This is a genomic window from Methylosinus sp. (genome assembly GCF_036560965.1).
Lineage (GTDB): Bacteria > Pseudomonadota > Alphaproteobacteria > Rhizobiales > Beijerinckiaceae > Methylosinus.
On record NZ_DATBQF010000008.1, the window covers coordinates 114,566 to 170,582 of the forward strand.

At 66.9% G+C, this 56,017-nt stretch carries 54 protein-coding genes (2 of these 54 cut by a window edge); 43 read left to right on the plus strand and 11 right to left on the minus strand.

Annotation, left to right across the window (positions count from 1 at the left end; translation table 11 throughout):
* The 19 genes from mraY to VIF40_RS02070 all read left to right on the plus strand — a co-directional run.
* A protein-coding gene (mraY, locus tag VIF40_RS01980) for a phospho-N-acetylmuramoyl-pentapeptide-transferase (protein WP_331935842.1) crosses the window boundary here: on the plus strand, positions 1-429 show its end. Its footprint begins 654 nt before the window's first position; the window shows 429 of its 1,083 coding nt (coding positions 655-1,083); its start codon lies off the left edge, out of view; its stop codon occupies positions 427-429.
* 4 nt (positions 430-433) lie between these two features.
* Positions 434-1,858 (plus strand): UDP-N-acetylmuramoyl-L-alanine--D-glutamate ligase, encoded by a 1,425-nt coding sequence (murD, locus tag VIF40_RS01985; RefSeq protein ID WP_331935843.1) that lies wholly within the window; start codon positions 434-436, stop codon positions 1,856-1,858.
* Positions 1,855-3,018: a putative peptidoglycan glycosyltransferase FtsW gene (locus VIF40_RS01990; protein ID WP_331935844.1), complete on the plus strand. Its 1,164-nt coding sequence runs from the start codon at positions 1,855-1,857 to the stop codon at positions 3,016-3,018. Before murD ends, VIF40_RS01990 begins: the two co-directional genes overlap by 4 nt.
* Positions 3,015-4,142 (plus strand): undecaprenyldiphospho-muramoylpentapeptide beta-N-acetylglucosaminyltransferase, encoded by a 1,128-nt coding sequence (murG, locus tag VIF40_RS01995; protein ID WP_331935845.1) that lies wholly within the window; start codon positions 3,015-3,017, stop codon positions 4,140-4,142. Before VIF40_RS01990 ends, murG begins: the two co-directional genes overlap by 4 nt.
* Positions 4,139-5,545, plus strand: coding sequence for a UDP-N-acetylmuramate--L-alanine ligase (murC, locus tag VIF40_RS02000; protein WP_331935846.1), 1,407 nt, complete (start codon positions 4,139-4,141; stop codon positions 5,543-5,545). Before murG ends, murC begins: the two co-directional genes overlap by 4 nt.
* A 74-nt stretch (positions 5,546-5,619) precedes the next feature.
* Complete coding sequence (murB, locus tag VIF40_RS02005) at positions 5,620-6,540, plus strand: UDP-N-acetylmuramate dehydrogenase (RefSeq protein WP_331935847.1); 921 nt, start codon at positions 5,620-5,622, stop codon at positions 6,538-6,540.
* Between the two features lie 30 nt (positions 6,541-6,570).
* Positions 6,571-8,097 (plus strand): hypothetical protein, encoded by a 1,527-nt coding sequence (locus tag VIF40_RS02010; RefSeq protein WP_331935848.1) that lies wholly within the window; start codon positions 6,571-6,573, stop codon positions 8,095-8,097.
* A gap of 362 nt (positions 8,098-8,459) precedes the next feature.
* Entirely contained in the window at positions 8,460-9,392 is a 933-nt protein-coding gene (locus VIF40_RS02015; protein ID WP_331935849.1) for a D-alanine--D-alanine ligase, read from the plus strand.
* Positions 9,389-10,393 carry a cell division protein FtsQ/DivIB gene (locus tag VIF40_RS02020; protein ID WP_331935850.1) on the plus strand — a complete coding sequence of 335 codons (1,005 nt, stop codon included), beginning with the start codon at positions 9,389-9,391 and terminating at the stop codon, positions 10,391-10,393. Before VIF40_RS02015 ends, VIF40_RS02020 begins: the two co-directional genes overlap by 4 nt.
* On the plus strand, positions 10,390-11,703 hold the full coding sequence (gene ftsA, locus VIF40_RS02025) for a cell division protein FtsA (protein ID WP_331935851.1): 1,314 nt from the start codon (positions 10,390-10,392) through the stop codon (positions 11,701-11,703). Before VIF40_RS02020 ends, ftsA begins: the two co-directional genes overlap by 4 nt.
* A 97-nt stretch (positions 11,704-11,800) precedes the next feature.
* Positions 11,801-13,540: a cell division protein FtsZ gene (gene ftsZ / locus VIF40_RS02030; RefSeq protein WP_331935852.1), complete on the plus strand. Its 1,740-nt coding sequence runs from the start codon at positions 11,801-11,803 to the stop codon at positions 13,538-13,540.
* A 217-nt stretch (positions 13,541-13,757) separates the two neighbouring features.
* Positions 13,758-14,690, plus strand: coding sequence for a UDP-3-O-acyl-N-acetylglucosamine deacetylase (gene lpxC / locus VIF40_RS02035; RefSeq protein WP_331935853.1), 933 nt, complete (start codon positions 13,758-13,760; stop codon positions 14,688-14,690).
* A 187-nt stretch (positions 14,691-14,877) separates the two neighbouring features.
* Positions 14,878-15,687 carry a sterol desaturase family protein gene (locus VIF40_RS02040; RefSeq protein ID WP_331935854.1) on the plus strand — a complete coding sequence of 270 codons (810 nt, stop codon included), beginning with the start codon at positions 14,878-14,880 and terminating at the stop codon, positions 15,685-15,687.
* Between the two features lie 247 nt (positions 15,688-15,934).
* A complete protein-coding gene (locus VIF40_RS02045; protein WP_331935855.1) occupies positions 15,935-16,828 on the plus strand; it encodes an outer membrane protein assembly factor BamD in 894 nt (297 codons plus the stop codon).
* Positions 16,829-16,874: 46 nt separating this feature from the next.
* Positions 16,875-18,560, plus strand: coding sequence for a DNA repair protein RecN (recN, locus tag VIF40_RS02050; protein ID WP_331935856.1), 1,686 nt, complete (start codon positions 16,875-16,877; stop codon positions 18,558-18,560).
* 146 nt (positions 18,561-18,706) lie between these two features.
* Positions 18,707-19,390, plus strand: coding sequence for a lytic transglycosylase domain-containing protein (locus VIF40_RS02055; RefSeq protein ID WP_331935857.1), 684 nt, complete (start codon positions 18,707-18,709; stop codon positions 19,388-19,390).
* A gap of 224 nt (positions 19,391-19,614) precedes the next feature.
* A complete protein-coding gene (locus VIF40_RS02060; RefSeq protein WP_331935858.1) occupies positions 19,615-20,490 on the plus strand; it encodes a chorismate mutase in 876 nt (291 codons plus the stop codon).
* A 4-nt stretch (positions 20,491-20,494) separates the two neighbouring features.
* The gene (hisC, locus tag VIF40_RS02065; RefSeq protein WP_331935859.1) at positions 20,495-21,616 is read left to right on the plus strand and encodes a histidinol-phosphate transaminase; all 1,122 of its coding nucleotides are present in this window, start codon (positions 20,495-20,497) and stop codon (positions 21,614-21,616) included.
* Positions 21,609-22,544 (plus strand): prephenate/arogenate dehydrogenase family protein, encoded by a 936-nt coding sequence (locus VIF40_RS02070; RefSeq protein WP_331935860.1) that lies wholly within the window; start codon positions 21,609-21,611, stop codon positions 22,542-22,544. Before hisC ends, VIF40_RS02070 begins: the two co-directional genes overlap by 8 nt.
* A 47-nt stretch (positions 22,545-22,591) precedes the next feature.
* On the opposite strand, the gene VIF40_RS02075 is transcribed toward VIF40_RS02070, so the two are convergent.
* Both VIF40_RS02075 and VIF40_RS02080 read right to left on the minus strand, forming a co-directional pair.
* On the minus strand, positions 22,592-23,014 hold the full coding sequence (locus VIF40_RS02075; protein WP_331935861.1) for a VOC family protein: 423 nt from the start codon (positions 23,012-23,014) through the stop codon (positions 22,592-22,594).
* Positions 23,015-23,194: 180 nt separating this feature from the next.
* The gene (locus VIF40_RS02080) at positions 23,195-24,160 is read right to left on the minus strand and encodes a patatin-like phospholipase family protein (protein WP_331935862.1); all 966 of its coding nucleotides are present in this window, start codon (positions 24,158-24,160) and stop codon (positions 23,195-23,197) included.
* A 117-nt stretch (positions 24,161-24,277) separates the two neighbouring features.
* Between VIF40_RS02080 and VIF40_RS02085 the strand changes: the two genes are divergently transcribed.
* Positions 24,278-25,393 (plus strand): sensor histidine kinase, encoded by a 1,116-nt coding sequence (locus VIF40_RS02085; RefSeq protein WP_331935863.1) that lies wholly within the window; start codon positions 24,278-24,280, stop codon positions 25,391-25,393.
* 51 nt (positions 25,394-25,444) lie between these two features.
* On the opposite strand, the gene VIF40_RS02090 is transcribed toward VIF40_RS02085, so the two are convergent.
* On the minus strand, positions 25,445-26,785 hold the full coding sequence (locus tag VIF40_RS02090) for an FAD-dependent monooxygenase (protein WP_331935864.1): 1,341 nt from the start codon (positions 26,783-26,785) through the stop codon (positions 25,445-25,447).
* A 198-nt stretch (positions 26,786-26,983) separates the two neighbouring features.
* On the opposite strand from VIF40_RS02090, the gene VIF40_RS02095 reads away from it, so the two are divergent.
* The 4 genes from VIF40_RS02095 to VIF40_RS02110 all read left to right on the plus strand — a co-directional run bounded on the left by VIF40_RS02095 (position 26,984) and on the right by VIF40_RS02110 (position 29,809).
* Positions 26,984-27,955 carry a quinone oxidoreductase gene (locus tag VIF40_RS02095; RefSeq protein ID WP_331935865.1) on the plus strand — a complete coding sequence of 324 codons (972 nt, stop codon included), beginning with the start codon at positions 26,984-26,986 and terminating at the stop codon, positions 27,953-27,955.
* 518 nt (positions 27,956-28,473) lie between these two features.
* Positions 28,474-28,899, plus strand: a complete 426-nt coding sequence (rsfS, locus tag VIF40_RS02100; protein ID WP_331935866.1) for a ribosome silencing factor — start codon at positions 28,474-28,476, stop codon at positions 28,897-28,899.
* Positions 28,900-28,961: 62 nt separating this feature from the next.
* On the plus strand, positions 28,962-29,441 hold the full coding sequence (rlmH, locus tag VIF40_RS02105) for a 23S rRNA (pseudouridine(1915)-N(3))-methyltransferase RlmH (protein WP_331935867.1): 480 nt from the start codon (positions 28,962-28,964) through the stop codon (positions 29,439-29,441).
* Between the two features lie 86 nt (positions 29,442-29,527).
* Positions 29,528-29,809, plus strand: a complete 282-nt coding sequence (locus tag VIF40_RS02110; protein ID WP_331935868.1) for a (2Fe-2S) ferredoxin domain-containing protein — start codon at positions 29,528-29,530, stop codon at positions 29,807-29,809.
* 7 nt (positions 29,810-29,816) lie between these two features.
* On the opposite strand, the gene VIF40_RS02115 is transcribed toward VIF40_RS02110, so the two are convergent.
* Positions 29,817-31,394, minus strand: coding sequence for a DEAD/DEAH box helicase (locus VIF40_RS02115; RefSeq protein ID WP_331935869.1), 1,578 nt, complete (start codon positions 31,392-31,394; stop codon positions 29,817-29,819).
* A gap of 269 nt (positions 31,395-31,663) precedes the next feature.
* Positions 31,664-31,990 carry a hypothetical protein gene (locus tag VIF40_RS02120; RefSeq protein WP_331935870.1) on the minus strand — a complete coding sequence of 109 codons (327 nt, stop codon included), beginning with the start codon at positions 31,988-31,990 and terminating at the stop codon, positions 31,664-31,666.
* A 457-nt stretch (positions 31,991-32,447) separates the two neighbouring features.
* Between VIF40_RS02120 and clpS the strand changes: the two genes are divergently transcribed.
* The 4 genes from clpS to VIF40_RS02140 all read left to right on the plus strand — a co-directional run bounded on the left by clpS (position 32,448) and on the right by VIF40_RS02140 (position 37,268).
* Positions 32,448-32,882, plus strand: a complete 435-nt coding sequence (clpS, locus tag VIF40_RS02125; protein WP_331935871.1) for an ATP-dependent Clp protease adapter ClpS — start codon at positions 32,448-32,450, stop codon at positions 32,880-32,882.
* Between the two features lie 13 nt (positions 32,883-32,895).
* Positions 32,896-35,394, plus strand: a complete 2,499-nt coding sequence (gene clpA / locus VIF40_RS02130) for an ATP-dependent Clp protease ATP-binding subunit ClpA (protein ID WP_331935872.1) — start codon at positions 32,896-32,898, stop codon at positions 35,392-35,394.
* Positions 35,395-35,564: 170 nt separating this feature from the next.
* Complete coding sequence (locus tag VIF40_RS02135) at positions 35,565-36,668, plus strand: glycosyltransferase (RefSeq protein WP_331935873.1); 1,104 nt, start codon at positions 35,565-35,567, stop codon at positions 36,666-36,668.
* Between the two features lie 105 nt (positions 36,669-36,773).
* Entirely contained in the window at positions 36,774-37,268 is a 495-nt protein-coding gene (locus VIF40_RS02140; protein WP_331935874.1) for a DUF2059 domain-containing protein, read from the plus strand.
* Between the two features lie 13 nt (positions 37,269-37,281).
* Here the strand turns inward: VIF40_RS02140 and uvrA are convergent, their stop codons facing one another.
* Positions 37,282-40,326: an excinuclease ABC subunit UvrA gene (gene uvrA, locus VIF40_RS02145; RefSeq protein ID WP_331935875.1), complete on the minus strand. Its 3,045-nt coding sequence runs from the start codon at positions 40,324-40,326 to the stop codon at positions 37,282-37,284.
* A gap of 421 nt (positions 40,327-40,747) precedes the next feature.
* Between uvrA and mtnC the strand changes: the two genes are divergently transcribed.
* The 6 genes from mtnC to ssb all read left to right on the plus strand — a co-directional run bounded on the left by mtnC (position 40,748) and on the right by ssb (position 45,218).
* Entirely contained in the window at positions 40,748-41,434 is a 687-nt protein-coding gene (gene mtnC / locus VIF40_RS02150; RefSeq protein WP_331935876.1) for an acireductone synthase, read from the plus strand.
* 3 nt (positions 41,435-41,437) lie between these two features.
* Entirely contained in the window at positions 41,438-41,767 is a 330-nt protein-coding gene (locus tag VIF40_RS02155; protein WP_331935877.1) for a ferredoxin, read from the plus strand.
* Between the two features lie 24 nt (positions 41,768-41,791).
* Positions 41,792-42,739, plus strand: a complete 948-nt coding sequence (locus tag VIF40_RS02160; protein WP_331935878.1) for an aldo/keto reductase — start codon at positions 41,792-41,794, stop codon at positions 42,737-42,739.
* 93 nt (positions 42,740-42,832) lie between these two features.
* Positions 42,833-43,120 (plus strand): hypothetical protein, encoded by a 288-nt coding sequence (locus tag VIF40_RS02165; protein WP_331935879.1) that lies wholly within the window; start codon positions 42,833-42,835, stop codon positions 43,118-43,120.
* Between the two features lie 122 nt (positions 43,121-43,242).
* On the plus strand, positions 43,243-44,547 hold the full coding sequence (dctA, locus tag VIF40_RS02170) for a C4-dicarboxylate transporter DctA (protein ID WP_331935917.1): 1,305 nt from the start codon (positions 43,243-43,245) through the stop codon (positions 44,545-44,547).
* Between the two features lie 143 nt (positions 44,548-44,690).
* A complete protein-coding gene (gene ssb, locus VIF40_RS02175) occupies positions 44,691-45,218 on the plus strand; it encodes a single-stranded DNA-binding protein (protein WP_331935880.1) in 528 nt (175 codons plus the stop codon).
* Between the two features lie 95 nt (positions 45,219-45,313).
* On the opposite strand, the gene VIF40_RS02180 is transcribed toward ssb, so the two are convergent.
* The 5 genes from VIF40_RS02180 to VIF40_RS02200 all read right to left on the minus strand — a co-directional run bounded on the left by VIF40_RS02180 (position 45,314) and on the right by VIF40_RS02200 (position 49,192).
* Positions 45,314-47,374 carry a YgiQ family radical SAM protein gene (locus tag VIF40_RS02180; protein ID WP_331935881.1) on the minus strand — a complete coding sequence of 687 codons (2,061 nt, stop codon included), beginning with the start codon at positions 47,372-47,374 and terminating at the stop codon, positions 45,314-45,316.
* 66 nt (positions 47,375-47,440) lie between these two features.
* Positions 47,441-47,755 carry a type II toxin-antitoxin system RelE/ParE family toxin gene (locus VIF40_RS02185; RefSeq protein WP_331935882.1) on the minus strand — a complete coding sequence of 105 codons (315 nt, stop codon included), beginning with the start codon at positions 47,753-47,755 and terminating at the stop codon, positions 47,441-47,443.
* A complete protein-coding gene (locus tag VIF40_RS02190; protein ID WP_331935883.1) occupies positions 47,755-48,033 on the minus strand; it encodes a type II toxin-antitoxin system ParD family antitoxin in 279 nt (92 codons plus the stop codon). The genes VIF40_RS02185 and VIF40_RS02190 overlap by 1 nt, the downstream gene beginning before the upstream one ends.
* A gap of 80 nt (positions 48,034-48,113) precedes the next feature.
* Positions 48,114-48,512, minus strand: a complete 399-nt coding sequence (locus VIF40_RS02195; RefSeq protein ID WP_331935884.1) for a metalloregulator ArsR/SmtB family transcription factor — start codon at positions 48,510-48,512, stop codon at positions 48,114-48,116.
* Positions 48,509-49,192 (minus strand): peroxiredoxin, encoded by a 684-nt coding sequence (locus tag VIF40_RS02200; protein ID WP_331935885.1) that lies wholly within the window; start codon positions 49,190-49,192, stop codon positions 48,509-48,511. The genes VIF40_RS02195 and VIF40_RS02200 overlap by 4 nt, the downstream gene beginning before the upstream one ends.
* A gap of 89 nt (positions 49,193-49,281) precedes the next feature.
* On the opposite strand from VIF40_RS02200, the gene VIF40_RS02205 reads away from it, so the two are divergent.
* The 9 genes from VIF40_RS02205 to VIF40_RS02245 all read left to right on the plus strand — a co-directional run.
* Complete coding sequence (locus tag VIF40_RS02205) at positions 49,282-50,202, plus strand: MBL fold metallo-hydrolase (RefSeq protein ID WP_331935886.1); 921 nt, start codon at positions 49,282-49,284, stop codon at positions 50,200-50,202.
* Positions 50,202-50,633, plus strand: a complete 432-nt coding sequence (locus tag VIF40_RS02210) for a YeeE/YedE family protein (RefSeq protein WP_331935887.1) — start codon at positions 50,202-50,204, stop codon at positions 50,631-50,633. Before VIF40_RS02205 ends, VIF40_RS02210 begins: the two co-directional genes overlap by 1 nt.
* Entirely contained in the window at positions 50,627-51,097 is a 471-nt protein-coding gene (locus tag VIF40_RS02215) for a DUF6691 family protein (protein ID WP_331935888.1), read from the plus strand. The genes VIF40_RS02210 and VIF40_RS02215 overlap by 7 nt, the downstream gene beginning before the upstream one ends.
* Before the next feature lie 51 nt (positions 51,098-51,148).
* Positions 51,149-52,843 (plus strand): TIGR01244 family sulfur transferase, encoded by a 1,695-nt coding sequence (locus tag VIF40_RS02220; RefSeq protein ID WP_331935889.1) that lies wholly within the window; start codon positions 51,149-51,151, stop codon positions 52,841-52,843.
* Positions 52,844-52,853: 10 nt separating this feature from the next.
* Positions 52,854-53,639: a sulfite exporter TauE/SafE family protein gene (locus VIF40_RS02225; protein WP_331935890.1), complete on the plus strand. Its 786-nt coding sequence runs from the start codon at positions 52,854-52,856 to the stop codon at positions 53,637-53,639.
* A 111-nt stretch (positions 53,640-53,750) separates the two neighbouring features.
* Positions 53,751-54,344, plus strand: coding sequence for a hypothetical protein (locus VIF40_RS02230; RefSeq protein ID WP_331935891.1), 594 nt, complete (start codon positions 53,751-53,753; stop codon positions 54,342-54,344).
* A 90-nt stretch (positions 54,345-54,434) separates the two neighbouring features.
* Positions 54,435-55,295 (plus strand): bifunctional 5,10-methylenetetrahydrofolate dehydrogenase/5,10-methenyltetrahydrofolate cyclohydrolase, encoded by an 861-nt coding sequence (locus VIF40_RS02235; protein WP_331935892.1) that lies wholly within the window; start codon positions 54,435-54,437, stop codon positions 55,293-55,295.
* 166 nt (positions 55,296-55,461) lie between these two features.
* Positions 55,462-55,800 carry a Rieske 2Fe-2S domain-containing protein gene (locus VIF40_RS02240; protein WP_331935893.1) on the plus strand — a complete coding sequence of 113 codons (339 nt, stop codon included), beginning with the start codon at positions 55,462-55,464 and terminating at the stop codon, positions 55,798-55,800.
* Between the two features lie 81 nt (positions 55,801-55,881).
* On the plus strand, positions 55,882-56,017 hold the 5' portion of the coding sequence (locus VIF40_RS02245; RefSeq protein ID WP_331935894.1) for an SRPBCC domain-containing protein. The gene runs 326 nt beyond the window's last position; 136 of the gene's 462 nt are visible here — the first part of the coding sequence; its start codon is at positions 55,882-55,884; its stop codon lies beyond the right edge, outside the window.

Genomic DNA, 56,017 nt, shown 5'->3' on the forward strand with positions numbered 1-56,017 from the left:
GTCGGCAATTCGATCTTCTCGGATTATCTCGGCGTCAATCACGTCGCCGGCACCGGCGAGCTCACCATCGTCTGCGCGGCGCTCATCGGCTCCGGCCTCGGCTTTCTGTGGTTCAACGCGCCGCCGGCGCAGATCTTCATGGGCGACACCGGCTCGCTCGCGCTCGGCGGCCTGCTCGGAACCATATCGGTGGCGATCAAGCAGGAGTTCGTGCTCGCCATCATCGGCGGATTGTTCGTGCTCGAGGGCGCCTCCGTCATCGTGCAGGTGGCGAGCTTCAAGCTCACCGGCAAGCGCGTGTTCCGCATGGCGCCGATTCATCATCACTTCGAGCAGATGGGCTGGACCGAGCCGCAGATCGTCATCCGCTTCTGGATCATCTCCTTCGTGCTCGCCCTTCTCGGGCTCTCCTCGCTGAAGCTGAGGTGAGCGCATGACTCCGGCGACGACATTCTCCGAGCGCAGAGTGGCGCTCTTCGGCCTCGGGGGCTCCGGCCTCTCGACGGCGCGCGCGCTGATCGCGGGCGGCGCGAGCGTCGCCGCCTGGGACGATGGCGAGGCCGGCCGCGCCAAGGCGCGCGAGCAGGGGATAGAGCCGGTCGATCTTTCGGCGGCCGATTGGAGCGCATTCTCCGCGCTCGTGCTCTCGCCCGGCGTGCCGCTCACGCATCCGCAGCCGCATTGGACCGTCGCGCGCGCCCGCGCCGCGGGGGTGGAGATCATCGGCGATATAGAGCTGTTCTGCCGCGAGCGCGCGCGCCATGCGCCGGGCGCGCCCTTCATCGCCATCACCGGCACCAATGGCAAATCGACGACGACGGCGCTGATCGCGCATATTCTGCGCAGCGCCGGCAAGGATGTGCAGCTCGGCGGCAATATCGGCACGCCGATCCTCGATCTCGAGCCGCCCTCGGAGGGGCGCATTCACGTCATCGAATGCTCCTCCTTCCAGATCGATCTGACGCCCTCGCTCGCGCCGTCGATCGGCATTCTCATCAATCTGACGCCGGACCATATCGACCGCCACGGAACGATGGACGATTACGCCGCGGTCAAGCAGCGGCTCGTCGCCGGCGCCGATGTCGCGCTCGTCGGCGTCGACGATTCCTTCTCCCATGCGATCGGCGCGCGGCTCATAGAGGCGCGCCGCGCGGAACAGCGCATCTATCCGGTCTCCGCCGCGCGCGCGCTCGACTGGGGCTTTTTCATCGACGATCGCAAGGCGCTCTATCGCGAGGCCGGCCATGGGCCGGAGGAGACCGAGACGCTCGGCGATCTCGAGGGCGCGCGCGCCTTGCGCGGCGCGCATAATGCGCAGAACGCCGCCTTCGCCGCGGCCGCCGCCTGGCATTGCGGCCTCTCCGGCGAGGAGATCGCGCGCGGGCTGCTCACCTATCCCGGCCTGCCGCATCGCATGGAGGAGGTGGGACGGCGCGGACGCACCGTCTTCGTCAACGACTCCAAAGCGACCAACGCCGACGCGGCGGAGAAGGCGCTGCTCTCCTATGGCGATATTTTCTGGATCGCCGGCGGCAAGGCCAAGGAGGGCGGCATAGAGCCTTTGCGTCCGCTGTTCCCGCGCGTCGCCAAGGCCTATCTGATCGGCGCTGCGGCGCAGGATTTCGCCCGCACGCTGGAGGGCGCCGTCGCTTACGAGCACTGCGGGACGCTCGATGTCGCCATCGCGCGCGCCGCCGAGGACGCCGCTCTGAGCGATGCGCGCGAGCCGGTCGTGCTGCTGTCGCCGGCCTGCGCCTCCTACGATCAATTCGCCAATTTCGAAGCGCGCGGCGACGCGTTTCGTCTGCTCGCGCGCGAGCTCTACGCGCATGCGCCCATTGCCGGAGAAACCCCATGATCTCGCGCGCGGAGCGGTCCACTTTTTCCGATTGGGCCTGGACGATCGACCGCTGGCTCATCGCCGGCGTCGCTCTGTTGATCGTCTGCGGCCTCGTCTTCGCGATGGCTGGCAGCCCCCCCGTCGCCGAGCGCCTGCATCTCTCCACCTTCTATTTCGTGCATCGACAGGTGCTGTATCTGGGGCCGGCGCTCGTCGTGATGATCGGCGTGTCCTTCCTCACGCCGCGCCATGTTCGCCGCGCGGCGATCCTTCTGTGGCTCGTCTCGCTGGCGCTGGTCGTCGGCACGCTGTTCTTCGGCCAGGAGGTGAAGGGCGCCAAGCGCTGGATCTTCGGCATTCAGCCGTCCGAATTTTTGAAGCCCGGCTTCGTCATCATGGCCGCCTGGGCGTTTTCGGAAGGAGCGAAGCGCAAGGACGTGCCGGGCAATCTTCTCGCCATCGCGCTGCTGCCCGTCACTGTCGCGCCGCTGGTGCTGCAGCCGGACATAGGCCAGACGATGCTGATCTCGCTCGTCTGGGCGGCGCTCTTGTTCATGGCGGGCATTCACTGGTTCTGGATCTTCGGCGTCGGCGGCGCGGGCGCGGTCGGCGCGGTCGCGGCCTATAAGTTCTTGCCGCATGTTCATGCGCGCGTGACGCGCTTTCTCGATCCGCAGGCCGTGGGGCAGGGCGTCGCCGACACATTTCAGGCGGACACAGCGCTCTACAGCTTCATCAGCGGCTCCTGGTTCGGCAAGGGGCCGGGCGAGGGCACGCTGAAGCGCATTCTGCCCGACGCGCATACGGATACGATCTTCGCCGTCGTCGGCGAGGAGTTCGGCCTCTTCGTCTGCATGGCGGTGGCCGCGATCTATGGCTTCATCGTGCTGCGCGGACTCTATTCGGCCTCGCGCAACGACGACGCCTTCTGCGGCTTCGCGACGGCGGGGCTGGTCATGCTGTTCGGCCTGCAGGCGGCGATCAATATGGCGGTCAATCTTCAGCTCATGCCGTCGAAGGGCATGACGCTGCCGTTCATCTCCTATGGCGGCTCCTCGCTCATCTCGCTGGCGCTCGGCTTCGGCTTTCTGCTCGCCGTCACCCGGCGCCGCCCGCATATAGAGCCGATGGTCGAGACGGCGCCGATGGGTGCGGCGCATAGCGGCGCGCCGGCATGAGCGAGCGTCCCATTCTGCTCGCCGCCGGCGGCACCGGCGGACATCTCTTTCCGGCGCAGGCGCTCGCTCATGCGCTGCGCGCGCGCGGGCTCGCGGTGGAGCTGGTCACCGATGCGCGCGCGCTGCGCTATGGCGGCGAGTTTCCCGCGCGCGCGATGCACACGATCGCGGCGGCGACGCCGCGCGGCGGCTCCGTGCTCGACAAGGCGAAGGCGATCGCGACGCTCGGCTTCGGAACCTTGCAGGCGTTCCGCCATCTTTCCCGGATTCGGCCGCTCGCCGTCGTCGGCTTCGGCGGCTATCCGAGCGTGCCGCCGCTCTTCGCCGCCTCGCTGCTGCGCATCCCCACGGTGCTGCATGAGGCCAATGCGGTGATGGGCCGCGCCAATTCCTTTCTCGCCGGCCGCGTCGATCGGGTCGCGGCGGGCTTTCCGCTCGCCGGCGTCTCCGGCGGTCTCGCCGAGAAGATCGTCGTCACCGGCAATCCGCTGCGCCCGGCGGCGCTCGCCGCCGCTGCGCAGCCTTATCCGGGCTTCGAGGACGGCAGGCTGCGTCTGCTCGTCACCGGCGGCTCGCAGGGCGCGCGGGTGATGGCGGACATTGTGCCGCCGGCGCTGGAATCGCTGCCCGCAGATTTGCGCGCGCGCATCGATCTCACGCAGCAGACGCGCGAGGAGGATCTCGCGCGCGTCGCCATGGCTTACGCCCGCGCCGGGATCGTCGCGCAGATCGCGCCTTTCTTCGCCGATCTGCCGGAGCGCATCGCCAGCGCGCATCTCGTCGTCGCGCGCGCCGGCGCCTCCACCGTCACCGAGCTGGCGGTCATCGGGCGGCCGAGCATTCTGGTGCCGCTGCCGCATGCGCTGGATCAGGATCAGGCGGCCAATGCCGCCGTGCTGGCGAAATCCGGCGCGGCGGAGGTCGTGCGCCAAGCGGATTTCACGCCGCAATGGCTCGCCGCGCGCATCGCCGCGCTGGCCGCGAGCCCGGACGACTTGCAGCGCCGCGCGCAGGCGGCGAAAAGCGTCGGCGTCGCCGACGCGGCCGAGCGACTCGCCGATCTCGTGCTCGCCGTCGCGCAGACGAAGGACAGCGCCGAGGCGGCGCGAGGGAGCCGAATATGAGAATGCCGCGCCGTCTCGGCCCCATTCATTTCGTCGGCATTGGCGGGATCGGCATGTCCGGCGTCGCCGAAATTCTTCTCGCGCAGGGCTACGCGGTTCAAGGCACGGACGCCGCCGACGGCGCCAATCTGAAGCGCCTCGCCGAGAAGGGCGCGCGCGTCCATGTCGGCCATGACGCGAAATGGCTCGGCGAGGCCGCCGTCGTCGTCGTGTCGAGCGCGATCAAGCGCGACAATCCCGAGCTGATGGCGGCGCGCGCGCGGCGTCTGCCGGTGGTGCGGCGCGCCGAAATGCTCGCCGAGCTGATGCGCGACAAGCGCTGCATCGCCGTCGCCGGCACACATGGCAAGACGACGACGACCTCGCTCGTCGCGACGCTGCTCGACGCCGGCGATCTTGATCCGACCGTGGTCAATGGCGGCATCATCAACGCCTATGGAACCAATGCGCGGCCGGGCGCCGGCGAATGGATGGTGGTCGAGGCCGACGAGAGCGACGGCACATTTCTCAAGCTGCCGGCCGAAGTCGCCATCGTCACCAATGTCGATCCCGAGCATCTCGATCATTTCGGCGATTTCGACGGCGTGAAGAAGGGCTTTCGCGCCTTTATCGAAAATCTGCCTTTCTATGGCTTCGCGGCCGTTTGCGTCGATCATCCGACGGCGCGCGAGATCATCGCGCAGATCGAGGATCGCCGCGTCATTCCCTATGGCGAGAGCGAGGCGGCCGAGGCGCGGCTGCTCGATCTCGATCTTTCGGGCGGCGTCGGGCGTTTTTCCGTTCTGCTGCGCGACCGCGATACGGGCGTGGAGACGCGGCTCGACGATCTGCTGCTGCCGGCGGCGGGGCGGCACAATGCGCTCAACGCCACGGCGGCCATCGCGGTGGCGCATCGGCTCGGCGTGACGGCTGCGAGCATCCGCGACGGGCTCGCGCGCTTTGCCGGCGTGAAGCGACGCTTCACCAAGACGGGCGAGTGGAACGGCGTTTCGATCTTCGACGATTACGGCCATCATCCGGTGGAGATCGCCGCCGTGCTGCGCGCCGCGCGTGCGTCGACCGACGGCAAGGTCATCGCCATCATGCAGCCGCATCGCTACACGCGGCTGCAATCGCTGTTCGATCAATTCGCGGCCTGTTTCGGCGACGCCGATGTCGCGCTGATCGCCGATGTCTATCCCGCGGGCGAGACAAAGATCGAGGGCGTCGACGGCCCGGCGCTGGCGCGCGCCGCGACGGCGCTGGGGCACGCGCGGGCGCGCGCCTTCGCTTCGCCGCAGGAGCTGCCGGGCCTCGTTCGCGAGATCGCCGCGGCGGGGGATTATGTGGTGTTTCTGGGCGCCGGCGACATCACCAAATGGGCCTATGCGCTGCCGGGGCAATTGGCGGAGCCGGCGCCATGACGCTCGCGCGAACTCTCAGAACGCGCATCCCTTCTCCCGCTCGCGGGAGAAGGAATCGCGCACGGAGATCGCGGATGAGCTTTCCGGATATTTCCGCGCAACTCGCCGCGCTCATGCCCGATCTGCGTGGACGGCTCTCGGCCAATGAGCCGCTCGCGCCCTTCACCTGGTTTCGCGTCGGCGGGCCGGCGCAAATCCTGTTCTCGCCGGCCGATGAAGCCGATCTCGCTTATGTCCTCGCGCGGCTGCCGCGCGAGATTCCGGTCACCGTCATCGGGCTCGGCTCCAATCTCATCGTGCGCGATGGCGGTGTGGCGGGCGTCGTCGTGCGGCTCGGCGCCAAGGGATTCGGCGCGATCACGGTGGAGGACGGCGAGCGCATTCGCGTCGGCGCCGCCGTTCCCGATGTGAAGCTCGCGCGCGCGGCGGCCGACGCCGGCATCGACGGGCTCGCCTTCTATCGCGGCATTCCGGGCGGCGTGGGCGGCGCGTTGCGCATGAACGCCGGCGCCCATGGCGGCGAGACCAAGGACGCGCTGATCGAGGCGCGCGGGGTCGATCGGTCGGGGAATCTGCGCGTGTTCTCCAACGCCGATCTCGGCTTCTCCTATCGCCATAGCGAGGCGCCGGAAGACGTCATTTTCACGCAGGCTCTGTATCAGGGCCGCAAGGGCGACGCCGCGACGATCCTCGCCGAGATGGAGCGCATCACCGCGGCGCGCGAAGCCTCGCAGCCGATCCGCGAGAAGACCGGCGGCTCCACTTTCGCCAATCCGCCGGGCCATAAAGCTTGGGCATTGATCGACGCGGCCGGCTGCCGGGGCTTTTCGATCGGCGACGCGCAGGTCAGCGAGATGCACTGCAACTTCCTCGTCAATCGCGGCCACGCGACGGCGGCCGATGTCGAGGCGCTGGGCGAGGAGGTGCGGCGGCGCGTCGAAGCTGCGAGCGGCATTCTCCTGCGCTGGGAGATCAAGCGGATCGGCGTTCCATGAGGGCGGGCATTTCATGAAGGCGGGCGTTCCATGAGCGTGATCGAGCGGAGCGCCGTCGTCGCGAGCGAGGAGGCGGAGCCGCTCTCGCGCGCGCTGTCGAGCCCGTGGCTCGGCGCCGCGCTGATCGTCGTCGCCATCCTGCAACAGGCGCTCGGCCATATCGACTGCGACGTCTCCTGGTTCCTGACCTTCGCGGAAAAAGTGCTGGACGGACGCGCGGCCTATGTCGAGGTGGGCGATCCCAATCCGCCGGCGGCGTTTCTCTCGCTCATGCCGGCCGTGCTGCTCGCGCGCGCGCTGCATCGGGAGCCGGAGACGGTCGTCGCGGCGCTGGTCTTCGCCTTCGCGGCGGGCTCGATCGGCTTTTCCTTCCTGCTGCTGCGGCATGGCGCGGCGCGCAGCCGGCGCGCATGGATGCTGCTGCTCAATGCGGCGATTTTTCTGCTGCTGGTCGCGCCGGAGATCGTCTTCGCCGAGCGCGAGCATATTGCGCTGCTCGCCGTCCTGCCGCTGCTCGCGGCGCTGGCGGTGGAGGAGCGGCGCGCGCCGCCGCGATGGGCGCGCATCGTCGCCGGCCTCTGCGCCGGCGTCGCCGTCGCGCTGAAGCCGCATTTCGCTCTCGCCATCGTGCTGCCGGCGCTGGCGCTGGCCTGGCGCGAGCGCTCCTTGCGCATTCTATGGCGGGACGAGCTCATCGTCGCGGCGCTCGCGGCGGTCGGCGCGACGGTCGCGACGCTGGTCGCCTTTCCGGCCTATCTCACGCAGGCGCTGCCGCTGGCGCTCGAGGTCTATGGGCCGGCGCGCGACGATCTCGGGCATTTCCTCGGCCATACGCTGGCCCTCGTCTATGTCGCGCTGCTGACGGGCTTTGTCGTCGCGGCGCGCGGTGTGCTGCTCGGGCGCGCGACGCTCGTCGCGCTGCTGGCGTCGCTCGGCTTTTTCGCCGCCTTTCTGCTGCAGGGGAAGGGCTGGATGAACCATGCCTATCCGGCGGTCGCTCTGGCGCTGCTCGCCTGGGTTTTTCTGGCGCTGCGCGACCGCATGGCGCGCATCGGCCCGCCGATGGGGACGAAGCGGGCGCTGCTCAAATTCCTGTTCCTTCCGGGGCTGCTCGCCGCGCCCGCCTATTTCGGCGTCATCGAGCAGCTGACCGACCATGAGGAGCATCCCGGACTGCTCGACGCGGTGGCTTTCGTCGCGCCGCCGCATCCGCGCGTGGCGACGATCGCCAGCCAGCTCGATTTCGGCCATCCGCTGGTGCGCCAGCTCGACGGCCAATGGATCGGACGACAGAATGCGCTGTGGACGACCGCCGCAGTCGGTCGGCTGCTGACCACGGCCGAGCCGCAGCAGCGCGAGCGGCTGGAGGCGCGGCGCAGCGCCGATCTCGCCGGGCTCGCGCAGGATATTCGCGAGGGGCGGCCGGATATCGTCGTCGTCGAGGATCGCGCGACGCGGGAATGGGTCATGCGGCGGCCGGAAATGGCCGGCGCGCTCGACGCCTACAGGCTCGTGAAGCAGGCGGGGGATGTAGAGATTTGGCGGCGGGCGGAGTGAGCGATGTAGGAGAGGCGGACATGCGAGAGTCGAAACGGTCGGCCTATCCGAGGCTCGGAGCTGACAATCGGGTCACCCTTCCTCGCGCCATATGCAAATGTCTGGGCGCGCAGGCGGACGATATCCCTGCGCTTATCTCGAAAGCCGCCAAGGGAGTCACCCGTCATGGCCGGGACGAGCCCGGCCATGACGGGTGACTCCCTTGGCCTTTAGGGGGAGGGGCGGGCCGCCATAAGGCGGTCCGAGGTGGGGCGAAGCTCCCCTCCCGAGCACGATCGGCGCTCGCTCGGGGGAGGGCGATGCGCGCGGCCTATTTGTAATCCATCGAGGGTGAAAGCCCTCGCACAACTCGAAGGTGCGTCATGACTGCTCACGCCGTTCACGTCGCCGTTCTCATGGGCGGATTCTCCTGCGAGCGCGATGTCTCGCTGCGGTCGGGCGAGGCGAGCGCCAAGGCGCTCGAGAGCGTCGGCTTTCGCGTCAGCCGCGTCGATGTCGGCCGCGACGTCGCCGAGGTTCTGGCCGAGCTCGCGCCGGATGTCGCCTTCAACGCGCTGCACGGCCGTTTCGGCGAGGATGGCGCCATTCAGGGCGTGCTGGAAATTCTCCGCATCCCCTACACGCATTCCGGCGTGCTCGCCTCCTCGCTGGCGATGAAGAAGGACGTCGCCAAGAGCGTCATGGCGGCCGCCGGCGTGCCGGTGCCCAGGGGCCGGGTGCTGCATCGTCTGGAAGCCGCCAAGGCCCATGCGCTGCCGACCCCCTACGTGCTGAAGCCGGTGAGCGAGGGATCGTCCTTCGGCGTGTTCATCGTCAAGGAGGGGCGCTCGCATCCGCCGCAGGAGCTCGCGGCCGCCGATTGGCCGCACGGCGATTTCATGCTCGCGGAAAATTTCGTCGACGGCCGCGAGCTCACCTGCGCGGTGATGGGCGACCGCCCGCTCGACGTCATCGAGATACTCCCGGTGTCGGAGGAGTTCTACGGTTTCGACGCGAAATACGCGAAAGGCGGGTCGAAACACGTGCTTCCGGCGAATCTTAAACAAAATATTTACCAAGAGGTCCAACAGTTGGCGCTCGAGGCTCATCGGGCTCTCGGCTGTCGCGGCGTCAGCCGCGCGGACTTTCGATACGACGATCGCCCCGGAGGCACGGGCGAGCTCGTCGTGCTGGAGGTCAACACGCAGCCGGGCATGACCGAGACCTCTTTGGTTCCCGAAATGGCGGCGCATGCCGGATTTTCGTTTGGCGAGCTCGTAAGATGGATGGTGGAAGACGCGTCCTGCGATCGTTGAGAGAGCCTGTCGAGGCTCTCTTCGATGTCGCGCATCCGCATCCCGTCCAAGCCGGATCCTTCCAGGCAGGCTCAGTCCACGCCGGCCCCTACGCCACGCCTTACATAAACCCTGTCTCCTCCCAGCCAGCGGAGCGGCGCGTCCGCCCGCCGGCGTCCGCGCCGCATCACGCCAAGAGCCCGGCGCGCGGCCTCTCGCGGCTGGCCGCTCTGCCGGGGCTCGGCACGGCGGCGCTCGTTCTGCTGTTCGGCGGGGTCGGCCTCGCCGGCGTCGTCCAGAACGGCGGCTATGCCGAATTCGTCGCGCGCAATGGCGCGCCGCGCGACATTGTCGCGCGGGCGCTCGGCTTTTCGATCGAGGTCGTCACCATCAGCGGGCTCGGCGAGCTCTCCGAGGGCGACGTGCTCGCCGCCTCCGGCGTCAAGCCGACCCATTCGCTGCTGTTCCTCGACGCGGAGACGATTCGCGAGCGCTTGACGGCGCTGCCGCTGGTCGAGAGCGCGCGCGTGCTGAAGCTCTATCCCGATCGGCTGGTCATCGCGCTCGAGGGGCGGCGGCCCTTCGCGCTCTGGCAGCGCGACGGCAAGCTGTCGATCGTCGCCGCCGACGGCGTCGTCGTCGACGAGATGCGCGACGAGCGATTCTTAGGCCTGCCCTTCGTCGTCGGCGAGGGCGCGGAGAAGCGGCTCGACGAATATATGCGTCTGCTGGAGGCCGCGGGCGATCTCAAATCGCGCGTGCGCGCCGGCATTCTCGTCTCGGGACGGCGCTGGTCGCTCGACATGACGAATGGCGTTGAGGTGAAGCTGCCCGAACGCGAGCCGGAGGCGGCGCTGGCGTTGCTCCAGAAGCTCCAGCGTGAGGCCAGGATCCTCGACAAGGATGTGATCTCGATCGATTTGCGCGCGTCTGGACGCGTCGCGGTGCGCCTCTCGGAGGAGGCGGTCGCGGCGCGCGCGGCTGCGACGACGCGCAATTCACGCAAGGGCGGCCAGACATGAAGTCACATATCTTCCCGCCGCGAATGAAGCAGCTCGGGGCCCGCCGCAGCGCGACCATGGCGGTCCTCGACGTCGGCACGTCGAAGATCGCCTGCATCATCGCGCGCCTGAGCCCGGTCGGCGACGGCTCGCCGCGCGGACGCACGCATCGCGCGCGCGTGCTCGGCATCGGCCACCAGCGCTCGCGCGGCGTGAAGGCCGGCCAGATCGTCGATATGGAGGAGGTCGAGAGCGCGCTGCGCCGCACGGTCGACGCGGCCGAGCGCATGGCGCGATCGCAGATCGACGCCATCATCGTCACCGCCTCCGGCGGGCGGCTCGCCTCGCAGCATTTCGCCGCCAAGACGCGCGTCCTCTCGGGCGCCGTCGCGCCGTCCGACGTGCATCGCGTGCTGGAGGCTTCCGCCGCCCATGTGACGGAGCGCGGCCGCGTCGTCGTGCATTCGCTGCCCACCGGCTTCTCGCTGGACGGCTCCGCCGGCATTCGCGAGCCGGCCGGCATGGTCGGCGGCGAGCTCGGCGTCGATCTCCATGTCGCCAGCTGCGATCAGGCGGCGATGCGCAATCTGCTCGTCGCGGTGGAGCGCTGCCATCTCGGCATAGAGGCCGCCGCGGCGGCGCCGTACGTCGCCGGCCTCTCCGTGCTCGAGGCCGATGAGGCGGAGCTCGGCGCCATCGTCATCGACATGGGCGCGGGCGTCACCTCGGTCGCCGTCTTCGCCGGCGGGGCGCTGGCGCATGTGGATGCGGTGACGCTCGGCGGCAATCACATCACCATGGACATCGCCCGCGGGCTCGACTGCCGGCTGAGCGACGCCGAGCGGCTGAAGACGCTCTATGGCGCGGCGATCTCGTCGCCGTCGGACGATCGCGAGACGATCGCTTTCGATCATGTCGGCGAGAGCGGCGAGCATCCGGCCCATGCGCCGAAATCGCATCTCGTGCGCATCATTCGCCCGCGCGTCGAGGAGACGCTGGAATTTCTGCGCGACCGGCTGGCCGCATCGGGATTTTCGGCGCATGCCGGCCGCCGCGTGGTGCTCACCGGCGGCGCCTGCCTGCTCACCGGCGCGCCGGAGGCGGCGCGGCGCATTCTCGGCGGACAGGTCCGCGTCGGCCGCCCGGCCGGCATCGACGGCCTGCCCGAATCCGCCCGCAGCCCGGCTTTCGCCGCGGCGGTGGGCCTGCTCGTCTATCCGCAATTCGCGGGGCGCGAATATTTCGAGCCGCGCCGCGAGGCGGAGGCGCGCGGGACCGGGACCAATGGTTACATCTCTCGGGTCGGACAATGGTTGCGAGACAGTTTTTGAGGATTTCGAGGAACGAGAGCGAGGCGCGCGTCGGCGAAGCGCTCCGGGGACGACAGCCGACGCCCAGTCGCATGAAAATCAGTCGAAAGGTCTGACGATGACGATCAATCTCAAAGCGCCCGAACTTCGGGAATTGAAGCCCCGCATTTTGGTGTGCGGCATCGGCGGCGGCGGGGGCAACGCTGTCAACAACATGATCATGTCGGGCCTTTCGGGCGTGGACTTTCTGATCGCCAACACCGACGCGCAGGCGCTCGCCTCCTCGCGCGCCGAACGCATCATCCAGATGGGCCTGCAGGTGACCGAGGGCCTCGGCGCCGGGGCCCAGCCGGAAGTCGGCCGCGCCGCGGCGGAAGAGGCCAAGGACGAAATTCGCGACCATCTCTCCGGCGCGCACATGGTCTTCGTCACCGCCGGCATGGGCGGCGGCACGGGCACGGGCGCGGCGCCGGTCATCGCGGCCATCGCGCGCGAGATGGGCATTCTGACCGTCGGCGTCGTCACCAAGCCCTTCCATTTCGAGGGTCAGCGCCGCCTGCGCATCGCCGAGGGCGGCATCGCCGAATTGCAGAAGTCGGTCGACACGCTGATCATCATCCCCAATCAGAATCTTTTCCGCATCGCCACGGAGAAGACGACCTTCGCCGACGCCTTCGCCATGGCCGATCAGGTGCTCTATTCGGGCGTCGCCTCGGTCACCGACCTGATGGTCAAGGAAGGCCTCATCAATCTCGACTTCGCCGACGTCCGCTCGATCATGCGCGGCATGGGCAAGGCGATGATGGGCACGGGCGAGGCCACCGGCGAGCGCCGCGCCAGCCTGGCGGCCGAGGCGGCGATCGCCAATCCGCTGCTCGACGAAGTGTCGATGAAGGGCGCCCGCGGCCTGCTGATCTCGATCACCGGCGGCAATGACCTCACCCTCTACGAGGTGGACGAGGCCGCGAGCCGCATCCGCCAGGAGGTCGACGAGGACGCCAACATCATCCTCGGCGCGACCTTCGACTCCTCGCTCGAGGGCGTGGTGCGCGTGTCGGTGGTGGCGACGGGAATCGATCTGCCCAGCACCGCCGCCGAGGACGCCGCCGCCGCCGAAGCCCGCGTGCTGGAGGCCGCCGAGCGTCTGCGCGCCCAGGTGGCGGCGCAGAGCCGCCCGTCGATCATCCACACGATCTCCGAGCCGGCGCCGCAGCCCCAGAGCTTCGCGCCTCAAGCTTTCGCGCCGCAGGCCTTCGCGCCTCAGGCCTATGCGCCGGAGCCGCAGCAGGCCCCGGTCGAGCGTCCGACGCAGTCCTATTACGCCGAGCAGCCCGCCTCGGCGTCTCAGCACGGCGTCTATCTCGAGCAGGTCGCCGCGACGCGTCCGACCTATGCGCCGGAGCCCGCTCCCGCGCCGGCCCAGGCGATGGAGGCGCACGAGGCCTATATCCCTCCGGCCGCCGAGCTGCCGCGGATGCGCATGCCGCAGATCGAGGACTTCCCGCGGCCGGTGCAGGATCAGTATCGTCAGGCGCGCGGCGAGCCCGCCGGCCAGGCGCCGGAAGCCGCCCGTCGGCGGACGCTGCTCGAGCGCCTCGCCTCCTTCGGCGCGAGCCGTCAGGAAGACGCGCTGCAGGGACCGGCCCCGGCCGCGCCGCGTCCGCCGCAGCGCCCGCAGGCTGCGCCGCCGTCGCAGAGCCATGCCGAATACGCCAAGCGCCCGGTCCCGCCGGCGCCCCAGCAGCCGCAGGGTCACGCCGGTCTCGATCCGCATGGCCGCCGCGTCGCGCCGGCCCGCTCGATCGAGGACGAGCAGCTCGAGATTCCGGCCTTCCTGCGCCGTCAGATCAACAGCTGACGCGCCGACGCCCGGCGGCGAAAACCCCGAAAAGGCCCGCTTCGGCGGGCCTTTTCTCGTCGGGGGCGGCTGTAACATTCTGTAAAAAACCGTGACTGGAGCCCCGCCGCGCCAGGGACTATCCTGCGCCGGCGTCAATCGGCCACGATTCCGCGCGACGAGGCGCGCCGGCTCGCTTTCTCCCGGCTCGCTTTACTCCTGGAGTGAAACGGACTTCATGACATCGCGTCGACCGACGAGCCTGCAGACCACGCTCGGCGCCGCAACGGCGCTCGCCGGCGTCGGCGCGCATAGCGGCCTTCCGTCGCGGCTCGTGCTATCGCCCGCCGAGGCGGGCTCGGGAATTGTCTTCACGCGGCTCGGGCGCGCCGATGGCGAGGACGCGCCGCTGCGCGCCGTGGCGCGCAATGTCTCCTCCAGCGATCTCTGCATGCGCCTCGGCGCCGGCGCGGCCTCGATCTCGACGATCGAGCATTTGATGGCGGCGCTGCGCGGCCTTTGCGTCGACAATGTCGCGATCGATGTCGATGGGCCGGAAATACCGGCCATGGATGGTTCGGCCGCGGGTTTCGTCGAGGCGATCGACGAGGCGGGAATCGTTTCATTGCGCGCGCCGCGTCGCTCGATCGCAATTCGCGCGCCGGTGCGCGTCGCCGACGGCGCCGCCTGGGCGGAGCTCGCGCCCGCGCCCGCCGGCGGGCTCCATATGGATGTGGAGATTTCCTACGCCGCCGCGCCGATCGGCCGCCAACGGCGGCGGATGCGGCTGACGCCGGCGCGCTTTCGCGCCGAGATCGCGCGCGCCCGCACCTTCGGCTTTCTCACCGACGCCGAGCGTTTGTGGCGCGAGGGCAGGGCGCTCGGCGCCTCGCTCGACAATACGATCGTGATCGCCGAGGGACGCGTGCTCAATCCGCAGGGGCTGCGCTTCGACGATGAATTCGTCCGCCACAAAATGCTGGACGTGCTCGGCGATCTCGCGCTCGCCGGGGCCCCGATCATCGGCGCCTTCCGCTCCTATCGCGGCGGCCATCGCCTCAATCTCGCTCTCGTCGAAACGCTGTTGGCGACGCCTTCCGCCTTTGCCTTCGTCGGCGAGGAGGAAAGGCCGCGGGCGCTGCGTCCCGCGCGCGCCGGCGCCGCTCGCTGAGGCCGCGCCGCCGATTCGCGCCGATGCGCGAGCTCCCGCGACATGAAGGGGATGCGTCGACGCGCCTCGCCGCGTCACACTGGAAATCCGCCCAGAACTGGGCTATATGACGAAAAAATATCTTCCGTTCGCCATGCAGTAAGCGGCCCGCCCGGCGAACGGATTTCTCGTCGGAGCCCGCCTTTCTATGTCGTTCGACCCGATCACTCACATTCCTCTGTCGTTTCTCGCCTGGTCCGCGCAAATGGTCGCGTTTCACGGGATCGGATATGCATTCGAATGGTGCGATTCGACGGGCCGGCTGAAGCGCTTCAAAGTGCGCTCGCTCGATCGCCTGAGCTATCGCGAGCTGCTGCCGCGCGTGCTGTTCAATCAGACGGTCATCTTCCTTCCCTGCATGTTGGCGATGGAATATTTCGGCCTCGCCTTCGTCGGCGCGCCGCAGATCTCCTGGACCGCGGCGATCCTCTCGCTGGCGGCCATGACCGTCGGCCACGACGTCGTGCAATATGTCGCGCATCGCCATCTTCTGCATCATCCCAGGCTGATGAGCCCGCTCGGCCATGCGCTGCATCACACGACCGGGGCCAGCAAGGCGATCAGCGCCTGCTATCAATCGGCCGCGGATTTCTTCTTCGAGATCGTGCTGCCCTATCTGCTGCCGCTGGCGCTCGTCGGCGGCGGCGGAGCGGATGTCGCTTTCCACACCGTCATTCCGGCGCTCGGCGCGCTCGGCGGCCTCTATGAGCATTCGGGCTATGATTTCGGCCTCGCCTTCCGCATTCGCCGTGCGACAGGCTGGCGCGGGCGGCTCGACGCCGCGCTCGACAATATGACCTCGAGCGTCGCGCACGGCTGTCACCACACGCGCGGCAATGTGAGCTTTTCCGACGGCTTCGGCAGCCCGGGCCTCTGCGACACGATCTTCCGGACGCGCTGGGATCTCGTGCCGGAGCGCGTGCGGCGGCGGGAGCGCGCGGCGGCTGTCGCGGGCTGACGCGGCTCGCCTGTGGTCGGCTCGCATCGAAAGCGTTCATAGCCGCTTCGACGCCATAATCTCGCCCGATCCAAAACGTCTTTTGGCGGCACGGGGACTGGGCGCTCGGCGCATGGTCTCGAGTCCCATGGTCCCCCTAGTCCATTGGTCCAGAATCCCATGTTCCAGGGTCGCATGTTCCCGAGTGGCGTCATTCGGCGAATTGGTCTACAGAACGTGAATGCGAACGTCCCGCGAGGCCGAACCCATGTCGATTGCCAGATCGTTCCGACTTTCCGCCGCGCGCGCGGCCCTGGCGGCGGCCTTTGTCGCGACGCTGCCCGCGGCGCCGGGACGCGCCGATATCATGGACAGCATCACCAGCGGCTTCGGCCTGTTCTCGGGCGAGAAATACAAGACCGAGATCGTGCCCGACATTCCGGCCGAGGATATCTACAATCAGGGCCTCGCCCGCATGGAGGCGCATGATTACGAGAACGCCGCCAAGAGGTTCGGCGAGCTCGAGAAGCAATATCCCTTCTCGCAATGGGCCCGCAAAGGCCTGCTGATGCAGACCTTCGCGCAATATCAAAAGCCCGCCTATGACGACGCCGTCGCCTCGGCGCAGCGCTATATCGGCCTCTATCCGACGTCGCCGGACACGCCCTACATGTATTATCTCGCGGGAATGTCCTACTATAATCAGGTGCCTGCGGTGATGCAGGACCAGGAGAGCGCGGAGAAGGCGCTGGCCATCTTCAGCCAGCTGGTCGAGAAATTCCCGAAATCGGAATATGTGACCGACGTCAAATACAAGATCCAGGTGGCGCGCGACCAGCTCGCCGCCAAGGACATGACGGTCGGCCGCTTCTATCTGACCCGCAAGAATTATACGGCGGCGGTCAATCGCTTCCACGACGTGCTCGCCAAATATCAGACGACCCGCCACGCCGAGGAGGCGCTGTATCGGTTGACGGAAGCCTATTTCGCCATGGGCGTCGTCAATGAGGCGCAGACGGCGGCCGCCATTCTGGGGCATAATTTCCCCGATTCGTCCTGGTACAAGGACGCGCATGCGCTGCTCGCGACGGGCGGCGTCGCGCCCGAGGAACATCAGGGCTCCTGGCTCTCCAAGATCGGCAAGACGCTCGGCGCCAGCTGAGCGTTCGCAGGGGCGAGCCGAGGGGCCGGAAGAGTAGAGCGCGCGCATGCTCGTCCGTTTGTCCATTCGCGATATCGTCCTCATCGACAGGCTCGATCTCGAATTCTCGTCCGGCCTGACGACGCTCACGGGCGAGACCGGCGCCGGCAAATCCATCCTTCTCGACGCTTTCCTGCTGGCGCTGGGCGCGCGCGGCGACGCCTCGCTGGTGCGCGCCGGCGAGGAGCAGGGGCAGGTGACGGCGGCTTTCGATCTGCCGCGCGACCATCCGGCGCTCGCCGCAGCGCGCGCCTTCGGCCTCGACGCCGAGGACGAGCTGGTGTTGCGCCGCGTGCAGACGAGCGACGGCCGCACGCGCGCTTTCGTGAATGACCAGCCGGTGAGCGCCCAGGCGCTGCGCATGATCGGCGCCTCGCTGGTCGAGATCCATTGCCAGCACGACGATCGCGCGCTCGTGGACCCGAGCGCCCATCGCGCGCTCGTCGACGCCCATGGCGGGCTCGGCGACAAGGCGGCGGACGTGCGCGATCTGCATGGGGCTCTGCAGGCCGCGCGCCGCGCGCTCGCGGAGGAGGAGGCCCGCGTCGCCAAGGCGCGCGCCGAGGCCGATTATCTGCGCCACGCCAGCGCCGAGCTCGAGGGGCTGGCGCCGCAGCCGGGCGAGGAGGCCGCGCTCGCCGAACGGCGCCAGACCATGCAGCGCTCCGAGAAGGTCGCCGGCGATCTGCGCGACACGCTCGCGGCGTTTTCCGGCGATCATTCGCCCGCCGGCGAGATCGCCTCCGCCGCGCGGCGGCTGGAGCGGCGCGTGACGCAGGCGCCGCAGCTGCTGGAGCCGCCGGCGCGCGCGGTCGCTCAGGCGCTGGACGCGCTCGCCGTCGCCGAGCAGGCGCTGGAGCAGGCGCTCGCCGAGGCCGATTTCGACCCGCGCGAGCTGGAGCGCATAGAGGAGCGGCTGTTCGCTCTGCGCGGCGCCGCGCGCAAGCATCAGACCAGCGTCGACGCGCTCGCCGCTCTCGCCGAGCGCTTTTTGGCCGATCTCGCGGCGCTCGACGCCGGCGAGGCGAGCGTCGTGACTTTGGGCAAGGCGGTCGCCGCGGCGCAGAGCGCCTATGCGCAGGCGTCCGAAAGCCTCTCGGCGGCGCGACGCGCGGCGGCGAAGACGCTCGACGCGCTGGTCGAGCGCGAGCTGAAGCCGCTGAAGCTGGAAGGCGCGCGCTTTCGCACCGAGATCGTCAGCGATCCCGAGACCGGCGGGCCGGACGGCTACGACCGCGTCGAATTCTGGGTGCAGACCAATCCGGGCTCGCGGCCGGGGCCTCTGGTGAAGGTCGCCTCCGGCGGCGAGCTCGCGCGCTTCATGCTGGCGCTGAAAGTCGTGCTGGCCGACCGCGGCTCGGCGCCGACTCTGGTCTTCGACGAGATCGACACCGGCGTCGGCGGCGCGGTGGCGGACGCCATCGGCCAGCGCCTCGCCCGGCTCGCCGAGCGCGCGCAAGTGATCACCGTCACCCACGCCCCGCAGGTGGCGGCGCGGGCGAGCCGTCATTTGCGCATCGCCAAAAGCGCGGTGAAGGGCGCCGCCGGCAAGACGAAGGACAGGGTGGCGACGCGCGTCGCCCAGCTCGAGGAGGCGGAGCGCCGCGAGGAGATCGCCCGCATGCTCTCGGGCGCGGCGATCACCGACGAAGCCCGCGCGGCGGCCCGCCGCCTGCTCGAAGGGGCTGGCTAGCGTCTCTTTGTGCTTGACGCGTTTCCAAAGCCGAGCCGGCGTCCACTGCGGCTGGAGACGCTTCGAGGCCCGTACGGATTCGCGCCGATTTGGCGAAAGCTCGATCTCGGGTTAAGAAGCGCTAACCATATCGGCTGGGAGGACGAATGAGACTGGCGATTTGCGCGGCGACCGCCGCCTTGGGCTTTGCGCTCTCGGGCTGCAATTCTCCTTCCCCCGAGCGTCAATTCGTCGCCAAAGCGGTGGACGAGCCGCCGCCGCCGAAGGCGAAGCTCTCGCAACGCGAGAAGTTGGAAGACAGCATTTCCCGCTGCGCCCGAACCTATGACATTCCCGCATCGCTGATCCACGCCGCCGTCCGCCGCGAGAGCAATTACAATCCCGCCGCCAAGAACGGACCCTATTGGGGGCTGATGCAAATCCGCTACGACACGGCGCGCAGCGTCGGCTACAGCGGACCGGCCAAGGGCCTGCTCGACGCCGAGACCAATCTCTCCTACGCCGGCGCCTATCTCGCCAACGCCTTCCGCGTCGCCGGCGGCGACGCCCAGCGCGCGATCCAGCTCTACGCCAAGGGCTTTTATTACGAGGCCAAGCGCAAGGGCCTGCTCGGCCAGATGGCCAACGGACGCTCCTCAACGGAGGAGAAGAGCGAGCCGACGCCGGCTGTGGCCGAGGAGGAGTCGCCGGTCACCGTGCTGGCTGCGATCGATATTCCGGCGAGCAAGCATGCCAGGCCGGCCGAGCCGCAAGCGCAGCCGGAGCCGGTCATGATGTATACCGAAGCGCAGGCCCCGGTCGCGCTGGAGGAGCAGCCGGCGCAGCAATAGCGCCGAGCGTCAAAAAGCGTCCGGCAGGGGAGGAGCGGCGTTGTTCCGCTCGTGTTCCGACTTTCCAGAACGTCGCGGAGTGGATGACCGCGACAAGCGCGGTCACGACGCTGGAAGCATCGGCTCGTCTGGTACAACGTCCTGGAGCCAACCCCCTCGCATTGCCTCCCGCGTCGCGCTGGCCTAAGACAGCCCTCCGCCCTTTTCGCCACAAGCCCGCGCCGATGCGAGACGACTCTTTGCCCAAGATCGAGACCGAGACGCTCGCGGATTTGCGCGACGAGATCGACCGCATCGATCGCGAGATGCATGGCCTGCTCATGCAGCGCGGCGAGATCATCGATCGGCTGATCGCGGTGAAGGGACCGAATGGCGCCTCCGCTTTCCGTCCCGACCGCGAGGCGCGGATGATGCGCGCGCTGGTCTCGCGGCATACGGGCCTGCTGCCGGTCGACACGGTCGAAGGCATTTGGCGCATCATCGTCTCGACCTTCACCTATATGCAGGCGGAATATTCGCTCCACGCCGATGATTCCGGCGGCGACGCCGCCATGCGCGACAGCGCGCGCTTTCACTTCGGCTTCACCGTGCCTTATGTCACCCATCACGGCGCCGGCGCCGTGGTCGCGGCGGTGGCGGCGTCGAAGGGCGATCTCGGAATGCTGCGCTCGGCCGGCGCGCAGGAGGAGGGCGCCTGGTGGACCCGCCTCGTCGGAGAGAATGCGCCGAAGATCATCGCGCGCCTGCCCTTCGTCGAGCGGCCCAATCATCCGGCGGGACTGCCGGTGCTGATCGTCGCCAAGCCGCTGGCCGAGGCGGCCTCGCAGGATATCGCGCTCTATGCGCTGTCGCTGCCGAAATGGCATGCGGCGGCGCCGGCGGCGATCGACGCGCTCGCCGGCGAAATTCTCGCCACTGCGCCGCATGCCGGCGAATTGTCGCTGCTGGTCGCCGCGCCCGGTCATGTGAGCGCCGCGCAATTCGTGGAAGAGCTGGGGACGGCGGGCGTCGTCCGCGTGAGCGCCGCGCTGGTCGGCAGCCATGCGGCGCGTTTCGAATTGGACACGGCCCGCAGCGGCGTCTTTGCCCCGAGGAGTTGACGAGATGACGAAACCTGTCGTGCGTCGAAGCGTGCTGGCGATCGACGCCTATGTGCCCGGCAAGAGCGCCGCTCCCGGCGCGGCGCGCGTCTTCAAGCTCTCCGCCAATGAGACGCCGCTGGGGCCGTCTCCCAAAGCGGTGGAGGCGCTGCGCGCGCTCGCGTCCAAGATCGCCGCCTATCCCGACGGCTCGGCGACGCGGCTGCGGCAGGCGATCGGCGCGGCGCATGGGCTCGCGCCCGAGCGCATCGTCTGCGGCGCCGGCTCCGACGATATTCTCGCTCTGCTCGCGCACGCTTTCATCGAGCCGGGCGACGAGGGAATCTACACGCAATACGGATTCCTGGAGTATCGCATCGTCATTCTGGCGGCCGGCGGCGTTCCCGTCATCGCGCCGGAGACGAATTACCGGGCGAGCGTCGACGCCATTCTGGAGCGAGTGACGGAGCGCACGAAAATCGTGTTCGTCGCCAATCCGAACAATCCGACCGGAACCTATCTGCCGAAATCGGAAATTCTGCGGCTCGCCGATGCGCTGCCGGCGCATGTCGTGCTCGTCATCGACGCGGCCTATGCGGAATATGTGCGCGCCGAGGATTATTCGGCGGCGCTCGAGCTGGCCTCGACGCGCGACAATGTGGTGATGACGCGCACCTTCTCCAAAATCTACGGCCTCGCGGGGCTGCGGCTCGGCTGGGGCTATGGCGCGGCGCCGATCATGGATGCGTTGAACCGCCTGCGCGGCCCCTTCAATGTCAGCAGCGCGGCGATCGATGCCGGCATAGAGGCGGTGCAGGACACAGCGCATCTCGAGGCGGCGATCGCGCATAATGCGCGCTGGCTGCCGTTTCTGACGCGAGAGATCGAGGCGCTGGGGCTCGAGGTGCTGCCGAGCGTCGCCAATTTCATCGCCATACGCTTTCCCGACGATGCCGGTCGCACGGCGGCGGACGCCGATCGCTTCCTGACGTCGCGCGGGCTCGTGCTGCGCGCGATCGGCGCTTACGGAATGCCGCAATTCCTGCGGCTGACCATCGGCTCGGAGGAGGCCAACCGCCTCGTCGTCGCGGCGCTCGGCGAATTCACCGCCTCATGGCGCGCGGCGCCGCGGGCCGCGCATGGCTGACGCGCGCGCGCCGATCTTCGACAAGGTCGCGCTGATCGGCCTCGGCCTCATCGGCTCGTCGATCGCGCGCGGCGCTCGCGCCTATGGCGCCGCGAAACGCATCGCCGCGAGCGACGCCTCGGAACAAGTGCGCGCGCGCGTGAGCGAGCTCGGCATCGCCGATGAAACGACCGCCGATCTGGCGCAGGCGGTGACGGGCGCCGATCTCGTCATTCTCTGCGTGCCCGTGGGCGTTTGCGGCGAGGTCGCGCGCGCGATCGCGCCGCATCTTTCGGCGGGCGCTATTCTGTCCGACGTCGGCTCGGTGAAGGGCGCAATCGTCGCGCAGGTCGCGCCGCATGTGCCTGCGGGCGTGCATTTCATTCCCGCGCATCCGATCGCCGGCACGGAATATTCCGGGCCGGACGCCGGCTTTGCGACGCTGTTCCAGAATCGCTGGTGCATACTGACGCCGCCCGAGAGCGCGGACCCCGAGGCGGTGACAAAGCTCTCGGCCTTTTGGACGCGGCTCGGCGCCGATGTCGAGACGATGAGCGCGACGCATCACGATCTCGTGCTCGCCGTGACGAGCCATCTGCCGCATCTCATCGCCTACAATATCGTCGGCACAGCCGCCGATCTCGAGGAGGTCACGCAGTCGGAGGTGATCAAATTCTCGGCGTCGGGCTTTCGCGATTTCACCCGCATCGCCGCCTCCGATCCGACCATGTGGCGCGATATTTTCTTGAACAATAAAGACGCCGTGCTGGAGATGCTCGGCCGTTTCGACGAGGATTTGACGGCGCTGCGCCGCCTGATCCGCACCGGCGACGGCGACGGGCTGTTCGCGCTGTTCACGCGCACGCGCGCCATCCGCCGCAGCATCATCGAGCAGGGGCAGGATACGGCGGCGCCGAATTTCGGACGGGCGGCGCCGCGCGCGGAGTGATGCGGCGGCCCTCCCCGGCGAAGCGGTGGAGGGCCGGGCAAGCGGCGTCACATTTGGAATGTCACATGGCCGTGCTCGTCGATCGGCCACGAGGGATTCCAGGCGATCTCCCACGCATGGTCGTCTGGATCGGCGACATAGCCGCGAAAGCCCCCATGCGGCGGCGCGTCCGCCGGCCGCAATAGCGCGCCGCCGGCGTCCAAGAGCCGTCGCATGATCGGCTCGACATCCTCTTTGCTCGCGACATTATGCGCGAGCGAGAAGGCTCCAGGCGTCCGGAGTCCGGAGCGGCTCATATCCTCTTCGAGCGCATCCTTCAGAAAGGCGCTGAGAACAAAGCCGTTCATCTGGTAGAAGATGATATGCGGGCTCTCGAAAACGGGCGTCCAACCGAAGCCCTCGACATAGAATCGACGTGAGCGTTCCATATCGGAGACGCCGAGCGTGATGAGGGATATCTGCTGTTGCATTCCACGACCTCATTGTCCGCCGGCGCGTGATTGCGCCGGCGTCGAAGGCCATGGGACTCCTCGCGTGGCGCGAAGGTCAGGACCCGCTGTCGCGGGGATCGGGCCAACCGCACCGATCTCTCCTTTTTTGACGGATTTTTTCTAGCTCGGGACGAACGACGGGGCAAGGCGCTCGCGTCGTCAAATCAGCCCCATCACTTGCAGCGCATCGGCGATCTCCTCGCGCCGCCGCTCCACTGCCAGCTCGCCCTCGCGCACGGCCTCTTCCGTGCGGTCGAACTCCAGCAGGCCGATATGGCCGACGCGCGGCGTGATGTGAACGTCCGGCGGATCGCCGGCGAGGCGCGAGCGCGTCAGGCGGTCCTGCATGATGCTGAGCGATGTCGTCATCACGCCGAAAATGCTCGGCCGATCCGGATCGCGGCGGAACACGCCGCGCGTCAGCGTCTCGGTGAGCGAGGCGACGAAGGGCTTCTGCTTGTCCTGCAGCAGCGTGACCGGATCGAAGCCCATGGTGGAAGGGATGCGCGCGGCGTCGCGCGACTTGCCGATGATGTCGGTGTTGAGATTGACGGCGACGACGAGCTCCGCGCCCAGCGCGCGGCAGGCGGCGACAGGAAGCGGATCGACGAGCGCGCCATCGGCGAGCCAGCGGCCATCCACCTCCATCGGCGGGAACAGGCCGGGCAGAGAGAAGGAGGCGCGCAGCGCCTCGGCGAGGTCGCCCTTCTGCAGCCAGATCTCATGGCCGGTGACGAGATCGGTGGCGACGGCGACGAAGGGCGTCGGCAGCGTCTCGACGCGCAACGGCCCGACGGCGGCGCGCAGCTCCATGAGCAGCCGGTCGCCCTTGATGAGGCCGCCATAGCCGAGCTGGAGATCGAGATAGGAGACGATCTTGCGCTTGTTGAGCGAATTCGCCCAAATCTCCAATTCATCGAGCTTGCCGGCCAGAAAACATCCGCCGACCAGCGCGCCGGCCGAGGTTCCGGCGACGACGTCGAAGGTGACGCCCATGCGCGTCAGCGCGCGCAATGCGCCGATATGCGCCCATCCGCGCGCCATGCCGGAGCTGAGCGCCAGCCCGATCTTGCGCCTGCCGAGCGGATGCTCGTCCGTCTTAAGCTTTTCCGTCGCTTCGGTCACGATCGCCGCTCCGGCTCTTTTCTTCGCCCCTCGCAGCTCACATATCATTATTCGCCGCTTTCGGGAGGCGCGACAGTCGCGTTCACGACGTCGTGGCGCGGCGCGAGGGGAGCTCCGATGCGCTCGGAGACGATCGAATTCGATCGCTATCGCGTGATGGTCGAAGCCTCGCCGGCGGCGATCATCATGGTGGGCGCGGACGGACTCGTGCGTTACGCCAATCACGAGACGGAGATTCTGTTCGGCTATGCGCGCGAGGAATTGATCGGCCGTTCGATCGATCTGCTGACGCCGGCTGTGATCCGGCGCCGCCACGCCGCCTTCCGCAGGCTGTATTGCGCCGATCCTCGCCGCCGCATGATGGGCGTCGGCCAGGAGATCAAAGCGCGACGCCGCGACGGCTGCGAATTTCCGGTCGAGATCGGGCTCGCGCCGGTGGTGACGGAGCGCGGGCTCATCGTCACCGCCACCATTCTCGACATGAGCCAGCGGCGCTGGGCGGAGCGGGCCTTCGCCGCGAGCGTCGCCGAATTGGAGCGCGCCAATGAGCGGCTCGTGCAATTCGCCTATGTGGCCTCGCTCGATCTACAGCAGCCGCTGGCCGAGATCGCGGAGCAATCGACGCGGCTCGAGGCGGCGATGGCCACGGGCGTCTGCGCGGAGATCAGGGAGGCGAGCGCGCAGATGCGTCGCGCCGCGGTGCGCGGGCGCAAGCTGGTCGAGGATCTGCTCACCTATGCGCGAACCATCTATGGCGATCAGCAATTGGAGGTGTTGGAGCTGCGTGAGGAAGTGCAGTTCTCGCTCGCCGAGCTGGCGCAGTCGATCGCCGCCGGCGAGACCAGGCTCGAGGTCGATATTCCGGCGGCGGCCTTTGTCGGCGATCGCGCGCAATTCGCCTGCCTGATGCAGAACATCGTCGCCAATGCGATCAAATATCGCAAGCCCGGACGGCCGGCCGAGGTGACGATCGCGGCGACGCTGGAGGAGGGCGCGATTCACTTGTCGATCGTCGACAAGGGCGTCGGCTTCGAGCAGGAGTTCGCGCAGCGGATTTTCGAGCCGTTCAGCCAGCGCAAGAGCGATGTGGAATATGCCGGCACGGGCATAGAGCTGGCGATCTGCAAATCGATCGCGGATCGCCACGGCTGGGAGATTTCGGTGGAGTCGCGGCCGGGCGAGGGCGTGGCGTTTCGCTTCGCGATTCCGACGCTGTTCGCGCCGTCCATGTGACGCCTTCTCCCGCCGGCGGGAGAAGGCGGGCGCGCGCCTTTCGACGACGCTTCAGCCGAGCCGCGAGGCGGTCGCGCGCAGATGGGCGAAAGCGTCGCGGGCGGCGTCGACGATGGCCTCCGGGCCGCGCTTGCCGCGCATGCGCGGCTCCTTGGGAGCCTCCCGGCTCATCAGCCGCGGCTGCGCGAGATGGGGCGCCACGCCCTCGCGCATCACCGCGCGGCGAAGCGGTCCCAGCGCCGTCATGGCGATGAAGCCGGCGCCGCGGATGAGGTCGATCGGCAGATAGGGGACGATCAGCGAGCGATTGAGCAGATCCACGCCATGGGTGCGGAAGCCGATATCGGCGCGGCGATGCATTTCGTAACGCGTCAGGGCGCGCGAAAGCTCTTTGGGATTGCGCAGATCGACGCTGGCGAGGCAATCCTCGAGATCGGCGACGTCGCGCAGGCTGAGATTGAGGCCCTGCGCGCCGATCGGCGGAAACACATGGCAGGTCTCGCCCACCAGCGCGAGACGCGGCGCGGTCAGCCGCGACACTTGCAGCCCGCCCATGCGGAACTCGCCGATGTCGCTCTCGATCGTGATCGAGCCGAGCTTCTCGCGCGAATAATCCTCCATCTCGAATTGCAGCTCGTCGCGCGGTTTGGCGAGGCGGCGCTTGGCGTCGCGCGGGCTCATCAGCCAGACGAGGCTGGAGCGATGCTCGGCGCCCTCGCGCGGCGGCAGCGGCACCAGCGTGAAGGGGCCGGAGCGTGTGTGAAACTCGGTCGAGACATTGTCATGCGGCAATTCATGGCGCAGCAGAGCGGTGAGGGCGACCTGCGGATAGGTCCATTCCTTCGTGTCTATGCCGGCGGCGGCGCGCGCCTTGCTGCCGCGGCCATCGGCCGCCACGATGAAATCGGCCGTTATCCGGCGCCCGTCGGCGAGGATCGCCGTCGCGCCATCCTCCTCGAGCTCGTAATCGGCGATGTCGCTCTCGACGATCTCGAAGCTCTGCGCGGCGCGGGCGTGCTCGAGCAGGATCGCGGTCAGCTCGTCATTGGAGACGTTGAGGCCGAAGGCGGGAAGATCGATCTCCTCCGACCGCATGACGAGATCGGGCACGGGCAGGAGCTGGTCGGTGTCGTCGACCATATGGATGGTCTCGATCGGACAGGCGGCGGCGCGGACCGTCTCCAGCACGCCGATCGAATCGAGAAAGCGAACCGAGGCCTCGAACAGCGCGATGGTGCGGCCGGGCAGAGGCGGGGGGAAGCGCCCGGCCAGCGTCACCCGCCAGCCGGCGTTGGCGAAGGCGAGAGCGGCGGCGATTCCCGTGGAGCCGGCGCCAGCGACGAGAATTTGCGTGTCGATCGCGGCGCTCGCGCCCGCCAATGTCTCGGCCATGTGCTTGGTCTCCGTTTTCGGGAATCCTTCTACACCATGGGAAGAAGAAGGCGAAGCCGCGGGGAGCAGGAAGGCGAAGCGCGCCCGCGGCTGTCCGTCGCGCGAAATCTCGTGGCTTTGTCGCGAGCGTCGCTCCATGGTCGCAATCGACGGGGATTTTTGCAAAGAGGCGCGAGAGCGCGCATTTCGGAGACGATCATGGTGAAGGCAATTCGCATTTACGAGACCGGCGGCCCGCAGGTTTTACGCTATGAGGAGGTCGAGCTGCCGCCGCCCGGGCCGGGCGAGGCGCAGATCGTCCAAAGGGCGATCGGCGTCAATTATATCGACGTCTATCTGCGCAGCGGCGCCTATCCCGCCGAGCGTCCCTTCGTGCCGGGCTACGAGGGCGCGGGCGAGGTGGTCGCGCTCGGCGAGGGCGTCGAGGACGTCGAGATCGGCGATCGCGTCGCCTATGTCGGCCCGCTCGGCGGCTATGCGGAGGCGCGCAATCTTCCCGCCGCGGCGCTGGTGAGATTGCCCAAGTCGTTCTCCTTCGAGACCGGCGCCGCGATGATGCTCAAAGGGCTCACCGCGCAATATCTGCTGCGCCGCACCTATAAGGTGAAAAAGGGCGATCGCATTCTCGTCCATGCGGGCGCGGGCGGCGTCGGCCAATTGCTCTGCCAATGGGGCAGCGCGCTCGGGGCGCATGTGATCGCCACCGTCGGCGACGAGGAGAAGGCGAAAATCGCCGAAGCGGCCGGCGCGGAGCACACGATTCTCTATCGCAGCGAGGATTTCGCCGCCGCCGTGCGGGAGATCACCGGCGGCAAGCTCTGCGACGTGGTCTATGACGGCGTCGGACATGCGACCTTTCCCGCCTCGCTCGATTGCCTGAAGCCCTTCGGCCTCTTCGTGAGCTATGGCTCAGCCTCCGGCAAGATCGAGGCCTTCGACATCAATCTCCTGTCGCAGAAGGGATCGCTGTTCGCGACGCGGCCCTCGCTCTTCGCGCATATCGCGCGGCGCAAGGACCTCGTGAAGATGACGAGCGACTTGGTGCGCGCGATCAAAAAGGACGTTCTGCGGCTCGAGCGGCCGACGCTCTATCGGCTCGAGGACGCCGCGCGCGCCCATGCCGATCTCGAGGCGCGGCGCACCACAGGCGCGCTCGTGCTCGTCCCCTGAGCGGCGCGCGGGCCGGCGCCACAAAATTTTCACATGTGTGACATTTTTAGCACAGGTGTGGCGCTGCGGCGCCGGTCGCAGAATTTAGGGAATTGAATTTGCGGGCGCTGCCGAATCGGCCCGATCGGCCCCGCCCGCTCGGGCGGCGCTCGAACGCGGCCGTGTGGCCGCTGATTGCGGCGAAGCCTGGACAAATGCGACCTTTTATGCCGCGCGCCGCGGCGCGGAATCGGATAGGCTCTCCAATGTTCCGGCTTTGAGGTTCCTCCCACCTCCCGATGGGCCGGGGCCCACTCTCAAAACCCGGCGTTCTCGCCGGGTTTTTTTCTGCCCGCGGCCCGGTCGCCGGCCACGCTCCCTCTCGGTGTTTTTCTTTATATGACAGTTGCTTATGGCGCTGGCTCGTGGCGGCGTGGCGTGCGCGAGCCGAACCTTCGCCGGGGTTTCGCGCATCTGCGCGGTTGCATTCGGGATCAAAGCGGCACATCTTGAGGGCCGCGGCGCCAGCGCCGTGAATCATGAGGGTTGCACCGCTGACGACAAGTCTCCCCGGGGTGGCGCGCGCGCCATCTCAGCCGGCTTCCGGGCCGATCGGCCAGATTGCCGGCGCCATAATCCGTAATGTCCTCGCGAGCCTCGACGACTCCAAGGCCGAGGACGTCACCTCCATCGATCTGCGCGGAAAGACGTCGATCGCCGATGACATGGTCATCGCGACCGGCCGCTCGACCACGCATGTCGGCGCCATCGCCGACAGAGTGCTCAAAGCCTGCAAGGAGGCCGGTCTCGTCGCTCCGCGCGTCGAGGGGCTGCCGCAATGCGACTGGGTGCTGATCGACGCGGGCGACGTCATCGTCCACATTTTCAGACCCGAGGTCCGGCAGTTCTACAACCTCGAGAAAATGTGGGGCGGCGCGCGGCCGAGCGAGCTGCGGGCGGTCTGAAGCCCGAAGGGGCGAAACGAGACAGGACGGCGTTCGCCGCGCGCGAATGTCCGTAAGGGGACATGCGTCTCGGAATTCTCTGTGTCGGGCGGCTCAAGGCCGGCCCGGAGCGCGATCTCTACGCGCGTTACGCCGCCCGTGTCGCGGCGATGCGCAATCTCGGGCTCGCGGGGCTCGATCTCCTGGAAATCGACGAGAGCCGGGCGCGCAATCCGGTCGAGCGCATGGCGCAGGAAGGCGAGAGCCTGCTCGCCGCTGCGCCCGCCGGCGCGAAGCTCGTCGTCTTCGACGAGCGCGGGACGGCCGCCAGCAGCGCCGATTTCGCGGCGCTCGTCGAGAGCGAGCGGGACAGGGGCGTAAAATCGCTCTGGTTCGCGATTGGCGGCTCGGAAGGGCTCTCGCCGGCGGTGCGGGCGAAGGCGGGCGCGGTCTTCTCCTTCGGGCGCATGACGCTGCCGCATCAGATCGTGCGCATCCTCGTCGCCGAGCAGATCTACCGGGCGACGACGATTCTCTCCGGCCATCCCTATCATCGGGCGTGAGGCGTGGCGTCGCGTCGGGTCAGACACGAAGATTGCATCCACCGGACGGCGAGTGGAGCGCCCGCGCCCCGCGTCAGAGGACAAAGATGAACGAGCCGCCGCTCATACGATTCATTGTCTGCGTCGGAGACGTCTGCGACCGCGATGGGCGCGGCAGCGCGCTGCACGAGCGCTTGAGCGATGCGCTCGATATCGATTTCGGCAAAGGAATCGACGCCGGCCGCATCGCCTGCGCGCGGCGCAGCTGCCTGCGCCTCTGCTCGCACGGCGTTCCCATGCTGCGCGTCGAGCCGTCCGGCGACGTCTACGCCGATCCCGACATCGAGCATATGCTCGATCTGGTCGAAGAGGCGCTGCTGGCGGGGTGAGCCGGCTCTACTCGTCGTTGACTTTCGCCGGCTTCAGCACCACCGGGCGCAGCAGGAAGGACGGAATATGGTCGCCGAGGCCGATGACCGGCGGCCCGTCGTCCTCCGGCTGGCGCGTCGGCCTGCGGTCGCGCCGATCGCCATAGGTCGGCGGCCTCTCGGGACGCGCAGGCCGCTCGGTTCTCACGGGCCGCTCCGCGCTCGCGGGGCGCTCTGTTCTGGCGGGGCGCTCGCTCTGCGGGCGCTCGGTTCTGGCGGGCCGTTCGGATCTGGCGGGCCGTTCCGCACGCGCCTCGCGCGGCGGCCGAGCCTCGCGTTCTGGTCTGGCCTCGCGCTCTGGTCTGGCCTCGCGATCCGCTGCCGGACGACGCCCGTTACGCTCACCGCCGCCGCGCGCGCTGCTGCTGCGTCCGCGTCCACGCGATTCGCGCGCCGGCGCCTCGGAAGGCGGCGGCAGCTCGTCGAGTCGGGGACCTTCCCAATCGATCTTATTGCCGATCAGCGTCTCGATCTGATCGAGATATTTGCGATCGTCGTCGGTGACGAGGGTGAAGGCCGTGCCCGAGCGCCCGGCGCGGCCGGTGCGGCCGATGCGATGGACATAATCCTCGCTATGCGTCGGCACGTCGAAATTGAAGACATGGCTGACGTCGGGAATGTCGAGGCCGCGCGCCGCGACGTCCGAGCAGACGAGCAGATTGACGTCGCCATTCTTGAACGCGTCGAGCGAGGCCATGCGCGCGAGCTGGTCCATATCTCCATGCAGCGCGCCGGCGGAGAAGCCGTGCTTGTCGAGCGAGCGATGCAGAATCGCCACGTCGCGCTTGCGGTTGCAGAAGATGATCGCATTCTTGAAGCTGTCGGCTCCGCGGATGATCTGGCGCAGCGTCTCGCGTTTTTCCGCATGGCCATGAGTGGCGATGAGCGCCTGGCGAATCGTCGCCGCGGTGGTTGCGGCGCGCGCCACTTCCACGCGCACGGGATTGTGCAGAAACGCCTCGGTGAGGCGAGTGATCTCCGGCGGCATGGTGGCGGAGAAGAACAAGGTCTGCCGCGTGAAGGGCACGAGCTTGCAGACGCGCTCTATGTCCGGAATGAAGCCCATGTCGAGCATGCGGTCGGCCTCGTCGATGACGAGGATCTCGATATTGGTGAGCAGCAGCTTGCCGCGATCGAAGAAGTCGAGCAGGCGGCCGGGCGTCGCGATCAGCACATCGGCGCCGCGCATGATCTTGGCTTCCTGATCTCCGAAGGAGACGCCGCCGATCAGCAATGCGACGTTGAGCTTATGATTTGCGCCATATTTGGCGAAGCTCGCCTCGACCTGGGCGGCGAGCTCGCGCGTCGGCTCCAGAATCAGCGTGCGCGGCATGCGCGCGCGGGCGCGGCCTTGCTCGAGCCGGCACAGCATGGGCAGCGTGAACGCCGCCGTCTTGCCTGTGCCGGTCTGGGCGATGCCCAGAATGTCGCGCCCTTGCAGCGCAGGAGGAATGGCCTGTTCCTGAATGGGCGTCGGCGTGGTGTAGCCGGACGTCTCAACGGCCGCGAGGACCTTTTGGGAAAGGCCGAGTTCGTCGAAGTTCATCAATGGTCCTGGTCGCGGCGTTCGTGACATCTGGCAAGGGATGGGCGCGCGTAGGCCGCGGGGGCGCGCGTCGTCCTCGAGAGGGCGGGGCCGTCGCAAATCGACGGATATGTTCCGCTGGCGTTCTGCTCGTCGTCGGGTTCTGGTCGTCGTCGGGGGAGCAAGACGCGCGCCATGCTTGGAGCCGAACGCGTCGGATGTCAATGAAATTGACGCGGCGCATCGCGAGCGACGCCGCGCCGTTCCGGCTGATCGCGCTCGAATTCGGCCTATTTCGCGTCCAGCCCGCAGGGCGAGGCCGGCGCGAGCGCTTTTTGTCCCGGCGCGATCGAGCCGGTGGCGGCGTGATCCACGCCGACGAAACCGATTCGATGCACCAGCTGAGGCGAGGCCGCCGATGGCGACGCCGCGAGCACCGCGCGACCGCGCTCCTCTTTATGGACAAAAGCGATGAGCGGGAGCTCGCCGCTTTGTAACTTTGCCGACAGCAGATTGGCCCCGAGCACGCAGGCGAGCGCCAGCACTGCCGAACCCAAGGCTACTTTTTCGACGAGCTTGCCCGCCGTGTCCCGCCGCAACCGCTCGAGCATCGACATTCGCGCCTCTTTTTATTCGCGCGCCACGCTTTTTGATCGGCCGCGACTGTAGGGGGGAGGCGGTAAAGGACGCGTTTACGCTCATGGTTTTCAATAAGTAGACAGATGCGGCGCGCTGTCGCGGGTCGAATCGAGACAATCGCGGCGCCCTTTGGAAACCCAAACCCGCGGCAGGCGGGGCGGAGAGCGAAATTCACTTGTTCCGCCGCTCCGGCACATTATGTCCTAGGCGGATTGTCCAAGCGGCGTCGCGCTCGCGGTGCCGCGTTCGAGGCGGGCCTCGGACATTTTTTCGGCTGTTTCAGCTTTTCGGGTCTTGCCAATGCTCCCGCGAGAAAGAAAACTCGGCGTCTCTCCGCTTCGCCCGTTCCGCGAAAGCCGGCGAGGGGCCCGCGGCACAGAGAATGCTACGCAGCAATCCGACGGGCCTGTCGCAGGCGAAACTTCGGAAAGGGGAATGAGGAAAGCCGAGGTGACAGTGATCGATGACCTTACGCTCGACAGCCGCATTCCGTCCTCTGCGGAGGAATACGGCGCACCTCCCCATGCGGGCGGAAAAGAGCCTCGCAAGAGCGGCGGCGGCGATGGGGGCTCGGGGTCGGGAACGGCGCTGATCACCCGCACGAAAACGCAGACGCGGCGGCCCAACATGTACCGCGTGTTGTTGCTCAACGACGACTATACGACACAGGAGTTCGTCGTTATCGTCCTGCGTAAATATTTCAACAAGACCCTGGAAGAAGCCACTCGGATAATGCTGCACGTGCATAATCACGGCGTCGGCGAATGCGGCGTCTACACCTATGAGGTGGCGGAGACGAAAGTCACGCAAGTGATGGACTATGCGCGCAAGCATCAGCATCCGCTTCAGTGCATCATGGAAAAGAAGTGAGGGCGGACGATCGATGCCGACATTCTCGCGCAACCTGAAGCAATCACTCGACCGCGCGCTCGCTTCGGCGAGGGAGCGGCATCATGAATATGCGACGCTGGAGCATCTGCTCCTCAGTCTCATAGACGACCAGGACGCCGCCGCCGTGCTGCGCGCCTGTTCGGTCGATCTGGATCTGCTCGCGAAAAGCTTGCGCGAATATATCGATCACGAACTGGACAATCTGGTCAATGAATCGGCAGGCGACTGCAAGCCGACCGCCGGTTTCCAGCGCGTCGTGCAGCGCGCGATCATCAGCGTGCAATCCTCCGGTCGCGAGGATGTGAGCGGCGCCAATGTGCTGGTCGCTCTGTTCGCCGAGCGCGAGAGCCACGCCGTCTATTTCCTGCAGGAGCAGGATATGACGCGCTATGACGCGGTGAACTACATCAGCCACGGCATCGCCAAGCGGCCGGGACTTGCCGACGGGTCGCGCGCGCCGCGCGGCGTCGAGGACGAGGCCGAGCGCGCCGAGGGGCGCGAGGGTCGCGACGGCGAGCAGCGCAAGAAGGAAGGCGCGCTCGAGGCCTATTGCGTGAACCTCAACCGCAAGGCGCGCGATGGCCGCATCGATCCGCTGATCGGCCGCGAATCCGAGGTGCTGCGCACCATCCAGGTGCTGTGCCGTCGGCAGAAGAACAATCCGCTGCTGGTCGGCGACCCTGGCGTCGGCAAGACTGCGATCGCCGAAGGCCTCGCCCGCAAGATCATCCAGAACGAGGTTCCGGACGTTCTCGCCGGCGCGACGGTTTTCGCGCTCGACATGGGCACGCTGCTCGCCGGCACGCGCTATCGCGGCGATTTCGAGGAGCGGCTGAAGCAGGTCATCAAGGAGATCGAGGCGCATAAGAACGCCATTCTCTTCATCGACGAGATCCATACGGTGATCGGCGCCGGCGCGACCTCCGGCGGCGCGATGGACGCCTCCAATCTGCTCAAGCCCGCGCTCGCGCAGGGAACGCTGCGTTGCATCGGCTCGACCACCTATCGCGAATATCGCCAATATTTCGAGAAGGACCGCGCTCTGGTGCGGCGCTTCCAGAAGATCGACGTCAATGAGCCGTCGATCCCGGATGCGGTGGAGATCATCAAGGGTCTGAAGCCCTATTTCGAAGAGTTCCACAAGATCCGCTACACGACGGAAGCGCTGAAGGCGGCGGTGGAGCTCTCGGCGCGCTACATTCACGACCGCAAGCTGCCGGACAAGGCGATCGACGTCATCGACGAGTCCGGCGCGGCGCAAATGCTCGTGCCGGAGTCGAAGCGCAAGAAGACGATCGGCCTGAAGGAGATCGAATTGACGATCTCGACGATGGCGCGCATTCCGCCCAAGACCGTCTCCAAGGACGATGCGGAAGTGCTCGCCCATCTCGACGAGACGTTGAAGCGCGTCGTCTATGGCCAGGACAAGGCGCTCACCGCGCTCACCTCGGCGATCAAGCTGGCCCGCGCCGGCCTGCGCGATCCCGAGAAGCCGATCGGCTGCTATCTCTTCTCCGGTCCGACCGGCGTCGGCAAGACGGAGGCGGCGCGCCAGCTCGCCACCTCGCTCGGCATCGAGCTCATCCGCTTCGACATGTCGGAATATATGGAGCGCCATACGGTGAGCCGGCTCATCGGCGCGCCTCCCGGCTATGTCGGCTTCGATCAGGGCGGCCTCTTGACCGACGGCATCGACCAGCATCCGCATTGTGTGCTGCTGCTCGACGAGATCGAGAAAGCGCATTCCGATCTCTTCAACATCCTGTTGCAGGTGATGGACCACGGCAAGCTGACCGACCACAACGGCAAGCAGATCGACTTCCGCAATGTGATCCTCATCATGACGACCAACGCCGGCGCCGCCGATCTCGCGCGCAAGCCCATCGGCTTCACGCGCGGCGCGGTGCATAGCACCGAGGACAATGAGGCGATCAATCGGCTCTTCGCCCCGGAGTTCCGCAACCGTCTCGACGCGATCGTCAACTTCGGCCATCTGCCGGAGGAGGTCATCGCCCGCGTCGTCGACAAATTCGTCCTGCAGCTCGAGGCGCAGCTCGCCGATCGCAATGTCACGATCGAGCTCGCCGACGAGGCGCGCGCCTGGCTCGTCGAACGTGGCTATGACCAGGCCATGGGCGCGCGGCCGATGGCCCGCGTCATCCACACGCATATCAAGACGCCGCTCGCCGACGAGGTTCTGTTCGGCAAGCTGAAGAATGGCGGCGCGGTGCGCGTCGTGGTGGTGACCGACGACAATGGCGCCAAATCGCTCGGTTTCGTCTTCCCCGAGGGGCCGGTGCTGCCGCGTCCCGAGCGCGACATCGTCGAGGCCGGCAAGAAGCGCGCATCCGAAGGCGGCGGTGAGCCGCGCAAGAGCCGCAAGCCGAAGGAGAGCGACTCGGGCAAGGGTGATTTGGGCAAGACCGATCCGGCGCCGCGCAACGCCAGCGCTCGCCCGCGCAGCGTTCCGGAGACGCCGCTCAAGAATTGAGCAGCGCCCCGAATCCTCATGGGGCGTTAATCACTTCGACTGTATTCTCGAAGCCGGGCTCATGCCCGGCTTCGTCGTTCGCGCGCTCCCGCGGGGCAGTCCCAGCTCGGAAGTGTCGGGCGTCGAAGCGTCGAGCGTCGAAATGGGCGAGCGTCGAGGTGGGAAGCTAGATGCGTGTGGCGATCGTTCATTATTGGTTCGTCGGCATGCGCGGCGGTGAGAAGGTCGTCGAAGCGCTGATCCGGCTCTATCCGCAGGCCGATCTCTTCACCCATGTCATCGATCCGACCGCCGTCTCGCAGACCATTCTCTCGCGCCCGCTGAAGACGAGCTTCATCCAGTCGCTTCCCCGCGCGGCGAAATATTACCGGCAATATCTTCCGCTCATGCCGCTCGCCTGCGAGCAGCTCGATCTGCGCGGCTATGATCTCGTCATCTCGAGCGAGTCCGGTCCGGCCAAGGGAATCATCCCGCCGCCGGAGGCGCTGCATGTCTGCTATTGCCATTCGCCCATGCGCTATTTGTGGAACATGTACCATGAATATCGCGAGGAATCCGGCCGGCTCACGCGCCTGTTGATGCCGCCGCTCGCCCATTATCTGCGCAATTGGGATGCGTTGTCGGCAACGCGCGTCGATCATTTCATCGCCAATTCGACGACGGTCGCGCATCGCGTCGAGCGCTATTACAGGCGCTCCGCCGATGTCGTGCATCCGCCGGTCGCCGCCGACGCCTTCGCCATCGCGCCTCCGCAAGAGATCGGCGACTATTATCTGATGGTCGGCGAGCTCGTCGGCTATAAGCGGCCCGATCTCGCCATCGACGCTTTCAATGCGAGCGGCAAGAAGCTCGTCGTCATCGGCGGCGGCTCCAATCTCGACGCGATCCGCAAGCGCGCCGGCCCGACGGTGACGGTGCTCGGCCCGCAGCCATTCGATGTGCTGATGCGGCATTATTCGCGCTGTCGGGCGTTGATCTTTCCGGGCGAGGAGGATTTCGGCATCGTGCCGCTCGAGGCGATGGCGAGCGGACGGCCGGTGATCGCCTTCCGCCGCGGCGGCGCGATGGAGACGGTTGTCGAAAATGAGACAGGCGTGTTTTTCGACACCCAGACGGTGGAATCGCTGAGCGAGGCGATCGCGCGCTGCGAGCAAATGGAATTCTCGCCCGAGCGCATTCGCGCTCATGCGCTCGGCTTCGGAGAGGAGCGATTTCTGCGCGAGATGCGCGAGACGATCGACTCCTATTTCGCCGCCCGCGCCAAAACGCGCTGAGGCGCTTTTCCTCCCGCTCGTCCCCTCGCGAGGCCGGCCCTCGGCGCTTCCGAGCCCGCGCGCCATGGCGTAACATGCGCGCGTGACGGTTCCTCGGGAGGTTTCATGAGACATTTCATCGCTTCATTCGCTGTGCTGCTCGCGCTGGCCGGCTTTTGCACGGCGCCGGCCCGCGCCGACGACAAGGCGGACCGCATCGCCGCCGCCAAGGAGCTGCTCGTCGCCATGCATATGACAGACACCGCCAAGCAGGTGCTGCCGGCGATGCTCGATCAGATGAAGACGTTGCTCAGCGCGCAAAATCCGAAGGTCGAGAAGGACCTCGCCGAGATCGGCCCGCGCTTGCAGGCCAAATTCTTCGCCAGCCTGGACGTGCTCGCCGCCCGGATGGCCGCCGTCTACGCCGAAAGTTTCACCGTCGCCGAGCTGCATGATGCGGCGACTTTCTACAAATCTCCGACGGGCGCGAAGCTGGCCGCGAAAGCGGGTCAGATGGCGAAGGCCGGGATGGAGATCGGCAAAGCCTGGGGCCTCGAGGTCGGCGAGACGTTGCAGGCCGACATCAAAACCGAGCTGCGCAAGCGCGGCTATTCGATCTGAGGTCGGCCGAGCCTTACTGCTCCTGGGCGGCGCGCTTGCGCTTCGGCGCCGGCGCGTCTTTCGCCTCCTTCGCCGCTTTCGTCTCCTTCGCCTTTTCCGCGCGCGGCGGGCGGCGCTTCAGCACTTCGGCGAGATAGCGCCCCGTATGGCTGCGCTTCGCGGCGACGATCTCGTTGGGCGGCCCCGCCGCGACGATCTCGCCGCCGCCGTCGCCGCCCTCGGGCCCGAGATCGATGATCCAATCGGCGGTCTTGATGACCTCGAGATTATGCTCGATGACGACGACGCTATTGCCCTGATCGACGAGCTCGTGCAGCACCTCGAGCAATTTCGCGACATCGTGGAAATGCAGGCCGGTCGTCGGCTCGTCGAGAATATAGAGCGTGCGGCCGGTGGAGCGGCGCGCCAATTCCTTGGCGAGCTTGATGCGCTGCGCCTCGCCGCCCGAGAGCGTCGTCGCCTGCTGGCCGACGCGAATATAATCGAGGCCGACGCGCTTCAACGTCTCCATCTTGTCGCGGATCGCCGGCACGGCCTTGAACAATACGGCGGCCTCCTCGACCGTCATGTCGAGAACGTCGGCGATGGATTTGTCGCGATATTTCACCTCGAGCGTCTCGCGATCGTAGCGCTTGCCCTTGCAGACGTCGCAAGTGACATAGACGTCCGGCAAAAAATGCATCTCGATCTTGATGACGCCGTCGCCCTGGCAGGCCTCGCAGCGTCCGCCCTTCACATTGAAGGAGAAGCGCCCCGGCGCATAGCCGCGCGCCTTCGCCTCCGGCAGGCCGGCGAACCATTCGCGGATCGGCGTGAAGGCGCCGGTGTAGGTCGCAGGGTTCGAGCGCGGCGTGCGGCCGATCGGCGATTGATCGATGTCGATGATCTTGTCGATATGCTCGAGCCCTTCGATCTTGTCGAAAGGCGCGGGATGCTCATGCGCGCTGTTGAGGCGTCGCGCCACGGCTTTGTACAGCGTCTCGATGACGAGCGTCGATTTGCCGCCGCCGGAGACGCCGGAGACCGCGGTGAAGAGGCCGAGCGGAATTTTCGCCTCGACGTTCTTGAGATTATTGCCTCGTGCGCCGCTGATCTTCAGCCAGCGGCCGGGATCGGGCTTGCGCAGCGCATGGCGCAGCGTCACCTTCCGCGCGCCGGTCAAATATTGGCCGGTGAGCGAATTGGGATCGTCCATGATCTCCTGCGGCGCGCCTTTGGAGACGATATTGCCGCCATGCACGCCGGCCCCGGGGCCGACATCGACGACATAATCGGCGGAGAGAATCGCGTCCTCGTCATGCTCGACGACGATGACGCTGTTGCCGAGATCGCGCAGGCGCCGAAGCGTGTCGAGCAGCCGGTCATTGTCGCGCTGATGCAGGCCGATCGAGGGCTCGTCCAGCACATAGAGCACGCCGGTGAGGCCGGAGCCGATCTGCGAGGCGAGGCGAATGCGCTGGCTCTCGCCGCCCGACAGCGTGCCCGAGGCGCGCGACAGGGTGAGATAGTCGAGGCCGACATCGACGAGGAAGGTCAGGCGATCGCGGATTTCTTTCAATATGCGATGGGCGATCTCATTGCGCTTGGCGTCGAGCTTTTCCGGCAGCGCGTGGAACCAGTCGAGCGCGGCGCGCACGGAGAGGTCCGACACCTCGCCGATATGCATCATGTCGATCTTGACCGCCAGCGCCTCCGGCTTCAAGCGATAGCCGAGGCAGGCCTTGCAGGGCTCCGCCGACATATAGCGGCCGATCTCCTCGCGCGCCCATTCGCTGTCCGTCTCCAAAAAACGCCGTTGCAGATTGGCGACGACGCCTTCGAACGGCTTCTTCACATCATAGGCGCGCGCGCCGTCGTCATAGGAGAAGCGAATCTCCTCCTTGCCGGAGCCGTGCAGCAGCACCTCGCGCACTGTCTTGTCGAGCTGCTCGAAAGGCGTGTCGAGACGGAATTTGTAATGCCGGCCGAGCGAGGCCAGCGCCTGTTGGTAATAGGGCGAGGATGATTTCGCCCAGGGCGCGATGGCGCCTTTGCGCAAGGACAGCTTGGGATCGGGAACGACGAGATCGGGATCGATCACCTGCTCCTGGCCGAGGCCGCTGCAGGCCGGGCAGGCGCCGAAAGGATTGTTGAAGGAGAACAGTCGCGGCTCGATCTCCGCAATGGTGAAGCCGGAGACGGGGCAGGCGAATTTCGACGAGAAGACGATGTGGTCCGGCGCATAATGGTTGGAGGCGTAGGCGGCGGCCGGCGCAGCGGGCGCGGCGGCCTCGCTGGGTCGGCTCGCCTGATCCGCGAATTCGACCACCGCCAGCCCATTGGCCAGCTCCAGCGCCGTCTCGAAACTATCGGCGAGACGCGCGCCGATGTCGGAGCGCACCACGATACGGTCGACGACGATGTCGATGTCGTGCTTCAGCTTCTTGTCGAGCGGCGGCGTGTCGGCGATCTCGTGATAGGCGCCGTCGATCTTCAAGCGCTGGAAGCCGCGCTTGGTGAATTCGGCGATCTCTTTTCTGTATTCGCCCTTGCGGCCGCGCACGACCGGCGCGAGCAGATAGAGACGCGTTCCCTGCGGCAGCGCCAGCACGCGGTCGACCATTTGCGAGACGGTCTGGCTCTCGATCGGCAGGCCCGTCGCCGGCGAATAGGGAATGCCGACGCGCGCCCACAGCAAGCGCATGTAGTCGTGAATCTCGGTCACCGTGCCGACGGTGGAGCGCGGATTCTTCGAGGTCGTCTTCTGCTCGATGGAGATGGCGGGCGAGAGGCCGTCGATCTGATCGACATTCGGCTTCTGCATCATCTCCAGAAATTGGCGCGCATAGGCCGAGAGCGACTCGACATAGCGACGCTGGCCCTCCGCATAGATGGTGTCGAAAGCGAGCGAGGATTTGCCCGAGCCCGACAGGCCCGTGAAGACGACGAGCTTGTCGCGCGGAATGACGAGATCGACATTCTTGAGATTATGCTCGCGCGCGCCGCGGATGGAGATGACCTTGCCGTCGAACAGATCGTCGAGAGAGGCGGCGGCGGCGGATTTTTTCGGGCTTCGCATGTGCACGACCAGAACTGAGCGGTGGATTCGCCCCCTCCCCAACCCTTCCCCGCTTCGCGGGGGAGGGAGCAGATTCGGCGCTTCATCGAAGCTTCGCGAAACGACGCCGCCTCCCTCTCCCGCAAAGCGGGGGAGGGCGAGGGAGGGGGCCGACGGCCGTCGATCTTACGCCCGTCTTCTTCTCTTGCCATGCTGCGGCGCAGTAATCCACAGCCTCGAGCGAAGCGAAGCCTCGGTAGGGAGCCGAACAGCGCCCGGCTCGGCGCACGGCTCGGCTCCTGGGCTCCTGGGCTTCTGGGCGCGGCGCGGCACAAATCATGCTGTCATGACGGGAGCAATTGGGAAAGGCGAGCTGGTCGATGGCGTGTTTCGGACATTTTTCCGCAGGGGAGCGGCGCGATAATGGCCGGGAGGCCTCGCGATGAGCGAGCCTCTGCGCGCGGTTCTGATCGACCTCGAAGGCGTCATGCTGCCCATGGCCTTCATGACCGAGACGCTCATTCCCCTCTCCGCCCGGCGGCTCGGGAGCTATATCGTCGAGCATGCCGAGGACGAGGAGGTCGAGGAGGCGCTGGAGGAGACCGGGCGCCTGATGGGCGGCTATGAGCTCGATCCCACCCAGGCGGAATCGCTGCTGCTGCGCTGGATGAAGCAGGGCCGCAAGGCGACGCCGCTGAAAATTCTCCAGGGGCTGGTCTGGCAGGAGGGCTATGAGGCGGGCTCGCTGTCCTGCGCGCTCTATCCGGATGTGGCGGATTGCCTGAAATCCTGGGCCGGCGCCGGCCTGCGGCTGTTCATTTATTCCTCCAATTCGGAATTGGCGCAGAAGCTGCTGCTGAGCCGCGCCGCATCCGAGGAGCTGACGAGCGTGTTCGAGGGGTTCTTCGACACGACCCTCGGCCAGAAGATCGAGCCCGGCTCCTACCGCGACATTGGCGAACGTCTGGCGTTGCCTGCCGCATCCATCCTCGTGCTGTCGGAGAGCGATGAAGAATTGGACGCCGCCGCAACCGCGGGTCTCGCGACGGCCCGCATCGCGCGCGACGGGGCGGTCGAGAGCCCCCATCGGGTCTGCCCCGATCTCGCCTCCTTGAACATCGGACAGTGACGAATGACGAAATTCACGCTCGAGACGCGAGACGGGACGCGGTCGGAAATCGCCGGCAAGGATCGCGCGACGATGATGAAGCTGATCCGCAAATCGGGCGTTCAGGAGCTGGTCGCCGAATGCGGCGGCAGCTGCACCTGCGCCACCTGCCAGATTTATGTCGATCTGCCCGACGGCGTCGCCATGCCCCCCATGGAGCTCGCCGAGTCCATCATGCTGGCCAAGGCCGCCAACCGCCAGATCAATTCGCGCCTTGCCTGCCAGTTGAAATTCGACTCGAGCCTCGACGGCATGCATGTCCGCATCGCCCCGGAGGATTTCAGCAATAGCTAGCGGCGCCGCGGGCGGAGCACACTCATGCGACATCGCCGGCTCGGCCGGTCGGGCCTCGACTGCGCCCCCCTCGCGCTCGGCTGTCATGTCTTCGGCTGGACGGTGGATGCGGCGACCTCCTGCGCCATTCTGGACGCGTTCGTCGATCGCGGCTGCGCGCTGATCGACACGGCCGACACTTATTCGACCTGGGCGCCCGGCCATAAAGGCGGCGAATCCGAGACGATCATCGGCAATTGGCTGAAGGCGACAGGCAAGCGCGACCGCGTTCTGATCGCGACCAAGGTCGGCGGGGATATGCCGAATGTGGGCAAGGGGCTCTCCCGCGCCCATATCATCCGCTCGGCCGAGGACTCGCTGCGCCGGCTGGGAACCGACCGGATCGATCTCTATCAGGCGCATTTCGACGACACCGCGGTCTCTTTCGAGGAGACGCTCGAGGCCTTCGCGACGCTCGTTCAAAACGGCAAGGTGCGCGCCATCGGCGCGTCCAATTATTCGGCGCCTCGCCTCGCCGACGCGCTTTCGACCGCCAGAGCCCATGGGCTGCCGCTCTACGGCTGCCTGCAACCGCATTACAATCTCGTCACCCGCGCCTTTTACGAGGGCGATCTGCGCCGGCTGTGCCTCGAGGAGGATATGGGCGTCATTCCGTTTCGCGGGCTGGAAGCGGGATTCCTCACCGGAAAATATCGCTCCATGGCCGATACGGTCGGGACGGCGCGCGGCGCCGTCGTCGCGCGCATTCTCGACGACCGCAGCCTCGATATTTTGCGCGAGCTCGACCGCGCCGCCCTTCAGCTCGACGCCACTCCGGCGCAGGTCGCCATCGGCTGGCTGCTGGCGCAGCCGGGCGTGACCGCGCCGATCGTCAGCGTCACCAGCCTGGCCCAGCTCGCCGAAATTTTCGGCGCGACGACTCTCACGCTCGACGCCAGAACGCTGATGCGGCTCGATATGGTGAGCGCCTGACGTCTCGAGCGCGGAGCCGGATCGGAGCCGCAGACCGGAAAAAACACGCGCCGACGTCGCATTTGGTCTCGATTTTGCTCGTCCGACATGCACATGGCGCAACAATGCAGGGTGACGGTCATGCCGATGAAGGAAGAAGATATTAAGCCGGGCAATTGCTACAGGAGCAAGGGAGGCGAGCAAAACTCGGAAAAATACACGATCGTCAGCATAACGCGCGGCATCGTCACCTATCAGAGCTGGACCACCGATCCGAATAGAATGTCGCTGCGCACCAATGTCGGCATCAAGGCGCTGGCCGAGGTGCTCTTCAAGGAAATCCCTTGTCCGAACCGAGAAGCCGGCGAAAAAATCGAGTATTTCGATCCCACACGCGGCTGAGATTTAGGCGAGCGGGGAAGGATGCGTCCCGGCTTGCCATTGCCCGCTTTCGGCTCCCGGTCTACGGATTATCGACCGAATGAGCCGGAATAGAGGGGCAGACATTGACCGCAGCCGCCGCCATGGCCGAGGCGCCGCCGCGCAAGAGCGCGCATAGCCTCTATCTCCAGGTGCTCGCCGCCATCGTGCTCGGCGCGCTGCTCGGCGTCTATTTTCCCGACATCGCCAAGAGCCCCTGGATGGAGGCGATGGGCAAGGGCTTCGTCAATCTCATCAAAATGGTGATCGCGCCGATCATCTTCTGCACCATCGTCTCCGGCATCGCCCATCTCGAGAGCGCGGCAAAAGTCGGGCGCGTCGGAATCAAGGCGCTCGTCTATTTCGAGGTGGTCTCGACCATCGCTTTGGCGCTCGGGCTTCTCGTCGGCAATCTGCTGCGGCCCGGCGAAGGCTTTTCTGGCAAAGCCGCGGACGCCGCCGCCGTCGCCAAATATCTCGAGCCGGCCGCGCAGCGCAGCCCGGTCGATTTCGTGCTCGGCGTCATTCCGGACAGCGTCATCGGCGCCTTCGCCAGAGGCGATATTCTGCAGGTGCTGCTGTTCTCCATCCTGTTCGGCTTCGCTCTGATGGCGCTGGGCGAGCGGGGCAGGGCGCTGGGCGGCTTCATCGACGAGGCCGGCCACGCCATGTTCGGCGTCATCGCGATCGTGATGAAGGCGGCGCCGCTCGGCGCTTTCGGCGCCATGGGCTACACGGTCGGCAAATATGGCTCGCAGTCGCTGGTGAGCCTCGCCTGGCTCGTGGGCTCCTTCTATCTCACCGCTATTTTGTTCATCGTCATTGCGCTGGGGATCGTCGCGCGCATCGTCGGCTTCAGCATTTTTCGCTTCCTCGGCTATATTCGCGACGAATTGCTGATCGTGCTCGGCACGTCGTCGTCGGAGAGCGCGCTGCCGCAGCTGATGGAGAAGCTCGAGCGCTTAGGCTGCTCGAAATCGGTCGTCGGTCTCGTCGTGCCGACGGGCTATTCCTTCAATCTCGACGGCACCAATATCTATATGACATTGACGAGCCTGTTCATCGCGCAGGCGCTCGGCGTCGAGCTTTCGGCGGGACAGCAATTCGTCATTCTCACCGTGGCGATGCTGACCTCCAAAGGCGCCTCGGGCGTGACCGGCGCCGGCTTCATCACTCTGGGCGCGACGCTCTCGTCGATCGACCCGCGTCTCGCGCCGGGCATGGCGATCGTCATCGGCGTCGACAAATTCATGAGCGAATGCCGCGCGCTCACCAATATTTGCGGCAATGGCGTGGCGACCATCGTCGTCGCCTGGTGGGAGGGCGAGCTCGACCATGACAAGCTCGCCGCCGGACTCTCCCGACGCATCGACCCCAGCGACATAGAGACCGCCGTCGCGACGAAATGAGGCGGGACGTTGCGCTCCGCTGCGGGGGGTGCTAGAACAAAAAAAGAACATCGCGCGAATTGTGGACAAGGCGGCGGAACGTCTTCGCGCTCGCGCGTTTCGGACTAAGGTGCCTCGTGCATTCATAAGGCGGAGAGAGGGTCATGGCGGGCAGCGTCAACAAGGTCATCCTGGTGGGCAATCTGGGCCGCGATCCGGAAGTGCGCACGCTGCCTTCGGGCGACCGCGTCGTCTCCTTCTCGGTGGCGACGACGGAATCCTGGCGCGATCGCAACAGCGGCGAGCGCAAGGACCGCACGGAGTGGCACAATGTGTCGATCTTCAACGAGAATCTCGGGAAGATCGCCGAGCAATATTGCCGCAAGGGCTCCAAAATCTATCTCGAGGGCCAGCTGCAGACGCGCGAATATCAGGACAAGGACGGCGTCCAGCGCCGCGCGACCGACGTCGTGCTGCAGCGCTTTCGCGGCGAGCTGACGCTGCTCGACAGCAAGGGCGGCGGCCGCGGCGAGGGCGATTACGAGGGCGGCGGCGGCTCCTATCAGTCGAGCGGCGGCGGCTCCAGCTTCGGCCGCTCCTCGCCGATGGAGCGCGCGCCGGCCGAGCGCTCGCCCGCGCCGGCCAGCAGCGGACGCCTGGCGGAACAGCTGGACGACGACATTCCGTTCTAGGGGCGGGGCGGCGTCGCGTCGCGACGTTGCGATGACGGGCGGAGCCTGCTCCCTCTCCCGCAGCGGGGGAGGGGCGCGCCCGGCTCTCGAAATTTCTACGAGCTCCGCGAGCGCAGTCCGTTCGTTCGGAATTCCCGTGATTGCGGCCGTGCGCCGGTCTGGCCCGTGCGGCGGCCTTCGCCGGCCTTGCCGGTCCCCGCCGGCTGCCAGCCCGGCACCAGATGATGCTTGCCGGGGCCGATGAGATCGGCGCGGCCCATCGCCTTCAGCGCCTCGCGCAGAATGGGCCAGTTCTCGGCGTCGTGATAGCGCAGAAAGGCCTTGTGCAGGCGGCGCTGGCGCAGGCCCTTCACCGCCTCGACCGGCTCCGACGCGCCGCGTCGCACCGGCTTCAGCGGATTGAAGCCCGAGTGATACATGGCCGTCGACAGCGCCATGGGCGAGGGCAGATAGGTCTGCACCTGATCGGCCCGATAGCCGTTCTTCTTCAGCCATAGCGCCAGATTCATCATATCTTCGTCGCTGGTGCCCGGATGGGCGGCGATGAAATAGGGGATGAGGAAATATTGCTTCTTGGCCGCCTGCGCCGCGGCGTCGAACAGGCGCTTGAAACGGTCATAGGAGCCTATGCCGGGCTTCATCATCTTGGCGAGCGGGCCGCTCTCCGTATGCTCGGGCGCGATCTTCAGATAGCCGCCGACATGATGCTCGACGAGCTCGCGCACATAGGCCGGGCTCTTGACCGCGAGATCATAGCGCACGCCGGACGCCACCATCACCTTCTTCACGCCCGGCAGCGCGCGCGCCTTGCGATAGAGCTGGATCAGCGCGTCATGGCTCGTGTCGAGATTCTTGCAGATGTCGGGGTAGACGCAGGCGGGCCGCCGGCACAGCGCCTCCGTCTCGCGGTCCTTGCAGGCCATGCGATACATATTGGCGGTCGGTCCGCCAATGTCGGAGATGACGCCGGTGAAACCTTCGGTCTTGTCGCGGATCGTCTCGATCTCCTTGAGGATCGAATCTTCCGAGCGCGATTGGATGATGCGGCCCTCATGCTCGGTGATCGAGCAGAAGGAGCAGCCGCCGAAGCAGCCGCGCATGATCGTCACCGAATGGCGGATCATTTCCCAGGCGGGGATTTTCGCATCGGCGTAGGAGGGGTGCGGCGCGCGCGCGAAGGGCAGGTCATAGACGCTGTCCATCTCGGGCGTCGTCAGCGGAATGGGTGGCGCGGTGAGCCAAATGTCGCGCGTTCCGTGCCGCTGCGTCAGCGGTCGGGCGTTGCCGGGATTGCTCTCCCGGTGCAGCACGCGCGAGGCGCGCGCGTAGGATTCGGGATCGCTCGACACTTGCTCGAAAGCGGGCAGGCGGATGACGACGTTCTCGCTCTGCGCATCCTTGCGGATGCGGCCCTCGTCGGCGGCGTCCAAGTCCTCGGCCGAGGCCTCGATCCAGCCTTCCGGCGTCGCGTCGCGCGAGAAGGCGACGCCGCGGACATCGGCGAAATCCTGCGCGACGCCGCGCTTGGCGATGCGATGCGCGACCTCGACCAGCGCGCGCTCGGCGTTGCCATAGAGCAGAAGATCGGCCTTGGCGTCGAAGAGGATCGAGCGCCGCAGCTTGTCGGACCAATAATCATAATGGGCGATGCGCCGCAGCGAGGCCTCTATGCCGCCGAGCACGATCGGCGCCTCGGGAAACGCCTCGCGGCAGCGTTGCGCGTAGACGATGACGGAACGATCCGGCCTTTTGCCGCCTTCGCCGCCGGGCGTGTAGGAGTCGTTGTGCCGCAGCCGCCGGTCGGAGGTGTAGCGGTTCACCATCGAATCCATATTGCCGCTGGTGACGCCGAAGAAGAGGTTGGGCTTGCCCAGCGCGCGGAAGGCGGAGGCGTCGCGCCAGTCCGGCTGGGCGATGATCCCGACGCGAAAGCCCTGCGCCTCGAGCAGGCGGCCGATGATGGCCATGCCGAAGCTCGGATGATCGATATAGGCGTCGCCGGTGACGAGGATCACATCGCAGCTGTCCCAGCCGAGCGCCTCCATCTCCGCCCGCGACATGGGCAGAAAAGGCGCGACGCCGAAGCGATGCGCCCAATGCTTGCGGTAGGAGAACAGCGGCTTGGCTGCGATCGGAGGTTCGGCGGCTTTCGTCATGGTCTCATGATTATCATGGAAAGCGGGCGGGATGCGAGGATGCGCTGTCGCGGCGTTGATCGCGCTTCAGTCCTCGTCGATCGGCAGCGAAGCGTCAAAATCCTGCCCGCCGTAAAAAACACCGAGGATGGTCACGACGCCGGCTTCGACCGCAAATGCGAGCGTCACGCGCCGACGAAAGCCGATCGTCCGCAGCCCGGGCCGTAAATCGTCGCGACATGTTCCGCGCTCGGGAAAGCTTTGGAGCTTTTCGCAATAATCGACGATCGCTCCGGTGAAACGTTCGGCGACCGTCGGCGACGACCTCTCGGCGATCCAGCGATAGATGGCGACGAGCTGCGCCTCCGCTTCGGGGGCGAAAATGACGCGGTGGGACGCCATCACCGAGTCTTCGTCGCCTGCTCATGCTCGGCCGCGAGCGCCGCGCGCACATCGGCGGCGGATCGCCCATGTGAGGGATCGCTCTTCATCCTGTCAAAGCTCGGCGCGACCTCGTGCCGTAGCCAATTCTCCACCGCGCGGTCGCGGGCCAGCAAGGCGCGCAGCCCGTCGCGGATGACTTCGCTTTCGCTCGCATATTCTCCCGACGACACCTTCGCCTTGACCATTTGCGCCATTTCGGTCGGCAGCGTCACGCTGAATTGCTGGGTGCTCCGCATCGTTCCTCTCAATCATGCGCAATAGGATTTAACACCATCGAGGGCCGTGCGTCGAGGTGCGGGCGGCGCCCCGGCCATTGCTAGACGATCTTGGCGAAGGCCGCCGCGCCGGCCTGGCCCGGCGCCTCCGGCTCGGCCTGCGGCGGGCGCAGCGCTTCGGCGAGAGCGCCTTGGGGATCGGCGGCGCCTTCGAAAATCGCCTCGACGCATTTGACGCAGAGCGTCACCTTCGCATCGGCGAGGCGGTAATAGACCTGCTTGGCGGCGCGGCGCGTCTCGACCAGCTCGGCGCGGCGCAGCTCGGCGAGCTGCTGGCTCAGCGCCGGCTGCTGAATCGCCGTCGCAGCCTCGATCTCGCCGACCGTATGCTCGCCGGCGAGCAGATAGGACAGGATCATCAGCCGCTGCGGCTGCGCGAAAATCTTCAGCCTTTCGGCGGCTTCGGCGGCGCGTTCGCGCGATTCGTAGATGGCGGTCATTTGTCTTTTCGATTCGGATCTCGGAAGCTCGGATCAGGACAAGTGCGATAGAACCAGCTGTTCGTCGCGCCGGGGGCGAGCGCCGCGGCTGCGTCGCTGGTCGGCGGCAGCAGAAGATCGGCGCCCGGCGTCCAGCCCTCCGGCGTCATCACATCGCCGGAAGCGGCCTTCTGCAATGCGGTCGCGAGACGCAGCATTTCCTCCACCGAACGCCCGACCGTCAGCGGATACCAGGTGAGCGCCCGCACGACGCCCTGCGGGTCGATGTAATAGGTGGCGCGCATCGCAGAGGAATCTCGGGCGGACTCGTCCAACATTCCATAGGCGCGGCCGATCGTCATCGTCGGGTCCTCGACGATGGGGAAGGGGACGGTGACGCCGAACAAATCCCTGATCGCCCGCACCCAGGCGAGATGGGAATAGAGGCTGTCCACCGAAAGTCCGAGCAGCGCGCAGCCGATCGCCTCGAATTGCGGGGCGGCGCGGGCGAGGGCGACGAACTCGCTGCTGCAGACCGGCGTGAAATCCGCCGGATGCGAGAAGAAGATCAGCCAGCGCCCGCGGAATTGATCGAGCCGCACGTCCCCCATTGTCGAACGCGCCTGAAAGACGGGCGCGACATCGCCGAGGCGCAGCGCCCGCGCGCCCGCCGTCGGAGCCGGAATCGGTTCTTTTTCCATGGCTTCCATCTGCACTCATTCGCTGCTTGACACAATGATCTTATATGATTACATAGATTATGTAATTATGAATATAAAGGAGGTCGCCCATGAAAGATGCAGCGCTCGAGCGCGCCAGGGAACAGGTCCTCGCCGCCGCCGAACGGCCGCGGGTTCAGGTCCGCACCTTCTTCGACGAGCCCACATTTACCGCCACCCACGTCGTTTATGATCCCGCGACGCGCCGCGGCGCGATCGTCGACAGCGTGCTGAATTTCGACGCCGCCTCCGGCCGCACCTCGACCCGGGGCGCGGATGAAATCGTCGATTACGTGAAACATGAAAGTCTGACGATCGACTGGCTGCTGGAGACGCACGCCCATGCCGATCACCTCTCCGCCGCGCCCTATCTCCAGGGCAAGCTCGGCGGCAGGCTCGCCATCGGCCGCGAGATCGCGACGGTTCAGGCCGTCTTCGGCAAGGTCTTCAATTTCGGCGCCGAATTCGCCCGCGACGGCTCGCAGTTCGATCATTTGTTCGACGATGGCGAAACATTCTCGATCGGCGAGCTTCCGGCGATCGTGCTGCATGTGCCCGGCCATACGCCCGCCGATGTCGCCTATGTGATCGGCGACGCGGCCTTTGTCGGCGACACTTTGTTCATGCCCGACTATGGCACGGCGCGCGCCGACTTCCCCGGCGGCGACGCGCGCGCGCTCTATCGCTCCATCCGCCGGCTGATGGCGCTGCCCGAGGCGACGCGGCTCTTTCTCTGCCACGACTACAAAGCGCCGGGCCGCGACGTCTACGCCTGGGAGACGACGATCGGCGCGCAGCGCAGCGGCAATGTCCATGTGCATGACGGCGTCGCGGAAGACGCATTCGTCGAGATGCGCACGCATCGCGACGCAACGCTCGATCTGCCGCATCTGATCCTGCCCTCGGTGCAGGTCAATGTGCGCGGCGGACGTCTGCCGCCGCCGGAGGACAATGGCGCGCGCTATCTGAAGCTCCCGCTGGACGTCTTCTGATGACGCTCGCGGCCTCCATGGCGCAGGGTCTCGCCGGCGGGCTGATGATCGGCGCGAGCGCGTCGATCATGCTGCTCGGCGCCGGGCGCATCGCCGGCGTCAGCGGCCTCTTCGCCCGCGTGATCGGCGTGACCAAGGCCTGCGGGCCGGATGGGCTCGCGGCCGGCTTCATCCTCGCTCTGCCGCTCGGCGCGGCCCTCGCCGCCGCGCTGGCGGGGCCGATCGAGACGCGCTTTCCGCCGATGGCGGCGCTGCTCGTCGGCGGCCTCCTCGTCGGCTTCGGCGCGCGGCTCGGCTCCGGCTGCACCAGCGGGCATGGCGTCTGCGGCCTCTCGCGCCTCTCGAAACGCTCGCTCGTCGCGACGGCGGTCTTCATGAGCGTCGCGGCGGCGACTGTCGCGGCGATGAATGCGGCGGGACTCACATGGTGATCGGCTCCACTCTGCTCGGCCTCGTCAGCGGCGCTTTATTCGGCCTCGGCCTCGCCGTGTCCGGAATGGCGGACCCGGCGCGCGTGCGCGGCTTTCTCGATGTGTTCGGCGCTTTCGATCCGACGCTCGCCTTCGTGATGATCGGCGCGCTCGCGCCGATGGCTGTCGCCTGGCGCATCGCGCGACGCCTCGAGCGGCCGCTCGCCGCCGAGAGCTTCGATCTGCCGCCGACCGCGCCGATCGACGCGCGCCTCGTCGTGGGCGCGGCGATCTTCGGCCTCGGATGGGGAACCGCCGGGCTCTGTCCCGGTCCCGCGCTCGCCGATCTCGCCATCGCGCCTCTCGAGGCCGCGCCCTTCGTCGCCGCTATGGCGCTCGGAATGGTTCTGCAACGCCATGCCGCGCAGAGACATCTGAAATCCGCTTTTCGAATGACGACCGAAACGCTCGGGCAGAAGAGCTGAGCGCCGACAAGCACACCCAAAAAAGCGAACAAAAAAGAGGAACGATCCGTCATGAGCTTCACGAAATTATCGTCCGCTTTCTCCGCTTCGCCGCAGATTTCCGAGGCCGATGTCGAGCGCGCCGCGCGCGAGGGGTTTCGCCTCGTCATCGACTGTCGTCCCGACGATGAAGAGCCGGGCCAGCCGAATTTCCGCGACGTCGCCGAATGGGCCGTCAAGCATGGTCTCTCGGCGAAGCATGTGCCGGTGACGCCGAGCGACATTCATGAGGGCGCCGTCGCCGATTTCGCCGGCGCTCTGGCGACCGCCGGCGGACCCGCGCTCGGCTATTGCAAGAGCGGGAGGCGCGCGAGCGCGCTATGGGCCCTGTCTCAGGCCATGCCGCTCGGCGCCGAGACGGTTCTCGCCGCGGCGAAAGCGGCGGGAGTCGATCTCGAGCCGTGGACGGCGCGCATCGTCGCGCGCGGCGGCGCGCCGGCCGCAGACCGCGGTCCGGGCTCCTATGACGTGGTGATCGTCGGCGGCGGCAGCGGCGGGATCGCAGCGGCGGCGAGCCTGTTGAAGCGCCGGCCCTCGCTCTCCGTCGCCATCGTCGAGCCGGCCGAGGTGCATTACTATCAGCCGGGCTTCACGCTCGTCGGCGCCGGCGTTTTCACGCCCGAGGCGACGCGGCGTCCGATGGCCTCGGTGATGCCGGACAAGGCCGTCTGGATCAAGAAATCCGTCGCCGAATTCGCGCCCTTGTCCGATGAGGTCGTTCTCGACGACGGCTCGCGGCTGCGCTATCGCGCGCTCGTCGCCTCGCCGGGCATAAAGCTCGATTGGGACGCCATTCCGGGCCTCGTCGAGACGCTCGGCAGAAATGGCGTCACCTCCAATTACCGCGCCGATCTCGCTCCCTACACGCATTTCCTCGCGCAGACGCTGCGCGGCGGCCGCGCGCTATTCACGCAGCCGCCCGTGCCGATCAAATGCGCCGGCGCGCCGCAAAAGGCCATGTATCTCTCCTGCGACTCCTGGCGACGGGCCGGCGCGCTCTCGAATATCGAGGTCGAGTTCCACAACGCCGGCGCCGTGCTGTTCGGCGTGCCGGCCTATGTGCCGGCGCTGATGGAATATGTGAAGCTCTATGGCATAGAGCTGCGCCTCGAGTCGAAGCTCGTCGGCGTCGACGGACGCGCGAAGATCGCCACCTTCGAGCAGAAGGGGCCGGACGGCGTCGTCACGCGCGTCGAGCGCGATTTCGCCATGCTGCACGCCGTGCCGCCGCAGCGCGCGCCGGATTTCGTCGCCAACAGTCCGCTCGCCGGCGAGACCGGCTTCATCGCCGTCGATCCCGAAACATTGCGCCACACGCGCTACGGCAATGTCTTCGCGCTCGGCGACGCCGTCGCGACGACCAACGCCAAGACAGCCGCCGCCGCGCGCAAGCAGGCGCCGGTCGTCGCCATCAATGTGCTCTCCGTGCTCGACGGCAAGGCGCCGCATGTCGGCTATGACGGCTATGGCTCCTGTCCGCTCACCGTGGAGCGCGGCAAGATCGTGCTCGCCGAATTCGGCTATGGCGGCAGGCTGCTGCCGAGCTTCCCCAAATGGCTGATCGACGGAACGCGGCCGTCGCGCGCCGCCTGGTTCCTGAAGGAGCGTCTGCTGCCGCCGATCTATTGGCGCGCCATGCTCAAGGGCCAGGAATGGCTGTGCAAGCCGCATATGATCGAAAAATGCGCGCAGCAGCCCGCAGAATGACGAGGCGCAGGTGCATTTAGAGCTCGTTCAATATCTGATCGGCGCCGGCTGCGGGGCGGCGATCGGCTTCACGCTCGGCCTCATCGGCGGCGGCGGCTCGGTGCTCGCCGTGCCGCTGCTGGTCTATGTCGTCGGCGTGAAGGACCCGCATGTCGCGATCGGCACCAGCGCATTCGCCGTCGCCGTCAATGCGGCCTTCAGCCTGTGGAACCATGCGCGCAGCGGCTCGGTGAAATGGCGCTGCGGCGGCATCTACGCCGCCGCGGGAATGTTCGGCGCCATGGTCGGCTCGACGATCGGCAAGAGCTTCGATGGGCAGCGTCTGTTGTTCCTCTTCGCGCTGGCGATGATCGTGACCGGCGTGATGATGCTGCGCGGCCGCGGCGCCGCCGGCGACGCCGCCGTCGAATGCACGGTGGAGCGGGCGCCGCGCGTCGCCTCCTTCGGACTCGTCACCGGATTGTTCTCCGGCTTTTTCGGCATAGGCGGCGGCGTGCTCGTCGTGCCCGGACTCGTCGGCTCGACGGGAATGCCGATGATCAACGCGGTCGGCACGTCGCTCGTCGCCGTCACCGTCTTCGGCCTGACGACGGCGGTCACTTACGCGCTCTCCGGCCTCATCGATTGGCTGCTCGCGATCGTCATCATCGTCAGCGGCGCCGTAGGGACGATGATGGGCGCCGCACTGGCGCGGCGCCTGTCGAAGAAGACAGGCCAGCTCACCATCGCCTTCGCGATGGTCGTCTTCGCCGTCGCCGCCTACACGCTGTTCAATTCGCAGCTCTTCGTCAGATAGATCGGGCCCCGGCCGCGTTTCTCGCGCGGCCGGGTTCAACGATCGGAGCGTTTCGCCGGAAGTCTTGCGCCGTGCGGCTTGACGCGCTTTCGCGAGAGACGCCGAGCCGACATGCGTCGGCCCGGCGAATCTGGCGCTTCAGCCCATTCCGGCGGTCTTCAGAATCGTGCGCGCATCGCCGAGGGCGGCTTCGACGCCTTCCGCTCGATCGAGCGCCTCGACCAATTGCTTGAGACAGTCGATCGCCGTCGGCTCGAAAAGCCGCTTCGTCGTCAGATTCTGCTCGCGCGACTCTTCGACTGCGCGAAGGATCGCCCGAACATGGCGCAGCTTATCCGCCAACGGCTCGCCGATCGGCGATTGTTCGGTCCGGTCGGCGGAAGGGGAGGGGAGCTGGCGCCGTCTCGCGCGCTCCTGTTCATGCGATGGATCGGTTTTCTTGCTCATCGTGGATTTCATCTGTGTCGTTTTGGCGCGGTGGTCGAGAGCTCCAGAACGCAAGACTCTCAATTATTTGTTTTTACGCAATATTTTTACGCGGACGCGGGGCCGTTCCAATTCAAAATGGAACGTGCGCTCGATACGGGCGATGCTAACGCAATCACTGTGCCCCGATATCCCTCGATTGGAGGAGGAGCGGCGAGATTCGACGGTCGACGCGATGTGGAGACCACGGTCATGACCGCGTCCAAAAGCCGCGGATAGACGATTTCGCTTCGGGTCTATAGCCGAGACGGGATTCATAGCCGCGCCGCATGCGCTCGAGCGGCGGAAGCGAAGCGAGAAGGCGCCCGAATGCAGAAAATCTACAGCAAAGAAATCGTCGCCGTCCGCAAGGCGGCGCTCGTCGATGCGATCGGCGCGCTGAAGGCGCGCGGCGTCACCCCCAAGCTCGCGGCCGTCGTGTGCTCGGCCGATCCGGCGGCCTCGAGCTATGTCGCCGCCAAGCGCAAGCATGCCGAGGAAGTCGGCGCCGCTTTCGAGGCCGTCGATCTCTCTCATGCGGGCTCCTATGCGGAAATCGAAATGCGAATGCGCGATTTATGCGCGCGCGCCGATATCGACGGCGTCATTGTCGTCATGTCGTCGAAGCCCACGTTCGACGAGATCGACGTGACCAATCTCATTCCGGCGAATAAGGACGCCGACGGGCTCTCGGTCGGCAATCTCGGCGCCTTGCTGCAGCATGGACCGCATCAGCGCTTCATTGCGCCCGCGACGCCGCGCGCCTGCATTGCGCTCGCGGAATCGCAGGGGCCGATCCTCGGCAAGAGCGTCGTCGTCATCGGTCGCGGACGCACGGTCGGCAAGCCGCTCGCGAATATGCTGGTCAACGCCGGCGCGACTGTCGCCATCTGCCATTCGGCGACGCCGGACATTCCAAAATTCTCGCGCGCGGCCGACATCGTCTTCGTGGCGACGGGCCGTCCGCATTTCTTCGGACGCGAGTATTTTTCGCGAGGACAGCTCGTCATCGACGCCGGGATCGGCTTCATCGACGGAAAGCTCGCGGGGGATGTGGACGCTGCGGCGCTGGAAGATCTGGATATTCGTCTCACGCCGGTCCCCGGAGGCGTCGGGCCTCTGACCTCGGTTCTCATACTCGAAAATCTTCTGCTGCTGATCGAGCACGCCGAGCGCCGACGCCACGCATAGCGCCTGTCGGTCTCCGCGCGATCTCGGCTCGTCCGGGAGCTTCCGGCATCGGTCCGAGGCCGGACGGCGCCCATCCGGGAGAGCGCGGAGCCGCCGAGGTCGGACGGCCTCTGGTCCACAACTTGCGTGTCGCCGCGGGCAGCTTCTTATCTAGAGGGCGATCCCGATGGCGTTCACCTTTATCTGTAACACCGGCGCCGTGAGCGAAGGGGCTATGGGCCTCTTTCAGGCGGGCCGCAAAAGCGTGCTCCTGGTCTGGCCGACGGGCGGCGAGCTCAAGGCCTTTCGCGGCCGCTGTCCACATGCCGACATGCCGCTGGACGAAGCCGCCTTCGACGGCAAGACAGTGCTCTGCAATTATCACAATTGGGGCTTCGACGGCGTGAACGGCAAATGCGTGACGCATCTGGTCCGCAACGCCCTGCATCCCTACGAGCTGCGGGTCGAGGGCGAGGAGATCCAGGTCGACCTCGGGCCGGCGAGGGCGGCGCGCGCGCCGGCCTGACCGGCGACGCTCCCGACGCGGCGCCGAAAGGGGCGCCCTGGCAGGGATGTTGCTTCTAAATCTGAAACAGGAGCGACAGCCGTGCCCGAGACGCGAACCATCACGACCGAGAAGGACTTCGAGCATCCGGTCGACGCAGTCTGGCGCGCCATGACCGATTCGGAATGGCTCGCCGTTTGGTTTTTCCCGAACGACATCCGGCCCGAGGTCGGACATT

Coding starts and splice junctions, on each gene's coding strand:
- VIF40_RS02155 (WP_331935877.1), top strand. CDS start 41,438: ATGACGAAATTCACGCTCGAGACGCGAGACGGGACGCGGTCGGAAATC.
- VIF40_RS02110 (WP_331935868.1), top strand. CDS start 29,528: ATGAACGAGCCGCCGCTCATACGATTCATTGTCTGCGTCGGAGACGTC.
- VIF40_RS02010 (WP_331935848.1), top strand. CDS start 6,571: ATGAGCGTGATCGAGCGGAGCGCCGTCGTCGCGAGCGAGGAGGCGGAG.
- VIF40_RS02045 (WP_331935855.1), top strand. CDS start 15,935: ATGTCGATTGCCAGATCGTTCCGACTTTCCGCCGCGCGCGCGGCCCTG.
- murB (WP_331935847.1), top strand. CDS start 5,620: ATGAGCTTTCCGGATATTTCCGCGCAACTCGCCGCGCTCATGCCCGAT.
- VIF40_RS02230 (WP_331935891.1), top strand. CDS start 53,751: ATGCGTCGGCCCGGCGAATCTGGCGCTTCAGCCCATTCCGGCGGTCTT.
- clpA (WP_331935872.1), top strand. CDS start 32,896: ATGCCGACATTCTCGCGCAACCTGAAGCAATCACTCGACCGCGCGCTC.
- VIF40_RS02200 (WP_331935885.1), bottom strand. CDS start 49,192: ATGGAAAAAGAACCGATTCCGGCTCCGACGGCGGGCGCGCGGGCGCTG.
- VIF40_RS01990 (WP_331935844.1), top strand. CDS start 1,855: ATGATCTCGCGCGCGGAGCGGTCCACTTTTTCCGATTGGGCCTGGACG.
- VIF40_RS02190 (WP_331935883.1), bottom strand. CDS start 48,033: ATGCGGAGCACCCAGCAATTCAGCGTGACGCTGCCGACCGAAATGGCG.
- VIF40_RS02240 (WP_331935893.1), top strand. CDS start 55,462: ATGGCGTTCACCTTTATCTGTAACACCGGCGCCGTGAGCGAAGGGGCT.
- VIF40_RS02095 (WP_331935865.1), top strand. CDS start 26,984: ATGGTGAAGGCAATTCGCATTTACGAGACCGGCGGCCCGCAGGTTTTA.
- VIF40_RS02135 (WP_331935873.1), top strand. CDS start 35,565: ATGCGTGTGGCGATCGTTCATTATTGGTTCGTCGGCATGCGCGGCGGT.
- VIF40_RS02060 (WP_331935858.1), top strand. CDS start 19,615: ATGCGAGACGACTCTTTGCCCAAGATCGAGACCGAGACGCTCGCGGAT.
- ftsZ (WP_331935852.1), top strand. CDS start 11,801: ATGACGATCAATCTCAAAGCGCCCGAACTTCGGGAATTGAAGCCCCGC.
- VIF40_RS02120 (WP_331935870.1), bottom strand. CDS start 31,990: ATGTCGATGCTCGAGCGGTTGCGGCGGGACACGGCGGGCAAGCTCGTC.
- VIF40_RS02220 (WP_331935889.1), top strand. CDS start 51,149: ATGAGCTTCACGAAATTATCGTCCGCTTTCTCCGCTTCGCCGCAGATT.
- VIF40_RS02140 (WP_331935874.1), top strand. CDS start 36,774: ATGAGACATTTCATCGCTTCATTCGCTGTGCTGCTCGCGCTGGCCGGC.
- mtnC (WP_331935876.1), top strand. CDS start 40,748: ATGAGCGAGCCTCTGCGCGCGGTTCTGATCGACCTCGAAGGCGTCATG.
- VIF40_RS02235 (WP_331935892.1), top strand. CDS start 54,435: ATGCAGAAAATCTACAGCAAAGAAATCGTCGCCGTCCGCAAGGCGGCG.
- VIF40_RS02185 (WP_331935882.1), bottom strand. CDS start 47,755: ATGGCGTCCCACCGCGTCATTTTCGCCCCCGAAGCGGAGGCGCAGCTC.
- VIF40_RS02085 (WP_331935863.1), top strand. CDS start 24,278: ATGCGCTCGGAGACGATCGAATTCGATCGCTATCGCGTGATGGTCGAA.
- recN (WP_331935856.1), top strand. CDS start 16,875: ATGCTCGTCCGTTTGTCCATTCGCGATATCGTCCTCATCGACAGGCTC.
- VIF40_RS02090 (WP_331935864.1), bottom strand. CDS start 26,785: ATGGCCGAGACATTGGCGGGCGCGAGCGCCGCGATCGACACGCAAATT.
- murC (WP_331935846.1), top strand. CDS start 4,139: ATGAGAATGCCGCGCCGTCTCGGCCCCATTCATTTCGTCGGCATTGGC.
- VIF40_RS02215 (WP_331935888.1), top strand. CDS start 50,627: ATGGTGATCGGCTCCACTCTGCTCGGCCTCGTCAGCGGCGCTTTATTC.
- VIF40_RS02210 (WP_331935887.1), top strand. CDS start 50,202: ATGACGCTCGCGGCCTCCATGGCGCAGGGTCTCGCCGGCGGGCTGATG.
- uvrA (WP_331935875.1), bottom strand. CDS start 40,326: ATGCGAAGCCCGAAAAAATCCGCCGCCGCCGCCTCTCTCGACGATCTG.
- VIF40_RS02015 (WP_331935849.1), top strand. CDS start 8,460: ATGACTGCTCACGCCGTTCACGTCGCCGTTCTCATGGGCGGATTCTCC.
- rlmH (WP_331935867.1), top strand. CDS start 28,962: ATGCGTCTCGGAATTCTCTGTGTCGGGCGGCTCAAGGCCGGCCCGGAG.
- ftsA (WP_331935851.1), top strand. CDS start 10,390: ATGAAGTCACATATCTTCCCGCCGCGAATGAAGCAGCTCGGGGCCCGC.
- ssb (WP_331935880.1), top strand. CDS start 44,691: ATGGCGGGCAGCGTCAACAAGGTCATCCTGGTGGGCAATCTGGGCCGC.
- VIF40_RS02040 (WP_331935854.1), top strand. CDS start 14,878: ATGTCGTTCGACCCGATCACTCACATTCCTCTGTCGTTTCTCGCCTGG.
- rsfS (WP_331935866.1), top strand. CDS start 28,474: ATGAGGGTTGCACCGCTGACGACAAGTCTCCCCGGGGTGGCGCGCGCG.
- VIF40_RS02180 (WP_331935881.1), bottom strand. CDS start 47,374: ATGACGAAAGCCGCCGAACCTCCGATCGCAGCCAAGCCGCTGTTCTCC.
- VIF40_RS02165 (WP_331935879.1), top strand. CDS start 42,833: ATGGCGCAACAATGCAGGGTGACGGTCATGCCGATGAAGGAAGAAGAT.
- VIF40_RS02205 (WP_331935886.1), top strand. CDS start 49,282: ATGAAAGATGCAGCGCTCGAGCGCGCCAGGGAACAGGTCCTCGCCGCC.
- lpxC (WP_331935853.1), top strand. CDS start 13,758: ATGACATCGCGTCGACCGACGAGCCTGCAGACCACGCTCGGCGCCGCA.
- clpS (WP_331935871.1), top strand. CDS start 32,448: ATGAGGAAAGCCGAGGTGACAGTGATCGATGACCTTACGCTCGACAGC.
- VIF40_RS02195 (WP_331935884.1), bottom strand. CDS start 48,512: ATGACCGCCATCTACGAATCGCGCGAACGCGCCGCCGAAGCCGCCGAA.
- VIF40_RS02160 (WP_331935878.1), top strand. CDS start 41,792: ATGCGACATCGCCGGCTCGGCCGGTCGGGCCTCGACTGCGCCCCCCTC.
- murD (WP_331935843.1), top strand. CDS start 434: ATGACTCCGGCGACGACATTCTCCGAGCGCAGAGTGGCGCTCTTCGGC.
- VIF40_RS02070 (WP_331935860.1), top strand. CDS start 21,609: ATGGCTGACGCGCGCGCGCCGATCTTCGACAAGGTCGCGCTGATCGGC.
- dctA (WP_331935917.1), top strand. CDS start 43,243: ATGGCCGAGGCGCCGCCGCGCAAGAGCGCGCATAGCCTCTATCTCCAG.
- VIF40_RS02055 (WP_331935857.1), top strand. CDS start 18,707: ATGAGACTGGCGATTTGCGCGGCGACCGCCGCCTTGGGCTTTGCGCTC.
- VIF40_RS02115 (WP_331935869.1), bottom strand. CDS start 31,394: ATGAACTTCGACGAACTCGGCCTTTCCCAAAAGGTCCTCGCGGCCGTT.
- hisC (WP_331935859.1), top strand. CDS start 20,495: ATGACGAAACCTGTCGTGCGTCGAAGCGTGCTGGCGATCGACGCCTAT.
- murG (WP_331935845.1), top strand. CDS start 3,015: ATGAGCGAGCGTCCCATTCTGCTCGCCGCCGGCGGCACCGGCGGACAT.
- VIF40_RS02075 (WP_331935861.1), bottom strand. CDS start 23,014: ATGCAACAGCAGATATCCCTCATCACGCTCGGCGTCTCCGATATGGAA.